Source organism: Flavobacterium cupreum (assembly GCF_003996965.1).
GTDB classification, from domain to species: domain Bacteria; phylum Bacteroidota; class Bacteroidia; order Flavobacteriales; family Flavobacteriaceae; genus Flavobacterium; species Flavobacterium cupreum.
Genome location: NZ_QWDM01000002.1, coordinates 115343 through 173013, shown reverse-complemented (window position 1 = coordinate 173013; position 57671 = coordinate 115343). Strand labels below are relative to the sequence as shown.

General features: G+C 35.7%; 48 protein-coding genes (2 of these 48 running past the window's edge). 29 read left to right on the top strand and 19 right to left on the bottom strand.

What is annotated here, in order from left to right; genetic code table 11:
• The 7 genes from D0817_RS03360 to D0817_RS03330 form a co-directional block, all read left to right on the top strand.
• On the top strand, positions 1 to 1242 hold the 3' portion of the coding sequence (locus D0817_RS03360) for a sensor histidine kinase (RefSeq protein WP_127336990.1). It extends 543 nt beyond the left edge of the window; only the last 1242 of its 1785 coding nucleotides appear in the window; the start codon falls outside the window, past its left edge; the stop codon is at positions 1240 to 1242.
• A 168-nt stretch (positions 1243 to 1410) separates the two neighbouring features.
• On the top strand, positions 1411 to 1944 hold the full coding sequence (locus D0817_RS03355; RefSeq protein ID WP_238160811.1) for a DUF4142 domain-containing protein: 534 nt from the start codon (positions 1411 to 1413) through the stop codon (positions 1942 to 1944).
• A gap of 40 nt (positions 1945 to 1984) precedes the next feature.
• Positions 1985 to 2632 (top strand): porin family protein, encoded by a 648-nt coding sequence (locus D0817_RS03350; RefSeq protein WP_127336988.1) that lies wholly within the window; start codon positions 1985 to 1987, stop codon positions 2630 to 2632.
• 36 nt (positions 2633 to 2668) lie between these two features.
• On the top strand, positions 2669 to 2821 hold the full coding sequence (locus tag D0817_RS03345) for a lmo0937 family membrane protein (protein WP_127336987.1): 153 nt from the start codon (positions 2669 to 2671) through the stop codon (positions 2819 to 2821).
• Positions 2822 to 2866: 45 nt separating this feature from the next.
• Positions 2867 to 3151: a YtxH domain-containing protein gene (locus tag D0817_RS03340; protein WP_127336986.1), complete on the top strand. Its 285-nt coding sequence runs from the start codon at positions 2867 to 2869 to the stop codon at positions 3149 to 3151.
• 35 nt (positions 3152 to 3186) lie between these two features.
• Entirely contained in the window at positions 3187 to 3570 is a 384-nt protein-coding gene (locus D0817_RS03335; protein ID WP_127336985.1) for a hypothetical protein, read from the top strand.
• A 19-nt stretch (positions 3571 to 3589) separates the two neighbouring features.
• Positions 3590 to 3961, top strand: a complete 372-nt coding sequence (locus D0817_RS03330) for a hypothetical protein (protein ID WP_127336984.1) — start codon at positions 3590 to 3592, stop codon at positions 3959 to 3961.
• A gap of 577 nt (positions 3962 to 4538) precedes the next feature.
• Here D0817_RS03330 and prfA read toward each other — a convergent pair.
• A complete protein-coding gene (gene prfA, locus D0817_RS03325; RefSeq protein WP_026981929.1) occupies positions 4539 to 5615 on the bottom strand; it encodes a peptide chain release factor 1 in 1077 nt (358 codons plus the stop codon).
• A 488-nt stretch (positions 5616 to 6103) separates the two neighbouring features.
• Between prfA and D0817_RS03320 the strand changes: the two genes are divergently transcribed.
• Complete coding sequence (locus D0817_RS03320) at positions 6104 to 6721, top strand: hypothetical protein (RefSeq protein WP_127336983.1); 618 nt, start codon at positions 6104 to 6106, stop codon at positions 6719 to 6721.
• Between the two features lie 189 nt (positions 6722 to 6910).
• Complete coding sequence (locus D0817_RS03315) at positions 6911 to 7300, top strand: hypothetical protein (RefSeq protein WP_127336982.1); 390 nt, start codon at positions 6911 to 6913, stop codon at positions 7298 to 7300.
• A 225-nt stretch (positions 7301 to 7525) separates the two neighbouring features.
• Here the strand turns inward: D0817_RS03315 and D0817_RS03310 are convergent, their stop codons facing one another.
• From D0817_RS03310 to D0817_RS03295, 4 genes are all read right to left on the bottom strand, one after another.
• Positions 7526 to 9046, bottom strand: coding sequence for an NACHT domain-containing protein (locus D0817_RS03310; protein WP_127336981.1), 1521 nt, complete (start codon positions 9044 to 9046; stop codon positions 7526 to 7528).
• A 6-nt stretch (positions 9047 to 9052) separates the two neighbouring features.
• Positions 9053 to 9883 carry a pentapeptide repeat-containing protein gene (locus D0817_RS03305; RefSeq protein WP_127336980.1) on the bottom strand — a complete coding sequence of 277 codons (831 nt, stop codon included), beginning with the start codon at positions 9881 to 9883 and terminating at the stop codon, positions 9053 to 9055.
• 315 nt (positions 9884 to 10198) lie between these two features.
• On the bottom strand, positions 10199 to 10609 hold the full coding sequence (locus D0817_RS03300) for a helix-turn-helix domain-containing protein (RefSeq protein ID WP_127336979.1): 411 nt from the start codon (positions 10607 to 10609) through the stop codon (positions 10199 to 10201).
• Positions 10610 to 11178: 569 nt separating this feature from the next.
• Positions 11179 to 11970 carry a DUF5995 family protein gene (locus D0817_RS03295; protein ID WP_127336978.1) on the bottom strand — a complete coding sequence of 264 codons (792 nt, stop codon included), beginning with the start codon at positions 11968 to 11970 and terminating at the stop codon, positions 11179 to 11181.
• A gap of 325 nt (positions 11971 to 12295) precedes the next feature.
• Between D0817_RS03295 and D0817_RS03290 the strand changes: the two genes are divergently transcribed.
• The 4 genes from D0817_RS03290 to D0817_RS25630 all read left to right on the top strand — a co-directional run bounded on the left by D0817_RS03290 (position 12296) and on the right by D0817_RS25630 (position 14773).
• Positions 12296 to 12499, top strand: coding sequence for a YqaE/Pmp3 family membrane protein (locus D0817_RS03290; protein WP_202866470.1), 204 nt, complete (start codon positions 12296 to 12298; stop codon positions 12497 to 12499).
• 715 nt (positions 12500 to 13214) lie between these two features.
• On the top strand, positions 13215 to 14012 hold the full coding sequence (locus D0817_RS03285) for a PhzF family phenazine biosynthesis protein (protein WP_127336977.1): 798 nt from the start codon (positions 13215 to 13217) through the stop codon (positions 14010 to 14012).
• Positions 14013 to 14145: 133 nt separating this feature from the next.
• On the top strand, positions 14146 to 14613 hold the full coding sequence (locus D0817_RS03280) for a DUF6934 family protein (protein ID WP_127336976.1): 468 nt from the start codon (positions 14146 to 14148) through the stop codon (positions 14611 to 14613).
• 1 nt (position 14614) lies between these two features.
• A complete protein-coding gene (locus D0817_RS25630; RefSeq protein WP_161568415.1) occupies positions 14615 to 14773 on the top strand; it encodes a hypothetical protein in 159 nt (52 codons plus the stop codon).
• Positions 14774 to 14912: 139 nt separating this feature from the next.
• On the opposite strand, the gene D0817_RS03275 is transcribed toward D0817_RS25630, so the two are convergent.
• Positions 14913 to 15215, bottom strand: coding sequence for a hypothetical protein (locus tag D0817_RS03275; RefSeq protein WP_127336975.1), 303 nt, complete (start codon positions 15213 to 15215; stop codon positions 14913 to 14915).
• Positions 15216 to 15678: 463 nt separating this feature from the next.
• On the opposite strand from D0817_RS03275, the gene D0817_RS03270 reads away from it, so the two are divergent.
• The 5 genes from D0817_RS03270 to D0817_RS03250 all read left to right on the top strand — a co-directional run bounded on the left by D0817_RS03270 (position 15679) and on the right by D0817_RS03250 (position 21766).
• Positions 15679 to 16239 (top strand): YdcF family protein, encoded by a 561-nt coding sequence (locus D0817_RS03270; protein ID WP_127336974.1) that lies wholly within the window; start codon positions 15679 to 15681, stop codon positions 16237 to 16239.
• A gap of 67 nt (positions 16240 to 16306) precedes the next feature.
• A complete protein-coding gene (locus tag D0817_RS03265; RefSeq protein WP_127336973.1) occupies positions 16307 to 17059 on the top strand; it encodes a helix-turn-helix domain-containing protein in 753 nt (250 codons plus the stop codon).
• 67 nt (positions 17060 to 17126) lie between these two features.
• Positions 17127 to 18287 carry an FAD-dependent oxidoreductase gene (locus tag D0817_RS03260; protein WP_127336972.1) on the top strand — a complete coding sequence of 387 codons (1161 nt, stop codon included), beginning with the start codon at positions 17127 to 17129 and terminating at the stop codon, positions 18285 to 18287.
• A 416-nt stretch (positions 18288 to 18703) separates the two neighbouring features.
• On the top strand, positions 18704 to 21007 hold the full coding sequence (locus D0817_RS03255; protein ID WP_127336971.1) for a type IA DNA topoisomerase: 2304 nt from the start codon (positions 18704 to 18706) through the stop codon (positions 21005 to 21007).
• 279 nt (positions 21008 to 21286) lie between these two features.
• Positions 21287 to 21766: a DUF6265 family protein gene (locus tag D0817_RS03250; RefSeq protein WP_127336970.1), complete on the top strand. Its 480-nt coding sequence runs from the start codon at positions 21287 to 21289 to the stop codon at positions 21764 to 21766.
• A gap of 294 nt (positions 21767 to 22060) precedes the next feature.
• On the opposite strand, the gene D0817_RS03245 is transcribed toward D0817_RS03250, so the two are convergent.
• Positions 22061 to 23221, bottom strand: a complete 1161-nt coding sequence (locus D0817_RS03245; protein WP_127336969.1) for an MFS transporter — start codon at positions 23219 to 23221, stop codon at positions 22061 to 22063.
• A 254-nt stretch (positions 23222 to 23475) separates the two neighbouring features.
• Here D0817_RS03245 and D0817_RS03240 point away from each other — a divergent pair, with 254 nt between their 5' ends.
• The 4 genes from D0817_RS03240 to D0817_RS03225 all read left to right on the top strand — a co-directional run bounded on the left by D0817_RS03240 (position 23476) and on the right by D0817_RS03225 (position 30831).
• Positions 23476 to 25791 (top strand): TonB-dependent receptor, encoded by a 2316-nt coding sequence (locus D0817_RS03240; protein ID WP_127336968.1) that lies wholly within the window; start codon positions 23476 to 23478, stop codon positions 25789 to 25791.
• A 332-nt stretch (positions 25792 to 26123) separates the two neighbouring features.
• Positions 26124 to 26849, top strand: coding sequence for a DUF4198 domain-containing protein (locus D0817_RS03235; protein ID WP_127336967.1), 726 nt, complete (start codon positions 26124 to 26126; stop codon positions 26847 to 26849).
• 223 nt (positions 26850 to 27072) lie between these two features.
• Positions 27073 to 29388 carry a TonB-dependent siderophore receptor gene (locus tag D0817_RS03230; protein WP_127336966.1) on the top strand — a complete coding sequence of 772 codons (2316 nt, stop codon included), beginning with the start codon at positions 27073 to 27075 and terminating at the stop codon, positions 29386 to 29388.
• Between the two features lie 129 nt (positions 29389 to 29517).
• Positions 29518 to 30831 carry an APC family permease gene (locus D0817_RS03225; RefSeq protein WP_127336965.1) on the top strand — a complete coding sequence of 438 codons (1314 nt, stop codon included), beginning with the start codon at positions 29518 to 29520 and terminating at the stop codon, positions 30829 to 30831.
• 147 nt (positions 30832 to 30978) lie between these two features.
• Here the strand turns inward: D0817_RS03225 and D0817_RS03220 are convergent, their stop codons facing one another.
• A complete protein-coding gene (locus D0817_RS03220; RefSeq protein ID WP_127336964.1) occupies positions 30979 to 33612 on the bottom strand; it encodes a valine--tRNA ligase in 2634 nt (877 codons plus the stop codon).
• Between the two features lie 313 nt (positions 33613 to 33925).
• Here D0817_RS03220 and D0817_RS03215 point away from each other — a divergent pair, with 313 nt between their 5' ends.
• Complete coding sequence (locus tag D0817_RS03215) at positions 33926 to 34306, top strand: DUF1573 domain-containing protein (RefSeq protein WP_127336963.1); 381 nt, start codon at positions 33926 to 33928, stop codon at positions 34304 to 34306.
• Between the two features lie 105 nt (positions 34307 to 34411).
• Here the strand turns inward: D0817_RS03215 and D0817_RS03210 are convergent, their stop codons facing one another.
• The 5 genes from D0817_RS03210 to D0817_RS03190 all read right to left on the bottom strand — a co-directional run bounded on the left by D0817_RS03210 (position 34412) and on the right by D0817_RS03190 (position 42263).
• Positions 34412 to 34900 carry a hypothetical protein gene (locus D0817_RS03210; protein ID WP_127336962.1) on the bottom strand — a complete coding sequence of 163 codons (489 nt, stop codon included), beginning with the start codon at positions 34898 to 34900 and terminating at the stop codon, positions 34412 to 34414.
• A 151-nt stretch (positions 34901 to 35051) separates the two neighbouring features.
• On the bottom strand, positions 35052 to 37178 hold the full coding sequence (locus tag D0817_RS03205) for an OmpA family protein (RefSeq protein ID WP_127336961.1): 2127 nt from the start codon (positions 37176 to 37178) through the stop codon (positions 35052 to 35054).
• Positions 37179 to 37188: 10 nt separating this feature from the next.
• Positions 37189 to 38118: a PorP/SprF family type IX secretion system membrane protein gene (locus D0817_RS03200; RefSeq protein ID WP_127336960.1), complete on the bottom strand. Its 930-nt coding sequence runs from the start codon at positions 38116 to 38118 to the stop codon at positions 37189 to 37191.
• Between the two features lie 32 nt (positions 38119 to 38150).
• Positions 38151 to 40781 carry a T9SS type B sorting domain-containing protein gene (locus tag D0817_RS03195; protein ID WP_127336959.1) on the bottom strand — a complete coding sequence of 877 codons (2631 nt, stop codon included), beginning with the start codon at positions 40779 to 40781 and terminating at the stop codon, positions 38151 to 38153.
• A gap of 156 nt (positions 40782 to 40937) precedes the next feature.
• Positions 40938 to 42263, bottom strand: coding sequence for a PDZ domain-containing protein (locus D0817_RS03190; protein WP_127336958.1), 1326 nt, complete (start codon positions 42261 to 42263; stop codon positions 40938 to 40940).
• A 122-nt stretch (positions 42264 to 42385) separates the two neighbouring features.
• On the opposite strand from D0817_RS03190, the gene D0817_RS03185 reads away from it, so the two are divergent.
• The gene (locus D0817_RS03185) at positions 42386 to 43582 is read left to right on the top strand and encodes a pyridoxal phosphate-dependent aminotransferase (RefSeq protein ID WP_127336957.1); all 1197 of its coding nucleotides are present in this window, start codon (positions 42386 to 42388) and stop codon (positions 43580 to 43582) included.
• Between the two features lie 62 nt (positions 43583 to 43644).
• Here D0817_RS03185 and D0817_RS03180 read toward each other — a convergent pair whose 3' ends face one another.
• Positions 43645 to 44781 carry an SGNH/GDSL hydrolase family protein gene (locus D0817_RS03180; protein WP_127336956.1) on the bottom strand — a complete coding sequence of 379 codons (1137 nt, stop codon included), beginning with the start codon at positions 44779 to 44781 and terminating at the stop codon, positions 43645 to 43647.
• Positions 44782 to 45197: 416 nt separating this feature from the next.
• Between D0817_RS03180 and folE the strand changes: the two genes are divergently transcribed.
• From folE to lgt, 5 genes are all read left to right on the top strand, one after another.
• The gene (gene folE, locus D0817_RS03175) at positions 45198 to 45869 is read left to right on the top strand and encodes a GTP cyclohydrolase I FolE (protein ID WP_127336955.1); all 672 of its coding nucleotides are present in this window, start codon (positions 45198 to 45200) and stop codon (positions 45867 to 45869) included.
• A gap of 36 nt (positions 45870 to 45905) precedes the next feature.
• Positions 45906 to 46295: a four helix bundle protein gene (locus tag D0817_RS03170; RefSeq protein ID WP_127336954.1), complete on the top strand. Its 390-nt coding sequence runs from the start codon at positions 45906 to 45908 to the stop codon at positions 46293 to 46295.
• A gap of 54 nt (positions 46296 to 46349) precedes the next feature.
• Positions 46350 to 47831, top strand: coding sequence for a cysteine--tRNA ligase (cysS, locus tag D0817_RS03165; RefSeq protein WP_127336953.1), 1482 nt, complete (start codon positions 46350 to 46352; stop codon positions 47829 to 47831).
• A 22-nt stretch (positions 47832 to 47853) separates the two neighbouring features.
• On the top strand, positions 47854 to 48093 hold the full coding sequence (gene yidD, locus D0817_RS03160; RefSeq protein WP_127336952.1) for a membrane protein insertion efficiency factor YidD: 240 nt from the start codon (positions 47854 to 47856) through the stop codon (positions 48091 to 48093).
• Positions 48094 to 48156: 63 nt separating this feature from the next.
• Positions 48157 to 49089, top strand: a complete 933-nt coding sequence (gene lgt / locus D0817_RS03155) for a prolipoprotein diacylglyceryl transferase (protein ID WP_127336951.1) — start codon at positions 48157 to 48159, stop codon at positions 49087 to 49089.
• A gap of 57 nt (positions 49090 to 49146) precedes the next feature.
• Here lgt and D0817_RS03150 read toward each other — a convergent pair whose 3' ends face one another.
• The 5 genes from D0817_RS03150 to D0817_RS03130 all read right to left on the bottom strand — a co-directional run.
• Positions 49147 to 49761 carry an acyloxyacyl hydrolase gene (locus D0817_RS03150; RefSeq protein ID WP_127336950.1) on the bottom strand — a complete coding sequence of 205 codons (615 nt, stop codon included), beginning with the start codon at positions 49759 to 49761 and terminating at the stop codon, positions 49147 to 49149.
• Between the two features lie 82 nt (positions 49762 to 49843).
• Positions 49844 to 52816 (bottom strand): protein translocase subunit SecDF, encoded by a 2973-nt coding sequence (gene secDF, locus D0817_RS03145; RefSeq protein ID WP_127336949.1) that lies wholly within the window; start codon positions 52814 to 52816, stop codon positions 49844 to 49846.
• 227 nt (positions 52817 to 53043) lie between these two features.
• On the bottom strand, positions 53044 to 53979 hold the full coding sequence (gene mdh / locus D0817_RS03140) for a malate dehydrogenase (protein ID WP_127336948.1): 936 nt from the start codon (positions 53977 to 53979) through the stop codon (positions 53044 to 53046).
• A gap of 110 nt (positions 53980 to 54089) precedes the next feature.
• A complete protein-coding gene (gene gyrB / locus D0817_RS03135) occupies positions 54090 to 56030 on the bottom strand; it encodes a DNA topoisomerase (ATP-hydrolyzing) subunit B (RefSeq protein WP_127336947.1) in 1941 nt (646 codons plus the stop codon).
• 303 nt (positions 56031 to 56333) lie between these two features.
• Positions 56334 to 57671 carry the end of a M16 family metallopeptidase gene (locus D0817_RS03130; RefSeq protein ID WP_127336946.1) on the bottom strand. 1395 nt of this gene lie beyond the right edge of the window, so only the last 1338 of its 2733 coding nucleotides appear in the window; its start codon lies beyond the right edge, outside the window; it ends in the stop codon at positions 56334 to 56336.

The window sequence follows — 57671 nt, the reverse complement described above, 5'->3', positions numbered from 1 at the left end:
GAAATTTCCCTAAGCCCGGTATTTTCAATTTCCCTATTCCTCGCTGCCTTACTTTTTATATTATTGGCCTACAGACAAATCAGCAGGGACATTCAGCGCCTTAAAGTTTTCAATAAAAAACTGCTGATTTCCTCCCGATTAATGTCTGAATCCGAAGCTATTGGTAAATTCAGCACCTGGCAATGGGATTTAGACACCCAGAAAATTGACTATTCCGACAACCAGTATCGTCTGCTGGGAGAAAGACCAAACGCCTTTACTCCCGAAAAAGAAACTTTCCTGGATTTTGTACACCCCGATGACAAGGAAGCCATTGCCGCTTCTATGGAAGGCATCCTGACTAAAAAACAACTTCCGTTTATCTATTATAAGGTATTGCGTGCCGATCGTGAAATCCGCTATTTCAAATCAACCGGAAAATTACTTACCGATCAGCAGGGCGGGAATATCTTACTCGGAATCAATTTTGATATTACAGACGAGCATTTGCTCAATATCGAATTGCAGGAACGCAACGATGAATTAGAAAAAAGTAATAAGGAACTGGCCTCCTTCAATCATGTCGCCAGTCATGATTTACAGGAACCGCTTCGAAAAATCCAGACCTTCATCTCGAGAATTTCTTCGGCCGACAAAGAAGAACTGTCTGACAGCGCACGGGAATACCTCCATAAAATTGAAGTTTCAGCCAAAAGAATGCGTGTTTTAATTGACGACTTACTTTTGTTTTCGAGAACCAATACGACTAAAAAGGAATTCATCAAAACCAATCTGAATGAACTGGCCGAAAACGCCAAATCGGAATTACTGGAAATTATCGATGAGAAAAAAGCAGTGATTACGGTTGCCAAGCTGCCAAAACTGGCCGTTATACCCTATCAGATCGAGCAGCTTTTTATTAACCTGATCGGAAATTCATTAAAATACAGCCGTCCGGATACCATTCCTGAAATTCATATTAAAAGCGAAAAAGTCAATTCTTCAGATTATCCCGGCTTACTCGATCAAAATACCCGAAAATTCCATAAGATCACTTTTACCGATAACGGAATGGGATTTGATCCGCAGTTTAAAGAAACCATTTTTATACTCTTTCAGCGGCTGCATTCCAAAACCGATTATCCCGGAACCGGAATTGGACTGGCCATCTGCAAAAAAATAACCGACAACCACAAGGGCTACATTATAGCAGACAGCACCCCCAATAAAGGCTCGGAATTTACTGTTTTCCTTCCTGAGTAAATCCTACAAAAAAATACACCTAAAAACGTTATATAAATCCATTATGGGAATTATATAACGTTTCTTTTTTATGCTGTAAAGTAAAATAATCATTTCGTTAGCATCTTTGTAATGTAATACTTTATGAAGTAATTGATGGAAGCAAAGCCCATAGTAAAAACAAAAATTTTGAGAATCTTTTTTTTATTGGTCATTATAATATGCACATCCTGCAGAGAAAATAATCCGATAGAAACAACCTTAAAAAATGAAGTTTTTATTAAAAGTGACAAAGAACATAGTGAAGCTTATTTTTTAATTGCGACGGCAAATATCAGTAAGTCAATTATTGCGAAAAGTCAGATTGCCCAACAGGAAAGTTCAGAAAGTAAAATTTGGCAAATCAGTAAGAGATTAGAAAATCAGCAAAATCTTTTGTTACAGGACGTAATGAAAATGGCCAATAACAGGCTCGTGATTGTTGCAGATATAAATACCGACAGTAAACAGGATTTATATGCACGAATCGATAGGAATGACAATAATTTCAACAAAGCTTACATCAATTCTGTTGCAGAATCATTAGCAGAACAAATTAAGTTATTCGAATCGATTTCCAAAGATACAAATGATAAGATGATTTTAAAATTGGTATTACAGTATTTGCCCGAGGATTACCAGCTGCTTAGAGAAGCAGCACAAATTAGAGAACAAATTAATTAAATGCCCGTAATGTCCATTATTAACTAAATTATTTAAAATTATGAAAATTCAATCAAAATTATTATTTGCCGTAACACTTTTTATGACCGCTACTTTTGGAGCACTGCATGCACAAAGTGAAAATGTAACCACAGAATTTGGTGTAAAAGGTGGTTTCAACATGTCTAACTTATACGACGACAACAACGATCCTGATGATAACAATGTATTATATGGTTTTAATGCCGGTGTATACGCTACATTACCAATATCAGATTATATCGCTATCCAGCCAGAGCTTTTATTTACAACAAAAGGTTCTGAATTAAAATACAATAATGCTTTCGCAGAGGGAGATGCAAAATTCAAACTAAACTATATAGAACTTCCTTTATTAGTACGTGTAAATGTGACTAAAAACTTTAACATTCAGGCCGGTGGTTACGCTTCTTACCTGGTAAGTTCTAAAGTTACAGGAAACGGGGATTTCGAGTTCAACGAAGATATTGATACTGATGACCTTAACAAATTCGACGCTGGTATCTCTGCAGGTCTTGGAGTTGACTTCAGCCCGGTAAGTATTGGTGTACGTTACAACTACGGTTTAACAACTATTGGTAAAGAAAGAACTGTTGCAGGAACTACTTATACATTCCCGGATGCAAAAAACAGCAATTTAACGGTATACTTATCGTATAAATTAAACTAAGAAATAATTAAATACTAACCCTAAAATAATAAGACCATGTCAAATTTATTATATACAATCGCAGTAATCCTGGTTATTCTTTGGGCCCTTGGGTTCTTTGTTTACAGCCTTGGAAGTGTAATACACATATTATTGGTAATTGCAATTATTGCCATCCTTTTCAGACTTATCAAAGGTCGCGAAATTTAAATCACATTAAAATCAAATTTATATTAATCCATTAAATCAAATATTATGAAAACTAGTAGCACAATTTTAGGAATTTTAGGAGCCGCAGCGGCGGGAGCATTTTTAGGAGTTTTATTTGCACCGGACAAAGGTTCAAATACAAGAAAAAAAATCTCAGATAAATCTAAAGATTACGGAGATAACCTAAAAACAAAAGTAGACGGAATTTTAAGCACAATTACTTCAAACGGTAAAGATATTATCGAAGAAGGAAAAGCAAAATTCAATGCTGCAAAAGAAGACTTCAATTCTATTAAAGATGAAGCAAAAACTGTAAAAACGAACTATTAAAAAGTGACCTTTTTAAATCCTAAAATACCTTTATCATGGAAACAAATGCAACAACAAACGAGAACTTAAATCTTTATGAAAAAGCAGAAGACTATACAAAAACGAGTTTAGAATTAATTAAACTCAAAACTATATCAGCTGCGGCAGACGCATTGTCTACCGTTACATCTAGAATTGCAGTTGGAGCTGTTGTTGCATTTTTTACCTTGTTTCTTAATATCGGGCTTAGTTTATGGATTGGAAAAGAACTGGGTGAATATTATTACGGTTTTTTTATCATAGCGTTATTTTACCTGATTGTGGCCATTGTGCTCCATAAAGCACAACACAGTCTTATAAAAACACCTATAGGAAATATGATTATTTCCAGCATTTTAAAAGAAGAAACTAAAAAAGAAATCACTCCTGATTTAAATTAATTAATTAAAAAAAACTGTTATGGAAACTGTTTATACTATTGATACATTAAATCAGAGGATTCAGCTATTGGAAAATCGACAGGACGAAGAATGGTGTGCGATAAAAGAGGAGATCGATGACATAAAAGAAAATCTGAAACCTCTCAATCTTATCAGAAACACGGTCGAAGAAATCAACGAAACCGTTGGTTTTAAAAGTAACCTGGCGCAATCAGCAATGAGTATCGGAATCGGATACCTGGCCAAAAGATTTATAGTCGGAAAAAGCGACTCAATTTTCAAAGGCATACTGGGATCTGTTTTACAGCTCGTCGTTACCAATTTAGTTTCTAAACCACATCATGAGGATTCGAAAGAAGAATCATCACATTATGAATCATCACAAGAGTAAGTGTCTGACTTAAATTTAATTTATTATGGAAAAGTTAAGCGAAATAGTATTAAAGAACGGTGTGTACATGTACTCTAACCTATATAAATGTTTTGAATTTACGAGAGTATTTTTAGGTATCTAACTTGCTTTATACGTTTTATAAACAAACGGTTAAACAGTTAATATCCGTCACTATATATTTTTTCTTTAAAGGTACTAAGGTACTGAGATACTAAGCTTCTAAGGTTTTAAAAGCTAAAAGTCGCAAAAGTAAAAAAGTGCAGAGGTATTTTAAGGAAAAAGAAAAAGAGATTGTTTCATTTGAGACAGTCTCTTTTTTATTTTTTTAAGGGGCTGAGGTTCTGAGGTTTTTTTTAGGTTCTGAGTGGCAAAGGGACAGAGGTACAAAGGTTTTAAATAAAAAAAGAGAGAGATTATTTCATTTGTGAAATAATCTCTCTCTTTTTTTATTTAGTCGCAGTAGCAGTCTCAGTCTCAGCATTTCAGGACTTTGTCCCTTTGAACCTTTGCAACTTTGTACCTCTGAGTTTAAAAACCTCAGAACCTTAGCCACTCAGCACCTTAGAACCTCAAATTAAAAAACTTCTGACGCTTCCTTCAGTTTCTCCATATTGTTTACCAATTGTAACTCGGCAACAATTTTCTGGATATCACCATTCATGATGTTTCCCAGATCGTAAAGTGTCAGACCAACGCGGTGATCGGTTACACGACCCTGAGCGTAGTTGTAGGTACGAATCTTAGCCGAACGGTCACCCGAGCTTACCTGCGATGTACGTTTGGTAGCATCTTCGGCTTCTTTCTTGGCCAATTCCTGTTCGTATAAACGGGAACGTAACACGTTCAGTGCTTTATCTTTGTTTTTATGTTGCGATTTCTGATCCTGACATTGCGCCACCAATCCTGTCGGAATGTGCGTTAAACGTACCGCAGATTTCGTTGTATTTACCGATTGTCCTCCAGGTCCTGACGAACAGAAGAAATCGACACGAACATCGTTCATATCAATTTGTACATCAAACTCTTCTGCTTCCGGTAAAACCATTACCGTAGCTGCCGAGGTATGCACACGACCCTGAGTCTCTGTCTGAGGTACACGTTGTACACGGTGTACTCCGGCTTCAAACTTCAAAGTTCCGTATACATCTTCACCCGAAACTTCAAAGATTACCTCTTTGAAACCTCCCGAAGTTCCTTCGTTCATATCTACTACCGAAGTTCTCCAACCCTGGTTTTCGCAATATTTGGTATACATTCTGAAAAGATCTCCTGCAAAGATACTGGCTTCATCCCCACCCGTTCCGGCGCGGATCTCGACCATTACGTTTTTGGCATCTTCAGGATCTTTTGGGATCAGCATAAACTTGATTTCTTCCTCAAGTTCCGGCAATCTTTCTTTTGCTTCATCCAGCTGCATTTTGGCCATTTCGGTCATGTCTGCATCACTTCCATCTGCAATAATTTCGTTTGCCTCATCTATATTAGCCATCAAAAGCACGTATTCATCACGCTTTTCAGCCAATGCTTTCAGGTTTTTGTACTCTTGATTCAATTGTACATAACGTTTCTGATCCGAAATAACATCCGGCTGGATAATTAAGTCCGAAATCTCGTCGAAACGTTGTTTTACTATTTGAAGTCTATCTAACATTTTCTAATTCCTTTTATTGGAGTGCAAATTTACGAAATTTTTGTTTAAAATTCTATCATTAACCTTTTGAGTTTTTTAGGGGTGAAATTTAGTGGAATCAGGATAGGTTTTGGGAGCTGTTTCCTGCTATTCGCTATATCTTTTTAGGCAGAATATTTTGTTTTTAATTCAGCTGTTTTTGGTTGCCTAAAAAGGATGCCGCTGCTATCAGGGCTAGGGCTTTTGGGTTTTTAATTGGCTTTTATGGATTTCCGTAAAAGCATTTTATTCAAAAAATGATTTATAAATAATTTATAATCCGTGCTCAAGGCTAATCTCAATCATGATCTAATTGAAAGTCTGAAACAGATTGAACCGATTTTCGACTAAAAATAACCGATTTTCGACTAATACTTTACTTACAAAACTTATATATTTGAATTTCTAATTAGAAAATAGGCCTATAACAGTAAAAAAAAATCATTACTAATTATCAAATAAAAAAGAAAATGAAAAATATAAAAAAAATGTTATTGTTATCACTAAGTTCAATAACCATATTGTTTGTAAACTGTACCAAGGAACAAGATTCGCAAGGCGACTCCTCGTTACAAGAAAAAGTTTCTATTCCATTGACCGATTATGGCTTTTATCATAATGAAGCTTTAGATTTATACTATAAAAACCATCAAAGTCTTTCGGGAAAAAAAACAGATTTAATAATCGACGAGATGACTGCTGATTTGAAAATAAAGTATCCTAAAGAATTCAGAGATGTAAATAGCAATGATATAAAAATAGCATTCAAAAATATTGATCCTCAAAATTTTGATATAGATACATTCTGGAATTCAAATAAAGAAGAATTATATGCTTCAAATAAAGTATCAAAAAGATTAGGAGGTGTAGTTGACAAAATCCTTGAAAATGATATGAACTATAATCAATGCCTAATTGAAATTGAAAATTTCAAATCTAATTCCTTATCAAAAAAAGCCAACCCCCTAAGTATAGAGGAACAAAATAATCTGGTCGTATTTGAAAGTGTTTTAAAAAGTTCAAATCAATACTGGAATTCCAAAGTGCTCCAACGAAAAAAGCGACTAATAAACCTGGTTCTAAGGTAATTGTTGCAGACACAATGGGAGCATTAATGTTTGTCTACAGCGGGCCTATGTCTATAATTGCAGGAGGTATTTGCTCCCTTTTCGTTAACGAAGCATTACCTCCACTTCAGGTTCCAATAAAGGATTCACCAAGATTTCAACCAATAGAAGAAGAATAAATTTAAAAAATAGAACCAAATAAATCTAAAGATGGAACTCAATAAAATCATAAAAATCTTAGAGGAGCATAATTACAAATACAAAGTAAAAAATCAAATTATTGTTGTGTCCCTTGAATTTTCTCAAAATGTTGTAATTGATTTATCAAATTCCTCAAAAATTGTAATTTCCGATGATCTTGTCAATTGGAATTTTCTAACGGGCTGTATTAAAATGAGTTTAAAAAATGCCATTTTGTATAATTTTGTTCTCCTTATCTTTTTTGGCTTTTTTTGCCAATATGCCGCTTTTATAGATTACAATTTCACCAGTTTACTTCTAACATTTATTGCCTGGGTGTTATTGTTTTCTGTATTCTACTTAATTAAACTGGAAAGCTTTAAATTACAATTTAAGATATTGACAAAGGAAATGGATTAACTGAAATTTGTTAGTTTATAGAATAAAAATGCGCAAAAGTTTCTTTACTTTCTGCGCATTTTTTTATTGTCACTTCTATCAGGGACTAAGTTTTTTTGAGTTTTTAGCTGGCTTTCATGGATTTACATAAAGCATTTGAATCGAAAAGTTATTTTCTTTATCCTTTTTTATGTTATGTATTTTATATTAATGGTCTCTCCTCTACTATTAAATCTATAATAATTACTACAAAATATCAAAAAGCGAATTAGAAAGGTCATTACCATCTTTTCCATATTCTAAATTTAAGCTTTCCAATAATAAATCTAATTCTTCCTTTGATACACCTTCATTTACTTTAATTGGTCTCAAAGTATTATGTATAAATTCAAAAAAAGTTTGAAGTTGAAAGTCATCAATTTCGATAACTTTTTTCCAGTTATTTTGATAAATTATCTTTTTTAAATTAGGAAGCATAAATTGTTGTACAAAACTTCTTTCATCCAATTCATATAGAAATTCAAAAAGATTAATGCTTAAATATGTCTTAGTAGTATGATATAAACGTTCATAAAAATTCACTTTTGAGAGTGAATCAAGTCTACTTATAAAAATTGCCGCCAAGTATTCAAGTAAAAGAATATGCGGAAATAAATAATAATTTTCACTTTTAATTAATATATTGACAGTAATAGTTAAATCAAAAAGAAGCTTTTCATTTTCAAAATTTAAATGGCTTGTATTTTTAATTAACTCAAACTCGCTAAATACCTGATCTTTAGAAACTTCAAATCTAGAAGAAAACAATAATCTAAATGCCAATATTGAAGAAACTTTCTCTATCTCATCTTTATTTAAATTCGAAACTTTTTCACGTACATATCCAAGCTTAGAAGCAGAATCATGCTGAGAAAATAGAGCATCCAATATATTTCTAAAAAATATACTTTTTTTATTACTTAAATCTGTATTTCTAGAATTGTACGAAACTATATAGAGAGATAAAAACAATGGAATATTGAGAATTTCACGTAATTCGGAATGTTGTTCAATACTTTTAAATATGCTTCTTTTTAATTGCGAGGGAATATTAATATTTTCAATAAATAAATATATATCATCATCATTTAATGGTTCAATATTAAATATATAAAGAGGATTAATACCTTCAATATTTGTACCCGGACGAGAAGTAATCACAAAATCATTTAATGCAAATTTTGTAATAAATGAATCTAACTGATTGATAAAATCACTACCTTCTACGTAATCGATTTCATCATAGCCATCAAATAGAAACAAAAATTTATCTGATTCAAACAATATTTTAATTTCATCAGAATAACGATCACTTATTTCCTCTGCTACAAAATCTTCAAACGTTTGATGCAAACTATTAAAATTTCTTAAATTTAATAGTACAGGAAACTTATATTGAGTTTCAACTGATTTTATAGCTATATATCTTAATAATGTTGTTTTTCCACTTCCCGCAGAACCTATTATTCCAACTTTATTAAATTTACTTAAAAATTCAGATATATCATTTAACCTTATATTACTTTTTATTCCAGTTAAGGTAAGAGGTATGTAATTTTGATTAAAGTCAACTGGCTCCGTTCTAAAAATTACATTTTTTGTCTGTCTAAGACTATAATATTTTTTAGTAACATATTGTTCTATAGCTGTAAGTACTTCATTACGATAATTTAATGTGTACTTTTCACCTAATAATTCTATTATATTTTCAATAAGTTTTTTTAACATAACTATTTAAGGTTGCGTTGGAACATTAAGACATGCATGGAATTCTGCTAAAGAACTATCAATCATATTTTCCCAACCGGTGACATTATTCATGTCACAGCGTTCAAATTTTGCTTGGCGTATAGTAATACCATTTAAGTCAGCCATTGCAAAATTACTATTTGATATTTGTGCTCTCAAAAAATTTGCTAATCTAATAACTGAATCTTCAAATTTGCTGTTTTCAATTTTACTATCTATAAACTCAGTCTGTTCAATTTTAGCTTTTAAAAAATCTGCATTAGAAATTTGACAACCAATGAAAATTGCAGAATATAAGTTACTACCTTTTAAAGAAACATTATTAAAAACAGATCTTTCAAAATTACACTGTCTTGCTTCAGCCCCATCTAATCTAACTCCCTCAAATTGTACCCCTTTAAAAATTGAATTAGTTAATCTAGCTTTTGAAAAATTTACGTTTTGTAAATTGGCACCAGTAAAATCTAAACCCTCTAAATTAGCAGATGATAAATCTGCTCCATTTAATGTTCCATCAACTAAGTATCCTAGCTCTTTGATTTCTTTTAACGCTCTAGAGGTAAAACCCTTGTCTTCACTTCCAAGTTCTCTTATTAATCGTCTTTTATTATTACTTTCTTCGCGTTTTTCATAAAGATAATTAATTAATAAAATCGTTATTGCTATACTCATTAGTTCGCAACTCAAATTTGCATAAATTTCTTTAATAAAACCCGAAAAATACCAGTTTGCAGGATATTTATGAAGTAGAAGTAAAAGAATGCCAAGAATAAGAAAACTATATCCAACTATAGTTATTGTGCTATATTTTTTCAATTCACATCTAGTTATAATTATTAATTTGATAAAAATACACAATTCAAAAATTATATCTAAGTAAAAACATTCCGAAAGTTATTTTTTTTATGTGTACTATTAAATTGCATCAGTCTGCAAATAAATCTTGTGCAAATAATGCAATAATACCAGATGGCTCGGATATATCACCAAACTCTCCGAAGTGTCGCTTCTTAAATAACACGACACTGTACGAACTCTCCCGACTTCGCACAGCAGGTTAAAAAAGCAAAAAAAATGTGCAAAAGTCAAAATAGACATTTGCACATTTTTTATAAAAGACTCATTCGAGTGTTATTTTCCTTTCAATAATTCGACCTTTTCTTTTTCGGCCTGAACTAATTCTTTTTCAGCCTGAATCAAACGTTCGTAAAGTTCAATCACTTTATCAAGAGGATTGAAAGTACATTCATTATTATATGTTCCATTTCCGAAACTACTACCTGAAACAGTTTCATTAAACGTGTTGAAATAATTAAACACCCCTTCTTCCGAAAAGTTTTTAATAGCCTCTACAGTTACACCAAGAGCCTTTGCTACTTCAACTAATTTTTCTTCATCAATAGTTTCGCTGTTTTCCATAATAGAAACGGCCTGCTGATTGGTTCCTAAAGCCTGCGCCAAGGCTTCCTGTTTCATGTCTTTTAGCTCACGAATACGGCTGATTTTTCGCCCTATGTGATTTGGTTTTGTTGCTGTACTCATAATTCAAAGATATTTAAAATTCTTTTAAAAAATAATACCCGCCCAAAAACAAGATTGTTTTGGTACGATACTATTTGATTGCTTCTTAGGGAGGAAACAAAAGTACATTTTTTCGTACATAATTTACTACATCTGCTTATTTTTTCTTTTACCTGATCTTTTTGGAAGTTGGCCTGAATGCGCCAGGCAAAAAACTTGTGTGAAAGTTGATTTTTATTTTCACTTTTACACGAAAGTTGTGTGAAACTTACTTTTTATTTTCACTTTCCCACAGAAGTTGTGGGAAACTTATTTTTTATTTTCACTTTCCCACAGAAGTTGTGGGATAATTGATTTTGTTTTTCACATTCCCACAGCGTTGTTGAACTATATTTGTTTTTTTTATTTTTCAACAGAAGTTGTACAACAGAAGTCTTGCAACACTTATTTTATTTTCGTTTCCAGCACTCTGAAGTGTTCCTTCTTAAATGTCAGGATTGCTGTGTAAAGTCGTGGACTTCGCACAGCAAAAGACTTTACAAGGCGGCTTTGAGCATAAAAAACCTTATAGACAAAGCTATCTTTTGAAATTAGGCAACTGCACATTCCATATTGTTTTCTTCCATGATCTGCATATCCATTATTTTTTGGGCGACAGTTCCTCTTTCGAATAAGCGAATGAACTTGAAAACGGCACTCACAAAATATCCGGGGTTTGACACTAATCGGGCAATTTCTGTGATTCGTTGATCTCTTAGCTGTATACAGGCTTCTATTTGATTTTCGGGAACGGCCACAAATTCATTGGCGAATTTCCAGGCGCCATCTCTTGCGGTTTGCATACTAAAATCAATAAAGAAGGTATCCATTTTACCGGTCCATTTTAGTATCATGGTGAGCGTTGGCCAAATTTTGATTAAGCATTTTTCGACACCGCCTACCAAATTGCTCAAAATAGCGTTTATCTGATCGAAATCGGATTTTAAGTCCCCGATATCTTCTACCGTGCTGACCTGGGCTGAAGCGATTCCTAAATCAAGATTCACATGTGCATTAATTCCCAACAGTAAATGCTGCAGCACTATGGGCCAAAATTTTTCTGCCTGTTCAAAAGCAAATCCCCAACATTCAGATGGTTTTTCTTTGGCCTGATATTGATAATACGCTTTTAAATACCGATTGGCAAAAATGACATCCAGTTTTTCCATTCGTTCACCATTCTGAAAAGAACCATCGCGGATGCCTTCTTTTACCTTTACAGTAACTTCACGGTATAAAATCGCAAACAGACCTATAGCGCTTTGCTCCAGTTTTGATTTTTCTATTATTTCATCCAGTAACTGAATTACTTCGTCTATTGTAGCTGCTTGTTTTACACTCATTTATAATGGTTTAAAGTTAAATTAAGAAGAACGAATATAATTATTTTAATCTTTTTATGCCTATCATTTTGAAGCAATTATCTTGTTATTTTTTTATTTTAATGCTTATAGAAACTTTAGAGGAGAGGGAACTCCAGGCTGCCTGAAATGTTTTTTCTTAATAAAGAGAATTAAAATCATTCTATACGGAATATAGGGGCGGGTACGAAGTCAGGAGACTTCGCACAGCAGGTTATTGAAACTTCTAAAAGCGCAATTGGATTCTGAAAACTAGCCTTGCAAAAAATCATGCAATTTTTTTTTTATATTTACAGAAAACAAAAAAATGATGACATTAATTGCAATTTTCTTTCCCTGTGTTTCTTTCTTTTTGAGAGGAAAAATAGTAACTTCAATTATTTGTCTAATCTTGCAAATAACTTTAATTGGCTGGATTCCTGCAGCAATTTGGGCCGTTATTTCTTTACAAAATTCAAGAGCTGATAAACGTAATAAGAAACTAATAAGAGCGATAAAAACCAAATCTTAAAAAACAAAGAACATCTCCAGCTCTCCGAAGTGTTCCTTCTTAAAATATCACGATCGCTGTGCGAAGTCTCCCGACTTCGTACACAATCCAATAAGCCAAAAGAAAAATAGAACTATGCTAACCCAAAACTTATGCTGAAAAGATTATTTATATATCTGATTCTGTTCATTATATACTTTTTTATTCCAGGAATTAGTCAGCAGATTTTCATGAAGTATGACGATTACTGGTTTTATTTAATTTCAATATTGTTCTTTTGTATAAATGTGTTGTTTGCTTTGATCTTTTTAAAATTCCCTAACAAATTCTATAATTTTATAGCCGCTTTTTTCATTACGTCAATTGGAATTTTATCAGTAATTATAGTATTGAATTTAAAATTAGGATGGGAAGCAATTGAAATTTCTTTATACAGTAATGCCATTTCTTCCATTTTAGCTTGGGAAATTGTATTTCAAATTAGACAGAAAGAATTGGCCTTTAAAAGTAATTTGTAATACAGTCCCACTTCCACCCAATCTCCGAACCTTGTAACCACTGCAATAAGCCATCAGGAAAACCAAAACTATTCTAAACGGAATATATAGCAACGGGTACGAAGTCGGGAGACTTCGCACAGCAGAGAAAACAAATCTTATGATTTAAAAATTTATTTAAATAAATTCATTTAACATTCCTACTTTTAATGTCTCTAAACCCAGAACATAAAAAAAGAATGAAAACCTATTTTGTTGACTCGTTTACCAATCAAAAATACAAAGGCAATCCTGCAGCAGTTTGCCTTCCGGAGCGCGATTTAGATGCGGCTGAGATGCAAAGCATTGCGGCTGAAATTGGCTTCTCGGAAACCGCTTTTATCAAACCACTAACGGGCAATACGTACAGCATCCGGTTTTTTAGTCCAAAGACGGAGATTCCGTTATGCGGGCATGCGACGCTGGCTTCTTCTAAGATTGTTTTCAGCACCACTTCGTTGGACAGCATAACGTTTATCAACTACGACAATGTGGAATTGGCGATTGAAAAAGAAGACCAGAAAATCAAAATGTTTTTTCCGGTTTATGATACCGAAGAAACAGACGTGCCTCAAAAGATGCTCGATTCATTGGGCATTTCTGAAGTTGTGTCTAAAAGATACAGTCCCAACAATAAAATAATCCTTATTGAAATTGGAAGCGCCGGCGAACTGGCCGAGTTAAAACCCGATTTTACGGCATTGGTAAATTCGCATACCGGAATAAGCGGCGTGCTGGTAACTGCAGCTTCTGACCACACCGACTTTGATTTTCACTACCGCTACTTTTGGCCCTGGGCAGGAACAAATGAAGATCCGGTAACAGGCGGTATTCAGACCTTTTTGACCAAATACTGGGCCTTAAAACTCAATAAAACAAAACTGAATGCGTATCAGTCTTCCTTACGAACCGGAACCATGAGTACCGAACTTTTACAGGACAAGGTTTCTATTTTAGGCGAAGCTGTGATTGTTTTGGAAGGTGAGTTTATTTTATAAATATTGCGATTTGGGAAATATTTATCTTTAAAAAGTCTTGCTGCTCGCTCCTATTAAAAAGAAATCAAATAATTTTATTTTATAAGTAAAAACCTATAAAAATAATATATTTTTGCGATATTAATTTTTAAGAATGAATATTCCTAAATACGATTTGTTGGCAAATACAGATTCAACTCTTTTTACATTTGAAAGTTATGGAACTACTGGCAAAATAGTCAAAGGTATTGCTTACACAGTAACAAAAAATGAAAGATTGTACAACTTAGGTTTTGGAGATTTAATTTTTGATCCAATCCAAAATAGATATATCATCGATGATCTAGTTGTAAGTGATAATGGAGATAGAAATACAGTACTAGCAACAGTTGCTAAATCTGTGTACAACTTTTCAGAAATATATCCGGATCGCAATATTTTTATTAAAGGCAGTACTAAAGCAAGAACTCGATTATACAGACGGGCTATATCGCTTAATTTTGAAGAGTTATCAGAAACATTTCTTATCTTTGGTGCAATGGAAGATGAAAACGGGCATGTTTTTGACGTTCCTTTCGATCCAAATGGTGATTTTTACGGATTTATTATTAAACGAAAATAATATGAAAACACTAATTAAAAACAATGCAAGTAGTAAGCAACCGAAAATAAATGCTACTGTAAAAGTAGATGTGAAATTAGATCAAATAAAAAACATAAAATTTACCTCTAATAAACTGGAAGAAATAAATAAAGTGGAGTTTAAATTAAGTTTTAAATAAATTATTCTGCCTTAAAAAAAGATATATACAATATTAATTAAACCGTTACGAGGGCATTCTTGTAACGGTTTTTCATTTCTCATTTTTATTTAGAGCATCGCTGTGCGAAGTCTTAAGACTCACACAGCGATTTTGGTTATCATGCCTTCAAATGAATTTTGTGCAAATCATCCAGTAAACCCATTTCATCCTGCGGCAGCAATTGGAAAGCAATTTCAACTAAAGTCATGGCATTTATATTAGTGCTGTTATCCTGAAGCACCATAATACTTGCTTTTAGAAGATCTGAAATCATTAGTTGTAATTCATTATAAGACGATACTTTTAGGGTTACACTAAACGAATTGTCTATACGATTCTCTGGTTTTAATCTTGTGAAAAAATTAATTTTATTCATTATTTCTAAAAATTCTGTTACTACTTTGTGTTCTTTCTCTTCCATGGTTTTAATTTTTAATTGATTTTTTTGATGGAAACGAAATTACAAGTAACAGATTACTTTTAGGTGATCGTATAGAACTGGTTGTATGCAACTGATTGTATTCAACCGATATTGAAAGCTGTGTGAGGTTTGATTTTATTTTCACTTTCACACAGCGTTGTCGAACTTTATTTGTTTTTTTTAAATTTTACAACAGAAGTTTTACAACCATTATTTTTATTTTGTACGACTTAAAATCTCGATAATGGCCATGAAAATTGTTCTAAAAAACAATTCTAATTATTTTGGCTTGATAATGCTGATCATTGTAGGTCTTGTTTTTTGTAGTATTTCAATAGGAAATTTGCTAGGACATAATGATATATTTTAGCTAGCTAAATTAAAAAAAGTATAATCTTACTACTTTCGTAAAAAAAAACAGACTTTTCTTCATTCCAATACGCAAAACATTCTAACTGATTTTATGAAAAACCGAAGGTCAATATTTAAAGTATTCCTCACTCTGTTCCTACTTTGGTTCTTTGGACACATATTGTACATTACCATTGATGGCTTGAGCGATAACGGAAAAAAAGCAGATATTGCGGTTATTCTGGGCAATAAGGTCAACGAAGACGGAACGCTTTCCGAACGTCTGGAAAAACGTCTGGAATGCGGGCTAAACCTTTACCGAAATCATCGCGTGAAAAAAATAATCGTAAGCGGCGGCTTAGGAAAAGAAGGATATTATGAAGGTGATAAAATGAAAGCATTTTTAATTGCCAATAAAGTTCCTGATTCGGTTATAATTGTGGACAATCTGGGCAATAATACGCGTGCAACGGTAGACAATACCCTTAAACTAAAAGACAGCCTGCATTTTGAAAGTATACTTGTGGTGTCCCAATATTTTCATGTCACACGAACAAAAATGTTATTTAAAGAGCGCGGCTTTCAGAATGTCAGTAGTGTAAGTCCGAATTATTTTGAATTTAAAGATCTTTATTCCATCCTGCGGGAATTTGCCGGATATTATACACAATAAAAAAATCCTCTTGCAAATACTAAATAACTTAGTCTCTTTGTACCTTAGTGGCTAAATCTGTATTGAAATGAACAAAGACTTTTATTACAAATTTATCCTGCCGGAGCAGCCACTAGCTGACTTTGTGGAAAATATTGGAATGATTCATAACCAGTCAGATAAAGCAAAAGAAGTGATTCTAATGCCCGATGCAAGGGTTGATTTGTTTTTTTTGAAATCAGAAGCTGAACCTTTTCGTATTGCCCTTATAGGCCTGGAAACCGTTCCGGAGCAACAAAGCATTCCGCCACACACACTTGCCTTTAAAGTCAGTTTTAAACCGCTGGGGGTAGAATATCTCTTAAATACTTCTATTGCCGGACTTTTGAACAGTGCAAAATATTTGCCTCCCGATTTTTGGGGCATCACCGCAGCTGATTTAAAGGATTTCGATGCTTTTCATCAAAAAATACTACTTAAACTAAACGCACTTTTACCTGCAGCAATTGACGAAAGGAAACGCAAACTTTTCGATTTGATTTACACTTCCAATGGTGAAATCAAAGTTCAGGAGCTTTCCCAAAGAATCGACTGGAGCAGCAGGCAGATCAACCGGTATTTCAATAAACAATTCGGGCTTTCGCTCAATGCATTCTGCAAAATTTTACGTTTCAAGGCATCCCTGGGACATATCGCACAAGGCAGGCTTTTTCCGGAGCTTAACTTCACCGATCAGACGCACTTCATTAAGGAAATCAAGAAATTCTCCGGTGTAGTGCCCAGCGAATTATTAAAAAATAAAGATGACCGTTTTATACTATTAACCGTCCTGAAAGAGTAATAATTTTGTCCCGTTCGCAAGCAAGTAAGCCGGACGGAAATAAAATTAATCTAAAAATCAGACGAAAATGTTACTAGAAAATAAACAAGTCGCCATTGTGGGCGGCGGTCCCGGCGGACTTACATTAGCCAGACTTTTGCAATTGCAAAATGCAGCCGTAAAAGTCTATGAAAGAGATTTAAATAAAAATGCGAGAGTGCAGGGTTCGCCGCTGGACATGCACGAGGAATCGGGTTTGGCAGCGATTCACAAAGCCGGTTTATTTGAAGAATTTAAAACCAATTTTATGCCGGGTGCAGATAAGACACTGATCCTGGACGAGAATGCCACGATACACCTGAGTGATCACGACACCAGCCGTGAGGAAGATTTTGGCAATGCATATTTCAGACCTGAAATCGACCGTGGTGCACTGCGAAAAATGCTATTGGAATCCTTACAACCTGAAACCATCGTATGGGACAGTCATTTTCTTTCGATGGAAGCGCAAAATGAGGGCTGGTTACTGCATTTCAAAAACGGTACTTCAGTCTACGCCGATATCGTAATTGGTTCTGATGGTGCCAATTCTAAAATACGCCCGTACATCACCGATATTAAACCGTTTTATTCCGGTATAACAATGCTTGAGGGGACGATTTACGAATCTAAAAAAGCAGCACCTCATATCCACTCCTTACTCAACGGAGGTAAAATAATGGCATTCGGCGATACCAAAAATATCCTGATGGGACAAAAAGCCGAAGATGCCCTTGGGTTCTACGCCAGCTTTAAAACCGATGAACAATGGGCAGCAAAAAGTGGCCTTGACTATACGAATCCAACACAGATATTGGAATGGTTTAAAAAGGAATATCCGGAATGGAGCAGTATGTGGTACGAGCTCTTCGAAAATGTTTCAGTGCCTTTTATTCCGCGTCCTATTTATTCGATCCCTTTAGATCAGACCTGGACATCTTTGCCAAATGTTACCATCATTGGTGATGCGGCACATGTCATGCCCCCTTTTGCAGGTGAAGGTGCCAATATGGCCATGCTCGATGCTCTGGAGCTAAGTGAATACCTTACTTCTAATCAACATAAAACCATACCGCAAGCTATTGCAGCCTACGAAAACAAAATGCGCGAAAGAGCCGCAAAAGCTGCACAGGAATCACTGGAAAATGGCGAAAAAATGCATTCCAAAGACGCGCTGAAAACAATGTTGAACTTCTTTAGCGGGGAGTAGAGTTATTGAGTTGCTGAGGTTCTGAGTTGCTGAGGTTCTGAGAAAAACTTTGCGACTTCGCGTGATTCTAATTTTAGCTTTTTAATATAACTTCGAAATTTTCACGCAAAGACGCAAAAGCGCAAAGTTTTAAAATTTATAAAGAAAAAAACCTTTGCGACTTCGCGCCTTTGCGTGATTTTTTTTCAACCCAAATGCAAAATTTGCACGCAAAGTCGCAAAGACGCAAAAGCGCAAAGTAAAATTTTAACAAACAAAAAACGTCACACCTCTGTGCGAAACAAAATAAACCTCTGAACCTCTGCCTCTTTGCCTCTTTGAACCTATATACCCCAGGCTCTTTACACCTTTGTACCTCTATAATTTCAATACCAATTTCAAAATCCCTAATTTCGCTTTCAAATTAGAAAGAGAAAATGAAGGTCTGTATTGCTGAGAAACCAAGTGTAGCACGTGAAATCGCATCTGTTTTGGGCGCCAATACCAAACATGATGGCTATTACGAAGGCAATGGTTATGCCGTGACCTATACTTTTGGTCATCTATGTACCCTAAAAGAACCCAATGACTACAAACCCCACTGGAAAAGCTGGGACCTGAACAACCTGCCAATGCTTCCTGAAAAATTCGAAACCAAAGTAGTGCAGAATGCAGGAATCGAAAAGCAATTTAAAATTATAAAAAGCCTCTTTGACAAAGCCGAAGTGGTCATAAACTGCGGGGATGCCGGACAGGAAGGAGAACTCATTCAGCGTTGGGTGATGAACGAAGCGCATTACAAAGGCGAAGTGCAGCGCTTATGGATTTCCTCCCTGACTACAGAAGCCATAAAAGAAGGTTTTGAAAACTTAAAACCTTCTGCCAATTACGATAATTTATTCTATGCCGGTTTTTCCAGAGCGATTGGCGACTGGTTATTGGGAATGAATGCCACGCGTTTGTATACCGTAAAACATGGCGGTTACAAACAGGTATTGTCTATTGGCCGCGTGCAAACGCCAACACTGGCCATGGTGGTAGATCGTTTTAAGGAAATTGAAAACTTTAAACCACAACCCTACTGGGAACTGCAAACCTTATATCGTGAAACGCTTTTTAGTTATGAGGAAGGCCGCTTTTTGAAAAAAGAAGACGGTGAACTTCTGGCGAATAAAGTCAAGGAAAGTGAATTTGAAATTGTCTCCGTCGAAAAAAAGAACGGGAATGAATTTGCGCCGAAACTGTTTGACCTGACGGGATTACAGGTGTTTTGCAATACAAAATTCGGATTTTCGGCAGATGAAACGCTTAAAATTGCCCAAACGTTGTACGAACAAAAAGTAATTACATACCCCAGAGTGGATACTACTTTTTTACCCAACGATATTTATCCGAAAGTACAGGGAATTTTGCAAAAACTAACGGATTATGAAACGTTAACTCAGCCCATTTTAGAAAAAAAGATCAAAAAATCCCCTAAGGTTTTTAATGATAAAAAAGTGACCGATCACCATGCGATTATTCCAACAGGGGTACAAAGCAATCTGCAATACAATCAGCAACAGGTGTATGATATTATCACCAAACGTTTTATTGCTGTTTTTTATGACGACTGTCTGGTTGCCAATACAACGGTAGTAGGAAAAGCGGCTGACGTGATGTTTAAAACTACCGGAAAGGAAATCCTGAAAAAAGGATGGAGAATTGTTTTTGAAGATCCGAATGCCAAAGAAAAAGAAGCTGATTTGTTACCCAGTTTTGTGGTGGGCGAAAAAGGTCCGCATGAACCTTCGTTTTTAGAGAAAGAAACGAAACCACCCAATCAGTTTACCGAAGCGACTTTACTGCGGGCTATGGAAACTGCGGGAAAACATGTCGATGACGAAGATTTGCGCGAACTGATGAAAGAAAACGGTATCGGGCGTCCGTCAACGCGGGCGAATATTATCGAAACCCTTTTTAAGCGTCAGTATATTGTTCGAAACAAAAAACAGGTATTGCCAACGCCAACGGGAATCCAGCTGATAGAAACCATTCAGAATGAATTGATCAAATCGGCCGAATTGACGGGTTCCTGGGAGAAACAGCTGAAAGATATTGAAAAAGGAACTTTTACCGCCGCCGCATTTATCCGAAACATGAAACGAATGGTGGAAGCTTTGGTATACGAAGTTCGAAGTGAAACCAGACATGCTAATATTTCGCATGCAGCCACTACTGAAAAGGAAGTTGTAAAAACAGAAAAAAAGAAAGCAGACGGAATTTTGGCAGAAACCTGTCCGAAATGTAAAAAAGCCACGCTGGTAAAAGGAAAATCTGCCTACGGATGCGGCAATTACAAAGCGGGTTGTGATTTTCTTTTACCGTATACTTTTGCCGATAAAAAAATATCGGAAAACCAGTATTTAAGGCTGGTTCAAAAAGGATCAACCGTCAATATTAAAGGCTTTAAAACCGATGCGGGCACTGTAGAAGGCCTGATCCGTTTTGAAGAGAATTACAAACTCAAATTAGAGCCTAAAAAAACAGCTCCAAAAGCAAAAGCAGCTACCGCATCAGATGTTATAACCTGTCCGAAATGCAAAAAGGGAACAATCCTGAAGGGAAAAACTGCTTATGGCTGTGGCGATTATAAACTGGGCTGTGATTTTAAAGTCACTTTTGATGCCGTACGGGCGAAACTAAAAGACCAAAAGCCAACAAAAGAACTGGTGTATTCCATTTTGAATGAAAGTGTTTAATTTTTTTTGCCACAGATTATAGGATTAAAAAGATTTTTTTTTGCCACTAATTACACGAATCTTCACGAATTATTTTTAATAGCAGATACGCAAAAAGTATATTAAAATCATTTTAATCTTCCATCCCGATAGCTATCGGGAGTGGCATATTCTCGTATTATATTTGCATAAATAAATTCGCGAAAATTCGTGAAATTCGTGGCTAACTTTTTTTTAAAGCAGACTATTCTATTTTTTTATACATTAGCATAATCACAGTAACATCAAATACCTAATCCTATGTTTCAAAAAATTACACTTTTAATGCTTTTAGCAGTTGTTGTTTTTTCGTGTCAGAAAAAGGAATCTGTTGAAAAAGATAAAATCAAAATAGCAGACTGGCTGATTGGGAACTGGGAAAACAAATCACCTGACGGCTTGCTGACAGAAAATTGGCAAAAAGTAAACGATAGTACTTTCAGTGCGACTTCTTATTTTATAAAAGGAAAAGATACTTTGCATTTTGAAAAGATAGTCTTGTCTCAAAAAGGCGAAAAGCTGACGTACAGCGCGACAGTAAACGGGCAAAACAATGACAAGGCCATTGATTTTCCTTCGACAAGCGAAACTGAAACTAAATTGGTTTTCGAAAATCCACAGCATGATTATCCTCAGAAAATCACTTACACCAAAGGCGCTAATAATAGTTTGACTGCTGAAGTTACGGGAAAACTGCAGGGAAAACTGACTACGGAACGATTTATTATGGTGAAGAAGTAATTTACCTATCAGAATTTCACTCAAAGTCGCGAAGCTTTTTTAAAACTTGGCGACTTTGCGACTTTGCGTTAAAATTTCGCACTGCTCAAAATTAAAGTTATAATCACGCGAAGTCGCAGAGTCGCAAAGTTATTTTATTTGTGGCTTATGGAATTGCTACACCACTTAGAAATACCAAAATGAAGCGATTTTATGTAATTTTTTAAACCTGAATTCAGACCCGATTAAAAAATCGAAACTTCAACCATCAGAAAAAAGAAACAAAACTTAGCCCCTCAGCAACTTAAAAAAAACCTACTCCTTCTCCCCGATCTTATTGACCATTACAATCATCAGTATGCCTAAAAGCGCCATTACTAAAAAGGCCCATTTCATACTTAAATATTCAGATATAAATCCCACCATTGGCGGAACAAGTAAAAAACCAAGATAACCAATAGTGGAAATAGAGGTTAAAGCAGAACCGCTGCTTAATTTTGATGACCTTCCGGCAATGCTAAACACTAACGGAACCACGCAGGAAACCCCAAATCCGATTAAGACATACCCAAAAATAGTGGGATACACATACGGAAAAAGAAAACAAATGGAAAATCCTAAAGTGATAAAAATACCGCTGTAAAACAGAATTCGTTTCGTACCAAATTTCATCACTCCGTAGTCTCCGAACAAACGCCCTAAAGTCACGGCGGTCGCAAAAAATACAAATGCGGCACTCGTTAACTTTGGAGAAGCATGCAGAATATTTTCAAAATAGATACCGCTCCAGTCGTACATCGTATTTTCACAAGCCATAGAAACAAAACAAATCAGGGCAAACTTGACCAGGTTTTTTTCCGGCATCGAAAAGAACTTCTTTTTAACCGGTACCGGATTATTATGAATACTCAACGGATAAAAACAAGCCGTAAGACCCAGCATAAAAATACTTACTCCCAATAAATGATGTGACGGCGCAATATGCTGCGTTACCATGATATACCCTAATCCTGCGCCTGAAAAAACGGCTATACTCCAAACCGCATGAAAACGGGTGATGATAGATTTTGGATATAATTTCTGAACCTCAAGGGATTGTGCGTTAATCGATAAATTGAAAATATTTCGGGAAGCTCCAAAAATCAGAAGGATGAGAACCAACTGCCATACAAAAGCAGCCAAACCGGGTAAAGACAGCACGATATTAAACATGATTGCCCCTATCAGCATGATATAACGACTGCTGTATTTGTTGAGTAACATTCCTGTAAACGGCATAGTCAGCATTAAACCTATCGGAAAGGCAAATAACACAGCGCCAAATTCAGCTTCAGATAAATGCAGCTGTGCCTGTATGTGCGGAATGCGTGATACCCAGGAAGAATATCCAAATCCGGAGAGGAAAAAAAATACGGTGTTTGCTATACGGAATCCTCGGGGTGTGTTTTGTATTTTTTTAAAAAAAGGTAAAATCATGAGGACGGTTTCATTTAATGCCGCAAAATTAAGGTTTTGAAGTGTAATTTCTACCCTTTTTACCTTTTTTATAATGTCATAATTATGAACCACTTAACTTCCCGCTGACAAATTTTAAAAAAAGTTTACCCAAAATATCACAAAAAGTATCTCAAATCAAATGAAATAATGTTTGGTAAGGAAATACTATTTTTTACATTTGCACTGTTTTTATTCAATCTAAATAATTATAAACAAACCAAATTTTAAACGCCATGAAATTAAAAACAGTACAACATTCCAGATATTTCCTTTTGGCCAGCATGCTGTTTTCAGTCTTTACAGCACTGGGACAGCAAAGCAACGGAAAAATAAAAGGAAACATCACAACCTCTGACGGCAAGCCCGCAGCTGACGTAAATCTAATCCTGAAAGACTCAAAATATGGTACCAGTGCCAATGAATACGGCGCTTTTGAATTTAGCAAAGTAAAGGCCGGTTCGTACACCTTACAGGTTTCCCTGACCGGGTATGAAACTTTGGAACAAGAGGTAAGCGTGACAGAAAGTGAAACTACCACGCTTAATTTACAATTGAATGTTTCGGATAAAGAGTTAAAGGAAGTGATCATTAACAATGATAAAATGATTTCCAAAAAAACCGATTATGTGTCGCGCATGCCCTTAAAAAATCTGGAAAATCCGCAGGTATATAATGTGATAACGAAAGAAGTTTTAAAGGAACAAATCGCAATTGATATTAAAAGTGCCGTACAAAACGCACCTGGCGCCGTGCCGATTATTTTTCCTTCAGGAGGTTTAGGAATTACCTTCAGAGGTTTCAATACAGGCATTAATGCGAGAAACGGAATGGAAACGGTTTCCGGAAGAAGCTCTGTTTCTGTTGACAATGTGGAGCGTATCGAAATCATGAAAGGACCATCCGGAACTTTATTCGGATCTTCGGTTTCTTCTTTTGGAGGTGTCGTGAATCTGGTGACCAAAAAACCTTTCGAGGCAACAAAAACCGAAATAGCCTACACTGGCGGAAGTTTCGGACTCCACCGTGTTGCACTGGATCTTAACACGCCACTGACACATGATAATAAAGTATTGTTTCGCTTAAATGCCTCTCTGAGTACCGAAAATAGTTTTTTGAACTACGGTTTTAATAAAACATTTCTTTTTGCTCCAAGCTTTATTTACAAGGCAACAGACAAACTTACCTTCAGTGTTGACACCGAAATTTACAATACTAACAATACACGCCCAATGTATGCACGCTCTTATGGCGCCGGAATTACAAATCCAAACGATATTAAACTGGATTACAGAAAAACGTTATTCAACGATGATGCGGATGCCCAAACCTCTTCTTCAAAAGTGTATGTTCAGGCTGAATATAAATTATCCGACAATTGGAAATCTACTACTCTTTTTTCTTTTGTAGACGAAGATGTAGATCACAGTTATCAATATTATACGTCATGGAGTTCGCCAACACAAGTAAGCAGAAGCGTTTCCCGTTATGGACCGGTAGTGAACAAATACACCAATTTTCAGGAAAATATTAATGGTGAATTTTCTACAGGAAGCATTAAACACAAATTATTACTGGGTGCTAATTATAGATTTACAAAAACAGCTTTTACTTATGGTACAACAGGAATTCTGGATAATATTGACATTACGCAGCCTTATGAACCTACTAGCAGAAAAGCGGTTGATGCAGTAGTATCGGAGGTGGTATATCCTGTTCCGGAAGAAAATACCTTTAGTGTTTATGCTTCTGATGTCATTAATTTTACAGATCGTCTTTCTGCTATGTTAAGTCTTCGCCTGGACAATTTTGTTCAGAAAAAGATAGGAGAAACAGGAGGATATAACCAAACTGCCTTGTCTCCTAAATTAGGTTTGGTCTACCAGGTTATTGAAGATCAGGTTTCGGTATTCGGAAATTATATGAATGGTTTTCAAAATGCCGCTCCGGTATCGCAACCTGATGAATCACAGCTAATTTTAGATCCGATCTACGCCAATCAGTATGAAGGCGGTATCAAAGTGGAAGCTTTTGACAAAAAACTAAGCACAACCATCAGTTATTACAGCATCAATATTGATAATGCTTTGCGAACAGATGGTGATGGCTATAGTTTTCAGGATGGCAAACAGGTAAGTAAAGGTTTCGATTTTGAAATTATTGCAGCTCCTGTGGCAGGTTTAAATATTATCGCCGGCTATGCTTACAACGACAACCAGTTAAAATCTTCAGATCCGGCTGTCGGAGAAATGAAATCGTCTAATGCTCCGGAAAATGTAGTCAACTTCTGGCTGTCTTATAAGTTTCAAAATGTACTAAAAGGCTTCGGACTTGGGTTTGGAGGCAATTATGTTGACAAGCAATACAAATTTGATGATGAGGGCTTTTTCGTTCCGTCCTACTCTCTTTATAATGCCGCTTTGTTTTATGACCAGCCAAAATGGAAAGTCGGGGTGAAATTAAATAATCTTACCGATCAAAAATACTGGGATGCTTATGGGGTTCCACAGGCTCCGTTAAACTTCTTAGTGAACTTAACATTGAAGTTTTAATATAAACTTTACAGCCCTTCGACTTCGCTCAGGGAGACTGATCTGCGTATCAAAAGGAACTAATCGTAAAAAATTAGTTCCTTTTTTAATTTACTTCTAATCTGTTTTCAGTTGTCAGGCTGAGCGTAGTCGAAGCTCCGTACCTAAGGGCCTTCTACTTCGCTCAGGGTGACAACAAAATAGTACTTAAATTGTACTCTTTTCTTAAAAGTAAAGGCTAAAAGACAATGCTCCAATCTTCTTATTAATAATTATTCTAAATAAATATTGTAAAACTAAGATGTAAACTTTACATTTGTAATTATAAATAATAACTCATTTAATTAAGTCTTATGAAATCAAATACTTTAAAAACAATAACCTTTTTACTTTTAATGTTGGTTGCTTCTCCGCAACTGTTTGCCCACGCGCTCTGGATCGAAACTAAAGCAACCGGAACAAAAGGAAAAGCTCAGGAAATCTCAGTGTACTTCGGAGAATTCTCTGAAAATGATATTACAAAAGCTGACAAATGGTTTTCTGATTTAAAAGACTTTTCTTTAATAGTAGTCAGCCCTTCAAAAAAAGAAACCAGGCTTACTGCAAAAGCCCTCGACAATAAATACCAGGCCTTCTTTACACCGGATGAAGATGGGGTGTATACGATTGTGATGCACCATACGGTGGGTGAAGTTTACGGAACAATGAAATTAGATTACAACTCGAGTGCCACTGTAGTGGTTGGAAACAAAACCGCCGGAAATTACGCCACGGCCAATAAAAACCAAATCGGCGTGTTTTCTGAGAATGCTGATGTAGCCAAAAAGAATGATAAAATATCCGGATTTGCTTTATATGACGGTGCTTCTGCAAAAGCAACAAAAATTAAGGTAATTGCTCCGAACGGCTGGGAAAAAGAATTATGGACAGACGATAAAGGTTTATTTTCTTTTACACCAATCTGGTCCGGTAATTATATGGTTGAATATGCTCATACTGAAAAATCTGCCGGCGAACATAACGGAAAAAAATATGATGAAATCTGGAAAATGGCTACTTACCAAATTACGGTTAAGTAAAAATTTTAAAAAATACCTTCCTCTTACTGAAAACGGGACTTATTGAAAAATAGGTCCCGTTTTTTATAAATAACTCATTTACTTTAAGTTGCTAAAAAGCAGTAGCAATCTTTAGCTTTTCTTAAGCTAATCTTAAGACAACCTTAAGACAAATAAATTTCAATCACCTGAAGTCAGGGTTACTTTTGCGGAAATTATTTTTATTTATTCCAAATAAGACAGTATGAAATATATTTTACTTTTCACATTTTCAATTATAAGCCTTGCTGCCTACAGTCAGCAGTATACCAGCAATGATGGGGGCTCTGCTATCCATGATACCGTAAAAAATAAAAAAGGGGAAATCCTTAATGAAGTATTGATTACGACCAACAGGGAACCTAAACCTGTCACAGCGGTTCGTTCGGGTTTAAAACCAATGGACAATCCGCAAAGCATACAAGTGATCGGATCTGATGTAATCGAGCAGCAGCAAGCGATTCGTTTAAGTGAAGTTATCAAAAATGCCAATGGTGTTTACGTAGGTTCTGCCCGTGGCGGAGCTCAGGAATCTTTTTTCTCGAGAGGATATGACATGTCTGCCAACAATATGTTTAAAAATGGTTTTCGTTATAATGCCGGTTCTATTCCTGATGTTTCCGGCTTGGAAAAAGTGGAATTTCTAAAAGGAGGTTCTGCGTTATTATTCGGAAATGTGGCACCGGGCGGAATTTTAAATCTGGTAACCAAAACGCCATCATTTAAAAAAGGCGGTGAGATTGCGATGCAAATGGGAAGTTATGCTTTCTACAAACCTTCTTTTGATTTTTACGGGCCACTTAGTAAATCTATTGCTTTTAGAATAAACGGTTCTTATGAAAACTCAGAAAGTTTCAGGGATGTGGTGAAAAATGAGCGTTTGTACGTGAATCCTTCCTTGCTTTTTGCCGTAAGCCCTAAAACGCAAATTAACGTTCAGGGAGATTACCTGACTGCAGACTGGACTCCTGATTTCGGAACGGGAATTGTCGGAAAAAAAATCCTGGATATTCCGCGCAGTGAATTTTTCGGATCTCTTTGGTCTAATGGAAATACCAAGTCGGCCAGTGCTTCTGCATTACTAAACCATGATTTCAATAAAAACTGGAAACTTAATTTCAATAGTTCTTTCCAGACTTACGACAGAACTCAAAAATCAACAGCCCAATTATCGACTGTTACAGAAAATGGCGACTGGAACAGGGGGTTGACTCAAAATAAAAACTTAGAGCAAATATTGGGAGACCAGTTAAGCTTGCAGGGAACCTTTAATACAGGAGCGGTTAAACATCAGATCTTCACAGGAGCAGATTGGGAAAATTCGTTTGCAACGGCTTATACCTATGCTTTTAATGAAAAGTTTCTGGTAACTGCCACAAATCCTGACGGATCTCCAAAAACATATGATCCAAGCATTTACGATAAAATCAATCTTTACGATTTCGATCCTTCGACACAAAGAAATGATATTCCTAATGCCCGCGCTACGCAGATTGCAAAAACAGAAACCAATCGTTTTGGGGTCTATTTCCAGGATTTAATTTCGATTACCGAAAAATTAAAAGTGCTGGCAGGTATCCGTTGGTCCTGGCAGGAAGCAGAAGTAACTACGTATAAAGAAATACTGACTGCCGGAGTTCAAACGACAGCACCGGAAAAAACAACTCCTGTTGTTGGTGCTAAAAAACTGGACAACGCTTTTTCTCCAAAAGTTGGATTGATCTTCCAGTCAATAAAAGAAATCTCATTATTTGGTAGTTATTCAAGTTCCTTTACACCAAACACCGGAACAACTGTCGATTTACAGCCTATAGAGTCGTCTATCATTGACCAATACGAAGCTGGTATCAAAACCGATTTCTTAAACGGATTATTAAGTGCGAATGTAACGGTTTACCAGATTACGAACAGTAATTTAGCACAAACAGCCCCTAACAAAGCAGACGGAAGTTTAAATACTGATACTACTTTAAAAATATTAGGCGGAAGCACAAAAAGTAAAGGTATTGAAATTGATGTTACTGCAAAACCTTTAGACGGATTAGCAGTAAGTGCGGGGTATAGCTACAACGATATGCGTTATACCAATACTTCAGGCACTAACGGAAGTTTTGTTGAAGGGGATCGCGTAGCAAGAACACCAAGAAACACAGCAAATCTTAGTTTCTTCTACAAAGTACCCGAAGGAATGTTAAAAGGGATAACTTTTGGCGCAATAGGCAATTATATCGGTGACCGTTTAGGCGGATGGAATGATGATTACCAATGGACAGCCGTTAAACCAACACCTGCCATTCCAAAACCGGATCCGGCTTACATTGTAACCATCAGAGATCGTGATATCCCATTAGAAGGCTATACTACAATTGATGTTTCTGCGGGTTATGAATGGAGAAGATTTTCTATCCTGTGCAAATTGTCCAATATTACAAACGAATTAAACTATACCGTGCACGAAAATTACAGTGTGAATCCGATAGCGCCTCGTCAGATTTTGACAAGTCTTCGTTATAAATTCTAAAAATCTGAATTCAATTATTTTCAGCATACAAAACCTCATTTAGTAACAGATGAGGTTTTTGCTTTTAACAAAAGAAAGTGTTTTAATTATATTTACTTTTGCCCATCAAATCATAACAAAACCTTTAACATGTCAGATTCCAAAAAGAACCAACTCAAAAAAACCCTTGGCCTAAGTTTTAATATTGCTGTATTAATCGGAGGTACCATCGGAGTTGGGATTTTACGAACTCCGGGCACGATTGCGGGATTATTAGATAATTACTGGCTGATTATTGCTTCCTGGCTTTTTGGCGGTTTGTTCGTTTTAATAGGTGCCAACTCGTATGCCGAACTGGCGACTATGCTTCCGAAAGCCGGAGGATCTTACAACTATATCAAAAGAGCTTTTGGCGATTATGCCGGTTTCTTATCAGGCTGGTTTGATTATATTACCAATGCCATTCCGCCTGCCTTTTATTGTATTGTCATCAGCGAATATATTATTATTTTGTTTCCGTTTTTGGGAAATTATTCGAGCGTGATTGCTATTTCGTTATTAGTGGCTTTTGTATTATTACACTTAAGCGGTGTAAAAAACGGAAGCGCCTTTCAGCAAATAACGAGTTTTCTAAAAGTAATTTGTTTTGTCTGTCTGGTGGTAGCCTGTTTTATGTATTCGGGCGTGAAAGTACCTGTTATAGAAAAGGACAATTCTTTCTTTCAGATTGGTTTATTATTTGGAATTTTCAAATCGCTTCAGTTAATCATCGGAACTTATAATGGCTGGAACAGCGTTTGCTTTTTTGCAGAGGAAAATGATGATCCGGGTAAAAATATTCCGCGTTCTTTGTACAGCGGGGTTTTACTGGTAATTGCAATTTATGTGCTGCTGAACCTTGCTTTTTTCCATGTTTTATCTCTGGAAACGATCGCAAAATCTAATTTGGCCGCTGCCGAAGTGGCCAGCATTATTTTTGGAAAAAACGGAGCTGCGATCGTTATCGTAATTTCTATCTTTTCACTGATTAGTATTTTGAACGCTTTTATGATGATTCCGCCAAGAATCTTATTCGGATTAAGCAGAGACGGATTTTTCATCGAAAAAGGAACAAAAGTCAACAAAGGCGGTACCCCCATTATTGCTTTGTTAGTGTCATCCTTATTCAGTTTGTTCTTAATTTGTATCGGTTCGTTTGAAGTGCTGTTTTCATTTGCGGCCTTTACCTCTGTTATCGTCTGGGGACTGGCTTATTTCTCGCTTTTAAAATTAAGAACATCAGAACCTGATTTACCAAGACCTTATCGTTCGAAATTCCATCCCTGGCTGACTATTTTAGCTATTATTGTTTCACTTGCGCTTCTGGTGGGTTTTGTTTACAGTGATCCTAAAGGTTTCGGAATTATAGTAGTGATTACCTTGATATCTTATCCTTTGTTTTTGATTTTGAAGAGAAGGAAATAATTTACATAAGCTTGTCATTTATCAGATGTACTTAATCCACACAGTACGTTACGGGCTGGATGTGATTTTCTCCTTCGTCGAAATGACAAAAAAAATGGGCTGTCTTTTTAAGACAGCCCATTTTTTTATTTATAGAAACCTGATTCTTTATTTCAAACCGGCTAGACTTTGCTCAATTGTAGCAATTTTTGCCAATGCATCCGCTTCTTTTTGTCTTTCGTTAGCTAAAACTTTTTCCGGTGCTCCGGCAACAAATTTTTCATTGGCCAGCTTTGACTGCACTGATTTTAAGAAACCTTGTGTGTACACGAGTTCTGCATTCAGTTTGGCAATTTCAGCTTCAACGTCAATATTTCCGGTAATCGGAATAAAATATTCATTTGACTTTACACGGAAAGATAATGCGCCGTCCACTTTATCGGATACATATTCCAGTGCAGTAATATTTCCCAGTTTGGTGATCACCGAATCAAAGTAAGTGGAAGCTTTATCGTTGTTTACGGCTTTCAGTTCAATGGCATCCTTAAACGGAATATTCTTGTCTTTACGAATGGTTCTGATTCCTGAAATTACTTCAATTGAATTTTCAAAATCGGTTATTAATTTCGCGTCAAATGATTTTAACTCCGGCCAGGTGGAAACAATTAAAGCTTCTTCCGGAGTTCTGTCGGCAATTAAATGCCAGATTTCCTCTGTCAGGAAAGGCATAAACGGATGCAGCAATTTCAGGTTGCTTTCCAGCATTTCGATGGCTTTATCAAAAGTCTTTTTGTCAATTGGCTGCTGGTAGGCAGGTTTGATCATTTCAAGGAACCACGAACAGAAATCATCCCAAACCAGTTTATAAATGGCCATTAAGGAATCTGAAATTCTGTATTTCTCGAAATTGTCTTCAATGTCAACCAGTGTCTGCTGCAATTTCGCTTCATACCATTCGATTGCTACTTTTGATGCTTCCGGCTGTGGAATAGTTGCTGAAACCTCCCATCCTTTAATTAGTTTAAAGGCATTCCAAATTTTATTAGAAAAGGCTTTCCCCTGGTTACACAGTTCTTCATCAAACATAATATCGTTTCCGGCAGAAGCGCTTAAAAGCAATCCTACACGAACACCATCGGCACCGAATGTATCGATTAATTCTAAAGGATCAGGAGAATTTCCTAATGATTTAGACATCTTACGACGTTGTTTGTCACGTACCAAACCTGTCAGGTATACATTTGTAAATGGTTTTTCCCCGGCATATTCGTAACCCGCAATAATCATTCTCGCCACCCAGAAAAACAAAATATCCGGACCGGTTACCAAATCATTGGTCGGATAGTAATATTTAAAATCTTCACTTTCCGGATCCATTATTCCGCCAAAAACGGACATTGGCCATAACCAGGAAGAAAACCAGGTATCTAAGGCGTCAACATCTTGTTTTAAGTTGTCGGTTGTTAGTTGTTGGTTGTTGGTTTTAGCTTGTGCTAATTTTAATGCGTCTTCGATATTTTCTGCTACTACGAAATCTTCTTTTCCGTCTCCGTAATAATAGGCCGGGATTTGTTGTCCCCACCATAACTGACGGGAAATATTCCAGTCGCGAATATTGTTTAGCCAGTGTGCATACGTATTTTCGAAACGTTTTGGATGCAATTTAATATCTCCGTCAACCAAAACTGATTTAATTGCCGGTTTTACTAAATCTTCCATTTTCAAAAACCACTGGTCTGATAATCTTGGCTCGATTACCGCTTTGGTTCTTTCAGACGTTCCAACTTTATTTAAATGGATTTCGGTTTTCGCCAAAGCTCCAATTTCTTCTAATTCTTTTGCGATTTCGGTACGAACTACAAAACGGTCTTTCCCCTGATAATGCAATCCGAAGCTGTTTAAAGTAGCATCTTCATTGAAAATATCAACGATTTCAAGATTATGTTTTTCTCCTAACGTTTTATCGTTCATATCATGCGCCGGAGTTACTTTTAAACATCCGGTTCCGAATTCGATATCTACATACTCATCTTCAATAATCGGAATTACTCTTCCACAAATAGGAACGATGGCGCTTTTACCTTTTAAATGTGTAAAACGTTCATCATTCGGATTGATACAGATCGCAGTATCCCCGAAAATTGTTTCCGGACGTGTTGTGGCGATGGTTAAGAAATCTTCAGAACCTTCAATTTTATATTTTAAGAAAAATAATTTTCCCTGTTGTTCTTCGTAAATTACTTCTTCGTCAGACAAAGTGGTTTTCGCTTCCGGATCCCAGTTAACCATTCGGTATCCCCTGTAAATTAATCCTTTGTTGTATAAATCGACAAAAGAACGAATTACAGAAGCCGACATGTCCGGATCCATCGTAAATTTGGTACGTTCCCAGTCGCAGGAAGCACCTAATTTTTTAAGCTGGTCTAAAATTACACCACCGTATTTATCGGTCCACTCCCAGGCATGGGCCAAAAATTCTTCGCGTGTTAAATCATTTTTATTGATTCCTTCCGCTTTCAGTTTCGCTACTACTTTTGCTTCTGTAGCAATAGAGGCGTGATCTGTTCCCGGAACCCAGCAGGCGTTAAATCCTTTCAGACGCGCGCGGCGAATTAAAACATCCTGAATGGTATTATTCAGCATGTGCCCCATGTGAAGGACTCCTGTGACGTTTGGCGGCGGAATTACAATTGTATAAGGTGTTCTATGATCTGGTTCTGAATGAAAATAGTTGTTTTTCATCCAGTAATCATACCATTTGTTCTCGATCGTCTTAGCGTCAAATTGTGCAGGAATACTCATTTATAGGTTTGTTTAATCGTGGATATGTTTAATCTTTAATTGGTGTAATTGTTTAATCGTTAAATTGTTGGTTTGTTTAGTCGCTGCGTCCTTAATCGTTGATTGCTTTTTGGTACATTGAAACCAAAATTTTATGAATCAATTAAATGACTAAACCGTTAAACAATTAAACCAAAACAAAACTGGTTCAATTTTTGCAATTGTAACTGACAGCAAAAGTAAATAATTAAGTACATTATAAAAAGAGAAATAATAATTTGTGTATTAATTAAAACAGAGTATATTTACTTACAACTTAAAAAAAAAAATTCGCATGAAAAATGTAGCCACTTTTATTGTAATCGCATTGTTTAGTACAATTGGGTATGCACAAAACGGGCCAAAAATTGAATTTTCAGCCCCGGACAACACCATTGATTACGGAAAAATCTCAAAAAATGATAATGGACTTCGATCTTTCGAATTTACCAATACCGGAGATGCCCCATTATTAATCATCGGAGCAGAATCTACAGTTAGCTCGATAGTGGTAACAAAACCTGCCGCTGCAATTCAGCCTGGAAAAAAAGGAAAAATCGATGTCAAGTACAATATGGCTGCCGGCCCAATCCGTAAAACCATTACAGTCGAAACCAATGCCGTGAATTATCCTGACGGCAGAGTCGCCCTTAAAATTAAAGGAGAAGTCTTGTAAAAAAATTAAATTCTGAAAATAACAAAAGCCGTTTCTAATTGAAACGGCTTTTTTATAAAATAAACCCAACAGGTTTTAAAAATCTGTCGGGTTCGAAATGTATCTTTATTTTGATTTTTCCGTACAGTCAGCAACGTCAAATTTATATTTCACTCTTTCAAAATCGATAGGTTTGTCTTTAACCAGGTAGGTAACTCCCATCGTAGTCTGCATGGTTCCGTTTCCTAAAATAAGTTGTTTCTCACGTTTTAGAAATGCCATTGGATTTTTGAACGTTTTATTTTTATTGGTTATTTCCTGAAAAGTATAATCTGCAAATAAGGTATCTCCATGAAATTCTCCTTTGATTTCGCCTGTTTTTTCAGGTGCTCCAAAGACCTTCATACTCATGTTTCCGCTTAGTTTTCCACTTTTTAAGGTATTCAGCTTTAAATCGATAGTATCTTTCTCATATACCGCTTTGTAACATTCGGTACTTACGATCTTTTCGGTATCTGCTTTGGCAGCTCCTGCTTCTTTTTGGGTTTCATCTTTTTTACAGCTTTGGAGTCCAATGCAAGCTACCAGTAAACAGGATATCGCTAGATTTTTCATAATTGTTGTTTTTTTAAGTCATTGTTATTCTATAAAATTAAATAAAAAAGAAGCTAAAAAAAAGCTTCTAAATTAAAAATTCAATTTAATAAAAAACAAACCCTTTAGGTTTTAAAAACCTGAAGGGTTTAGTTTACATAAGATTCGTAATCTACAGATTTTTGATTACGAATTCACTTCGTCTGTTCAGTTCGTGTTCTTCTTCCGTACACGAATCGTCTGTTTTACATTTTACAATAGGTTGAGATTCTCCATAGCCTTTTGCGGTTACCCTATTGGCCTCAATGCCTGATTCCAGTAAAAATTCTCTTGTTGAAGAAGCCCTTTTCTGCGATAGATTTTCATTGAACTTAGCATTGCCCCTCGTATCAGTATGGGATCCTATTTCGATCACCATTCCCGGGTATTTTTTCATCAGGGCCACAACCCTGCCTAAGACCACTTTAGATTCTTTACGGATGTACCACATATTATAATCAAAATAAATAGGATCGGTCTTTATAATCAATCGGTCTTTGTCCCTTACAACATCTTTTTCCTGCTTTAAAATCTGCTCTACTTTTTCTTTTTTCTTAATTTCAGCAGCTACAATTTCATCCTCTTTTGCTTTTTTCTCTGCTTCTTTTAACGCTATCACTGCCAGGGCTTCTTTTTCCTTTTTCTCTACGACAAGACGCTCCTCTTCCTTCTTCTTCTTTTCCGCCAGCTGTTGCTCTTCCAGACGAATTGCATCCAACGATTTAAGTGCCATAGAAGCGTCGTTGCCTGCGTTTCTTGTTGTACCCGAAGCTATCTCCCTGGACTCATTGGTATACTTTTCCTTAAAGGCTACAACGGTAAAAGAACTTTCGCAGGGCACCGTAAAACTAAATTTACCGTCTGCAGCGGTAGTACTTGTATTTAGTGTTTTTTTATCAGCATCCTGCAGGATTACAGTTGCATTTTCTAATGCCAGTTTCGTATCAACATCCGTAATGATTCCGGCAATAAACTGTTTGCAGTCCTCTACAATCAGATCTTTGATTTCTTTAAACTGATAGATATCGTCTTTTCCTTTACCGCCTTCTCTGTTCGAGGCAAAATAACCTTCTTTGTTGTCTGAGATATTAAATGAAAAGTCATCTAAATTAGAGTTTAAAGGCAAACCAATATTTACCGGTTTTGAATACTCATTTCCGTTAATTTCGGATACAAAGACATCCAGGGAACCATATCCCAAATGTCCGTCTGAAGAAAAATAAAGTTTATTGTCCGGCGAAGCAAAAGGAAACTGTTCTCTTTTACTGGTGTTGATAACGGGTCCGAGGTTTTTTGGCGTATCAAATGCTCCCTTATTGATATTGACGGAATAAATATCAAACGAGCCTAATGATCCCGGCATATCAGAAGAAAAATAAAGTACTTTTTCATCAGCACTCAGGGCAGGATGTTCTACAGAATAGTCGGCACTATTAAAGGGAAGTGAGGTTACATTTGTCCATTTTCCCTCTACCAATTCTGCCTTGAAAATCTGAAGATTGGAAATTTTTTGTTCATTTTTTCGCTTCTTGCCGTTTTTGGAATTATTTCGCGTAAAATAAATCGTCTTGCCGTCTTTGGTAAAAACTGCATTTGATTCGTGCATTCCGGTTTTTAATTCCTTCGCGAAATAATGCACTACAGAATCCGCGGAATTGATGTTTTTTAACGGTACTTTGACTAAATTCAGATAGGTCTCGTTGTCCCATTTAAACTTTTTATCCAGCAATCCGGGTTTTAACTTTACTGCGGCAAAAACCAGATTGTCATTGTATTTAACGGCACCAAATTCAGAGTTAGGCGTATTGACACCCAGGTTTTTAATTTCAAACCGATTGCCGATTGCCGAGACGTTTTCTAATTCTTTCAGTTCTTTTTCAAAAAAAATAAGATCTTCCGTATTGGCTGATTTTGAGTAATATTCTTTCAGGGCAGCATTGGCATCTTCATAACTGTTACTTGCTTTTAAGGTTTGAGCATATCTGTAATAATATTCCCTGTCTAAATCCTTATTATAATTTTTAACTAACAGTCTGTAATAGCGCTGTGCTTTTATTAAATCATTCGTGTAATAATAGGAATCCGCCAAATTCTTAATGACCTCCTGTGAAGGTTTTTGTTCTGCTAGTTTTTCATATAAAACAATAGATTCACTGTAATAGGTTTTATCAAAAAATCGTTTGGCTCGCACCAAATCCTGATCCTGGGCGTGTATAAACTGTATTAAAAATACGAATATAACAACGAGTATTTTTTTCATATTTTTCATTTTAGAAGAATCTTGGTGATTTATCATATCCTTTTCCTAATAAATCTAAATCAAAAAGCAGCATAATTTCGTGTGTTCCTGAATTAAACTGTCCCAGATTGGAAAGTGTATAATCGTACGCATACCCCACCCTAAGCGAAGGTGTCACATTAATGTTACACAGGGCACTCACAGCATCGCCCAGACGATACGCCGCACCTAATTCAAATTTATTGTTATATAAAACATTCGCCGTCAGATCAACAGTCATTGGGGCTCCTTTGACAATTTTTGACATAAATGCCGGTTTTAATTTTACCTTGTCGCTAATCTGAAAAACATATCCGGCTGTTAAAAAAGTATGAATTGCTTCTGATCCGTAAGCATTTATTCCTGATTTCTCTTCAATATGTTTGGAACTCAACAGATTTGGAGCCGATATCCCCGCATAGAAATTATCTCTGAAATAGTAGGCTCCGATTCCGATATTAGGCCGGGTTACATTTATGTTTTGCGAGAATGCAAGATCTGTTTCGGGATCGGTGAAAAGAAATCCGTTAAAATTAGTCTGCAGGGAGGTAAATCCGGCTTTTAGTCCTAGTGAAAGTTTGTTTTTCCCTCCTAAATTCAGGACATAAGCAAAATCAGCATAAAAATTATTTTCCTTTTTGGCACCATCCCCTATATCATCCGAAACTAAAGACAAGCCAACTTCTATCTTATCACTTACGGCTGTATGCCCGAAAAATGTAAATGTTTTTGGGGCACCATAAGCTCCAACCCACTGAGTTCTGTAGAGTCCTCCCAGATTCAGCATGGCAGGAGTTCCTGTCGCATAGGCCGGATTCACTACGCTCATATTATACATATAATGCGTGTATTCCGGGTCCTGCTGCGCTGAAACAGAGGTGATATAGAAGAGAAAGGTTATAAAAAATATTATTTTTTTCATTTGAAAATCATATTAAAGAATGCAAAAATGAATCATCTGTTTAAATAAAGACGTCCTTGTCTGGGCGGTTTATTATCTTTATTAAAATGAAGCACATAAAAATAAACTCCATTGGCCGCTATTCCGCTGCTTATCCCGCCTGCTTCATAATTTAATCCGTCCCATCCCGGTTTATTTTTAAAGCCTTTGTACATTCTGCTTCCGTATCTGTTGAAAATTTCCAGTATATAATCCGGGTACAGAAAGTCAATATCCGGAATTACGAAAGCGTCATTTACGCCATCTCCGTTAGGAGAAAATCCGTCAGGGATAAAAAGAGTTTCTGGCGCATCACAATTCGTTAGCGACACGACAACTTCGATACTTTTTTCTGAAATACAATTCGTTTGGTTTGAAAAATCAAATCCGTAATATCTTCCGTTTTCCACCAAAGGCGTAGTGGAAGACAATACATTACCATTCGTCTGAGCATCGTACCAGACTACCGAAGCCGGTGAATTGGTTCGATTATACAAATCTGCAATCGTTGGATTATCCAGTCCGCAAAAACCGGAACCTTCTGAATTTAATTCGGGAGCAGCGGGATCATTTATGGTCACTGAAATCATCGTTGCTTCTGATGTACAGCCAGCAGAAGAGGTTTCTTTTACGTAATAATTTCCAGTCTGTAAAACATCGGTAGCCGGAAGAGGTGTTGTTGCAGTTTCGGAAGCATACCATTTGTATTGGGCGCCGTAAGGCTGCAAGCTGGCTACTGTTGCGTTATCGACTTTACAAAAGGGCTGGGACACTGCGTTCGGGGCAGCCGGAATTGCATTTATCAGGAATGCATAAGATAAATTGCTTAGTGTAGCACCACAGCCATTCTCATTATTTGTCAATTTTAGGATAGAAACGGTATAAGATCCCGGATTTGAAACTGCAGTGGCAGGAAGTATAAAACTGGTGGTTCCTCCTGACACCGGCAAAGTAACCGTTAGCGGTATAGCATTATTGTTATTAGTAACCGTATAGGATAAAGTGATATCTGTTAAAATTCCCAGTCCGCTCATTGAAACCGAAACAGGTTTTTCAAAACAGACATTATTAATCTGCATTCGTACCGCTGCTGTATTGGGCAGGGGATTTATTAGAATATTGCCAATCACATTTGCGGTACTGGAGCATTGAGAAACTACATGCGTAATATTTGTAATTGTCAGTACTGCATTACCGGCATTAAAACTTAAATTAGGAGACAATGTAAAACTCGCATTACCTCCCGTAAAGGTAACCCGCGCTATTTGTCCACTTGCCTGATTGGCTCCTGCCAGATTATAAGTAAGATCATAAATTCCGTCTGCAAGTTTTATGGCATCAGAAATTTGTATCAGGGTACCTTCGTTTTGGCAGGTTGTTGCCGGGGCTATTTTTGCATTCTCCAAATCCGGTAAGGGATAGATAATTAAATCATCTGATAAATTCCCCATGATATTAGCACATATCCTGACACTATTGGTTTTATAAATACTTATAATATTTACATTAAAAGTTCCGACTTGTTGGAAATAATTTGAATCAATAGGAAATACAAGGATACCGTTATTAAAATTTGCTGTTACAATTTCAGTTTTTGCATTAGGTCCTGATACGCGAAAGGTCACATTGTAAGGTCCGTTAGGAATAGGTGCCGTTCCTTTTTTGATGGTCACTGAGTAACTCGCAGTTCCTATTTCGGTTTCACAGATATCATTATTGACGGTAACTGTAGCACCCGTAAAATCAAGTTTGTTTTCGAGTTTGATAAATGTGACTCTCTCTTCGTCCAGACAAATTGGTTTTGAAGATAAAACTTTATAAGCAAAGTAATAATATCCTTCGCCGAATCTGTCATATATCTTTTCAATATCAACAAAGCGGTCTCCCGCAAAAGTTAATTCTCCTGTGCTGATACGATTACCGTCTCTCCAGGTTCCTCCCGGATCCTGACCTGTCAGTAAATTATTCAGATCAAAGTTCTTATATGCCGACAAACCATCACTTGCGCACAAAGATAAATTGACAGCGGTTCCTGATTTTGGAGCTTTGACAACTGTGATAACTGCTGTTGAAGAAACTGCAGGACAAGTACCAATTGCAGGCATGGTATAGGTAAACTCATAATCCCCATCGAATTCAGAAATATTAATTACCGGGTCTACCTTTTTATTGTTGGTGTTATCGTACCATTGTCCATTGTATTGCGGTCCTAAAAAAAGACCATTAAAAGCTTCGAAAAGGTTAAAATTTATAGTAGCACTACATTGCGTGGAATTTGAGGCAACCCCGGAATATCCTCCGATAGTAACGGTTACTACGGCGGAATTATCGGCACAGCCTGCAGCTCCGGTAACGGTATAAGTATAACGGTATATTCTGCTTTGGCGAATAAGATGCGCATTTAAAACTCCTGTATTAGCGTCTAATCCTCCCGATTCATCATCATCTGACCATGTTCCTCCTGGTATTGGCGTTCCCCCCAATGCTGCATAAAGATTAATCGTCTTATTGGCAGGATTAGGAATATCACAAACGGGCAATTCCCCATCATCACCTGCACATTGTGCCTGAATGTTGCCGGAGAAAAAGGAGAAAAAAACAAAAACCAATATAAAGTGTAAGAATTTGATGTAGCCTTTTACCATAGATTATTATTTTTCTTGTAAACATAAGAAAATTGCAGGCTCCTTCAAATAAAAAGAGTAATTTTCTTATTAATTAAAACTAAATACAAATTATTCTAAAAGTACTATTAATTTAATATTATTTGACCCTAAAACAGTTTTATTATTCCTTTATAATTATAATTCGTCTTCAAGCTTAAATCTGAATTTTAGAATCAGACTGTTTCGTTCCACTTCCAGATTAATCCAGATATCATCTTCTGATTTTAAAAGCGCATTTATTTGCTGCAGGCTATATTTGTAGGGAACAACTTTATTGATGCTTACAATGATATCTCCTTTTCTCAAACCACATTTTTCAGCAGCAGAGAATTTGCGGATATTAACGATTTCATACACTGGCTTTAGTAAAAACTTATACCTGAAATTGTCGTTTTTATTTAGAGTTTCATTGACATCCGCCATAGATGATGCCACTTGCACGGTCTGCAAGTGCACGGTCTCCTGTACCCATTGCAAACCGTTATGCTGAACTGTAATTCCGCTTTTATTGTAAGTAAACGGTTCTGAAAATTTGCTGTTTTTTTTCAGGTATAATTTCTGATCGGCATAATCCAGGACGATCGTAAATCTTTTCAGTACTTCTCCCCCAAGGGAACCAATGCGCCCCGGAACCATTTTGACATTTCGAATTGATGTGGAATCCGGAAAAGAAACAATAGGATTCTTAAAATTAAAATCAGCTATCGAAAATCTTGAAATCTTAGCCCGGTGTCCCTCGATATCCCCGCTAAAACCTTTTCCCAAAAAATCGGGAAAATTCTTTTTAGGCAATCTTATTTTCTCATTCTCAAAAACCCAAAAAGCATCACTATTCCCAATATCAATAAGTAATTTAGCTGTCACTTCTTCCCCTTCAACAACAGCTTTTGTCTGGATATAAGGCTTTGATTTTTCTATTGTGATCGGAACTGAAGTGAATTTTTTCCGCAGCCTCTCTCGTACTTTTTCATTATTGGAGTGTACGATAAGTTTCTTCTTCTGATAATTAATTTCAACAACATTATTTTTAAAAAACTTATAGCCAATAATTCCGTTTACAGGAATTCCAATATGTGAGGACAAATTAAAGTTTTGATCCAGAATAATATAAACCAAATGATTTATTGATTTTAAACCATGACTCTCCAATATATTGTTTTTTGATTTAAGCCCTTCAATTTCTTCCTCACTGCCTAATCCTCTGAGCTTTATTTTTTCAATATTATTAAAGCTCACCTCCTGCTTCTCTTCCATACTGAACAAGATGGTCTCTTCAACCCCGGAATCGAGAAGGAAATTCAGTTCAATGCCGTTGACTTTAATAGGAATAAAAACAAGATTATTTATCAATTGAATGGGAATTGTCACCTTAGTATGATGACCATCCATCATAAAATCATTTTGAGCATTAAGCAAAAAAGATGTTAAAAGTCCAAAAAACAATACAATATATTTTTTCATTGCTATTTTTTTACCATAAAATTAATAAAAATATTGATAATTGTTACATTTTAATAAGTACAGTTATTCTGTACGATAAATTCGAAAAAAAAATGCAAATTTGCACTTCAATACTAAATCATATGCCAACAATTTCACTAAAAGGCAGAAACATGCCCGAATCACCGATACGTAAACTTGCTCCTTTTGCAGATATTGCAAAACAAAAGGGACACAAGGTGTATCACTTAAACATTGGTCAACCGGATATCAAAACACCCGAGGTGGCCATCGAGGCGGTAAAAAATATTGATTTAACTATTATAGAATACAGTCCTTCTGCAGGATATGAAAGTTACAGAACAAAATTAGCCCGGTTTTACCAGCGTCAAAATGTAAATGTCAATTCAGAAGATATCATTATCACTACCGGTGGTTCTGAAGCCTTGTTGTTTGCGCTGGCCACTATAACAGATCCGGGGGATGAAATCATCATTCCGGAACCTTTTTATGCGAATTATCATGCATTTGCCTCATCGACCAGTGCAACAGTAATTCCGGTAATTTCTTCTATCGACGACGGATTTGCTTTACCAAGCATTGAAGATGTTGAAAAACTAATTACGTCAAAAACCAAAGCCATTTTAATTTGTAACCCGGGAAATCCAACCGGTTATTTATATACTGAAGCTGAAATTAAGCAATTGGCAAGCCTGATCAAAAAACATGACTTGTATTTAATTGCAGATGAGGTGTACCGTGAGTTCCTTTATGATAAAGATGATGTTCATTATTCTGTCATGAACCTGGAAGATGTACAGCAAAATGTAATCATGGTAGATTCTGTTTCGAAAAGATACAGTATGTGCGGGGCGAGAATTGGTTGTCTGGTAACAAAAAACAAAAACGTTCTGGCAACTGTCATGAAATTTGCACAGGCCCGTCTGAGCCCTCCGACTATTGAACAAATTGCCTGCGAAGCCGCGATAGATACCCCCCAGATTTATTTTGACGAAGTTATTTCAGAATACAAAAGCCGACGTGATACTTTGATTACCGAATTAAATAAAATTGAAGGTGTCATCGTAACCAAGCCCAAAGGTGCGTTTTACTGTATTGCCCAATTACCAATTGATGATGCTGATAAATTTGCACAATGGCTTTTAGAAAGTTATGACCTGAACGGTGAAACAGTTATGGTTGCTCCCGCAGCAGGATTTTATTCTACTCCGGGAATGGGTTTAAATCAGGTTCGAATTGCTTATGTATTAAACAAACAGGATTTGATAAGTGCCGTAAATGTTTTAAAAGAAGCGCTTTTGGTTTATAATAAAAAATAATCCGAAAAAATAAAAGTAAAAAAGGCAATAACACATTGAGGTTATTGCCTTTGTAATATAATTTAGAATATAAAAGGACAGTCAACCTTTAATTGATCATACATCTTTGTATATGCCAGAGGTGTAGGATGTATGCCGTCAAAAAATACATAATCTTTTTTCCAAATTGACGAATCATCTGCGATAGTCACGGCTTTATTCATATCCACATAAATTTCACCACTTGAAAGTATCCATTTATTTACTACATCACCTGTTTCAGAAAATTGAAATGTTGCTCTGGGCGTTAGAGTCACTAGGATTGGAATTTGACCATTAGCCTTCAATATTTCGATTACTTTTTGCATATAATGTATATACTGCTGAGGATTCTTATTATTGGTGCCAATACTTAATATTACATATTTAGATTTATACCAGGAGTTTTCCAGTGTAAATCTGTCAAGAAAAGATTGTGAAAGCATATCACCTCCCTTACCATCGATCAAACAATTATCAGCACCTATATCAGTAGATAATTTCGCACACCATCTATTTTTTAAACTTAAGTCATTAACTATCAATGAAAAACCTTCTATAAAAGAATCTCCATAAATACTTATTTTTGGTTTATTTTGATAATCAGAACTTAATAAGGATTCAGAAACGTTAAAACTCCCTTTGGAAATTTTAAAATAGGGTTTACCTCTTATAATACATTGATTGAAATTTTCATCATTATTATAAACTTTATTTACGGAAATAGAATTTCCTCTTAAATAAAAACTAGTATTTTCAAGTGTTTTTTTAAATCCCATTTGATAAACAACATTTTTTTCTAATGGACTGGAAAACTCTATTTTTTCATTTAAAACAATATCTTTAAAATCAGAACTTGCTTTATAAATTTCAAGATAATTATTACTAATTTTAATACATACAAAATCAGCTCCGGTAGATATTAAAATTGGTTCATCATTTAAAATTTTAAATTTTGTATTAAATGACAAATTCCCAAGAGCTAAATCATGGTCAAAAAGTATTAATTTCTCTTCATCATTTAGTACTGTATAGTCAAAAGGAACAAAATTTACAACCTGATTTTTATGGCCAAACTTTATAAATTCTCTGTCAGTATTTAAAGAATCAGCATCAGAATCAGAACATGCTACACAAAAAAGAATAGATAATATTCTCAAAAAAAAATTAAAAATTTTCATTGGATATTTTAATTATATTGGCACAATTTGGCAACAAATATAACTTTTTTAAACATATAATTGGCTAATGTATTTTTACCCGATACTAGCTTTTTTTTACTGTTAACAAGTTGTTTTTTAATAGATACAAAGACTACAATTTCTCAAAATTCTCCTCTCTATTAGGCAGATATTCTTACGAAATGTTCTTATGTCAAATTTTATTTATTGTTTATTAACTTATAAACTTTATATTTCTACATATAAAAACAAATAACTATGATCTATTTAACAAAGCATGTTAGTGAATAATAATAGTTTATTAAATTTTATCCAAAAACTAACCACTAAATAGTAATAACGATAGAAAAGGTTTGCTTTTTATTAATTATCTTTACCGCCTTAAAAAGATACACCCACTATAATAGTAGTTTTTAATGATAAATAACGAAGATTTTTTAGACGAAACAGGAGACAATCATTTTAGCAGCAATGCACAAAATCCTTTAAGACAGGACGCTTTTGATCTAAGTGATGATGAAAAAATAGAACAAATAAAAAAAGATGTCGAAAACATCCTTCAGACTCTTGGAATGGATTTGACAGATGACAGCATAAAAGGTACTCCAAACAGGGTCGCTAAGATGTTTGTAAAGGAAATTTTTGGCGGTCTTAACCCTTCAAAAAAACCGAAAGCTTCTACATTTGACAATAATTACAAGTACGGCGAAATGTTAGTAGAAAAAAACATTACGCTTTATTCTACCTGCGAACATCATTTATTACCAATTATAGGAAGAGCCCACGTAGCTTATATTTCCAGCGGAAGAGTTATTGGTTTATCTAAAATGAACCGTATTGTTGAATATTATGCTAAAAGACCCCAGGTTCAGGAACGTCTTACCATGCAAATCGTTCAGGAATTACAAAAGGCACTTGGTACCGAAGATGTTGCCTGCGTTATTGACGCGAAACACCTTTGCGTAAATTCAAGAGGAATTAAAGATATCGAAAGCAGCACTGTAACCTCTGAATTTGGCGGTAAATTTAAAGACCCTCAGACCAGAAGAGAATTTTTAGATTACATTAAGCTGGAAACGCAATTCTAAAAAAAGTTAATTGTTTTTAGTTTATAGTTTGTGGTTATGGGAAAGATACAAAAATTTGAAGATCTGGAAATTTGGAAATTAGCCCGGCTAATATGCCAACAGATCGAATTCCTGATACAGAATACAAATCTAAAAACAAACTATTCTTTAAAAGATCAAATTGACAGAAGCTCAGGTTCTATTATGGATAATATTGCTGAAGGGTTTGAACGAAATGGCAATAGAGAGTTCATTCAGTTTTTGAGTATTGCAAAAGGTTCGGCTGGTGAAGTAAAATCACAATCTTACAGAGCTTTTGATAAAAAATTGATTTCTGAGGAACAGCATTTAAAATTAAATGAAACAGTTGAATTAGTAAAAAATAAAATAGGTGCGATGATGAACTATTTAAATAATTGTGAAATCAAAGGACTAAAATTCAAATAATTTTCCGACATTCAAACTAATAACAATAAACCACAAACAAAAAACAATTAAACAATGCCTCTATACACAAGTCAGTCCCTGAAAATATACAATTCACTTTCGGGTGAAAAAGAAAATTTCAACCCTATTCATGAAGGAAATGTTGGAATGTATGTTTGCGGGCCAACGGTTTATAGCAATGTACACCTAGGAAACGTGAGGACTTTTATGTCTTTTGACGTGATATTCAGATATTTTTTACATCTGGATTATAAAGTGCGTTACGTAAGAAACATTACCGACGTGGGACATATTGTAGATGATGTGGATGAAGGTGAAGATAAAATTGCTAAAAAAGCTCGTTTAGAGCAGTTAGAACCCATGGAGGTGGTACAACGGTATACAGTTGATTTTCATGAAATACTCAAAGCTTTCAACTTTTTACCACCCAGTATTGAACCAACTGCTACCGGGCATATTATTGAACAAATCGAAATCATCAAAAAAATTATTGATACCGGAATTGGTTACGAAGCCAACGGGTCTGTCTATTTTGATGTCGTAAAATATAACGAAACCAACAACTACGGAGTCTTAAGCGGCCGAAATATCGAAGATATGCTTGCCAATACCCGCGATCTTGATGGTCAGTCTGACAAAAGAAACCCGCAGGATTTTGCCCTTTGGAAAAAAGCGGAACCGCAACATATCATGAGGTGGCCTTCTCCATGGAGTGACGGTTTTCCGGGCTGGCATCTTGAATGTACAGCGATGAGTACCAAATATCTTGGCAATCATTTTGACATTCACGGAGGCGGAATGGATTTAAAATTCCCGCACCACGAATGTGAAATCGCTCAAAACGAAGCTTGCACGGGTCAGTCTCCTGTAAACTACTGGATGCATGCCAATATGCTTACTTTAAATGGTAAGAAGATGGCAAAATCGACCGGAAATAATATTTTGCCGGGTGAAATTCTAAGTGGAGAAAACAATATCCTTAGTAAAGCTTTTTCTGCTTCTGTAACCCGTTTCTTTATGCTGCAGGCACATTACAGAAGTATTTTGGACTTTTCTGATGATGCGATTGTAGCTGCCGAAAAAGGCTACAAAAGGCTAATGGAAGCCGTTGACGCTTTATCAGGAATTTCAGCAAGCCATAATACAAGTTCTATTGATATTGCATCGTGGAAACAATTGTGTTACGATGCCATGAATGACGATTTTAATACGCCAATTTTAATCGCGCAACTATTCGAAGCCGTTCGTTATGTCAATTTATTGAAAGAGGGAAAAGAAACTATTTCCGAAGAGGATTTAAAAACATTCACAACGGCAATTAATGCTTTTGTTTTTGATGTTTTAGGTTTAAGCGACGAAAAGACTGCCGATAGTAATAACGATAAATTAGACGGCGTCATCAACATGCTTATCGGTATGAGAAATCAGGCCAGAGCAGATAAAAACTTTGCGCTTTCTGATCAGATTCGCGACCAGTTAATTGGTTTGGGAATTCAGTTGAAAGACGGAAAAGAAGGTACCAGTTTCTCATTGTAATACATTCAATTTCTAATAAACCATGAAAGTAATCACTCCATTTGTTTTATTAGTGCGCTTTTATCAAACTGCCATTTCGCCATTTACACCGGCAAGCTGCAGGTTTGAACCAACATGTTCGTCTTATATGATTCAGGCACTGCAAATGCACGGATTATTTTACGGAGGCTATCTGGGAATAAAACGGATCCTGAGTTGTCATCCCTGGGGAAGAACAGGCTACGATCCTGTTCCCGAAAAGAAATGTTCGCATAAACATTAACTTTAAATAAAGACTTACTCTGTTTTAAATATTTATTTTTACAACACAAAAACAATTTAACCTATGACACACGCCTTAAATATCATTTGGAATCCTTCAGAAGGAATCGATTTAGGATTTTTTATGATTCGTTATTACAGTTTAATGTTCGTAATTGCCTTCGGGCTAGGATGGTTCATAATGAAAAAGATTTTCGAACGCGAAAATGAACCACTTGACAAATTAGATTCTTTATTTGTATGGACTGTTTTAGCAACTTTAATTGGCGCACGTTTAGGTCATGTTTTATTTTATGACTGGGAGTATTTCAGAAACCATTTACTGGAAATCTTTTTGCCTTTTAAATTTGAACCAAAATTTGAATTTACAGGCTTTCAGGGATTAGCGAGTCATGGTGCTGCTATTGCGATTATCATAGCCATGTATTATTACAGCAAAATGATCCTGAAACGTCCTTTGTTATGGATTCTGGACAGGGTTGTTATTCCTGTTGCCAGTGGTGCTATTTTTGTACGTCTGGGAAACTTTTTCAATTCTGAAATTATCGGACATGAAACTGCTTCTTCATTTGGAATTCGTTTTCTTCATGATAAATACAGCAAAGCAGAAGCTGTAAATGCGACTAATATTCCGAATCCGAAAGAGGCTTACAATGCTATTGTTACCGATCCTAAATTTGCTGATTTATTAGCACAGGTTCCGGCAAAACATCCAACACAGCTTTACGAAGGGTTTTGCTATATTTTTGTATTTGCAATTTTATTCTTTTTATACTGGAAAACCAATGCCAGACTGAGATCCGGTTATTTATTCGGCTTGTTTTTAGTGCTTTTATTTGTAGTTCGTTTTGTTGTAGAATTTGTAAAAGAGAGCCAGGGCGGATTCGAAAATGAATTAGGCATCTTTTCTACCGGACAGTGGCTGAGTATACCCTTTATTATAATTGGTCTTTTCTTTATTATCAGAGCGAAAAGAAATCCGTTAGCTACTTCATAATTACAAATAGAATCAAAAATATAAAAGCGTCCGGTATCAAAATACCGGACGCTTTTTTTATAGCGAACAGGAAACACCAAACTCGATGTTTTTTGTATTATAGCCTGCATTTGAACTCCCCAGACCCGCATTTGAAACATGACGCACGCAAGGACGAATGTCAAATTGAAATCTTTGGACTTTAGCCGAAAAACCAGCTGCCAATACATCAGCAAAAGCAAAACCATCAGACATGCGTTCTGTTTCCGTATCGGTTATCATTGGACCAACACTTGCCAAAAGATAAAAGGAGAAACGCGCACTGATTGGTTTTCTGATCAAAAAACCAATATTTAATACGTATTCATGAACATCTTTTAATTGTACATATTTAGCCCGTTTTTCTATGTAATCCGGTTCTTCCGGTTTAACAAAATAGAAATTGAGCAATTGGTGTGTTCCAAAATTAACTTCAGGCTGGACTAAAATTTCATATTGAAATTTCTTGGTTTCCTTTAGCCTGTAATACAGTTGGGCTTTATAAAAATGATTCGTAAAGGTATAATTACGATTATTGAATTCACTTCCGAATCCGTAATTAAAACCAACCGAAAAATTGCTCTCCCCCTCCTGCCCCTGCAGTCTGAACAGACATAAAAACAACGACAGACCTAACAGTAATCTTCTATCCATACATTTTCTTTATGGATTAAATATAGCACAAAAAAAAAGACCCAACTTTCGTTGGATCTTTTTTTTATATAAAAATAGCGTATTATGCTTTGTTATGCTTGTCTTCAATAGTGTGTTTATCATCTTTAGAAATCGTGTCAACCAATACCGGTGTCGCGATGAATAATGACGAATAAGTACCTACAACGATACCCACTAACATGGCAAAGATAAATCCTCTGATAGACTCTCCACCGAAAATAAACATTGTCAATAATACGATGATCATCATTAATGAAGTATTCAACGTTCTTGATAATGTAGTGTTAATAGAAGCATTTACGATATCTTCAAAACTTCCTTTACGGTTTCCGATAATGAACTCTCTGATCCTGTCGAATACAATTACAGTATCATTCATCGAGTAACCGATTACAGTAAGAATTGCAGCAATAAAGTGCTGATCCATTTCCATGTGGAAAGGCATGAATTTATAACATAAAGAGTAAATTCCTAATACGAAGATAACGTCATGCGCAACAGCTGCAATCGCACCTAATGAATATTGCCATTTACGGAAAGATACCATTAAGTATAAGAAGATCGCCGCCATAGCACCCAAAACTGCCCAGTAGGAGTTTGTTTTGATATCTTCAGAGATAGAAGCTCCAACTTTAGAAGCCTGTAACACTCCAACTGTTTTACCGTCGTACGTGTTTGTAAATTTATCATAAGAAGTGTTAGGATAATATTTCGCTAACGCTTTGTATAATATTTGATTCACTTCTTCATCAACTGCTACTCCGTCTTCTTTGATTTTGTATTTAGTCGTGATTTTCAACTGATCATCATCACCTAAGATTTTAGCTTCTACAGGAGTTCCGAAAGCAGCAGATAATTCATCTGAAACTACAGTTGCATCAACCGGTTTTTCAAATTTAACCTGGAAAGTTCTTCCTCCCACGAAGTCAACACCCTGATCTAATCCGTTTACGAAAAAGATAGAAACCAAACTTACTACTACTACAATTGAAGAGAAGATATAAGTAAATTTCTTGATTTTGATAAAGTCAAAGTGGAAATTAGTAAACCAGTTTTTAGTAATATTAGTAGAGAAAGTTAAATCACCTTTTCCTGCAATGTTTCTGTCAATAAAAATTCTTGCAATAAAGATTGATGTAAACATAGATGTTACGATACCAATAAGCAATGTTAACGCAAAACCTTTGATTGGTCCTGTTCCGAAAATAAACAAGATCGCTCCGGTTAAAACGTGCGTAACGTTTGCATCAATGATAGAACGCATTGCTCCGTGCCATCCGTAAGATGTAGCTACTGCTTCTGCCAGTGATTTACCATCACGTAATTCCTCTTTTGCTCTTTCAAATATAATAATGTTAGCATCTACCGCCGTACCTAATGTTAATACGATACCTGCAATACCTGGTAATGTTAATACAAAACCAAAACTTGCCATAATTCCAAATAAGAAAAGTAAGTTTAACAATAAGGCAAGGTTAGCATACCAACCTGCTTTACCGTAATAGAAAACCATCCATAAACAAACTAATAAAAATCCTAATACAGAAGAAATTGTACCTGCATCAATCGCAGCCTGACCTAAAGATGGTCCTACTACTGTTGACTGAATAATATCTGCAGAAGCCGGTAATTTACCTGCATTTAATACGTTTGCTAAATCTTTAGTTTCCGCTACATCAAAAGAACCTGTAATTTCAGATCTTCCTCCGGCAATTGGTCCGCTAGTAACACCAGGCGCAGAATAAACGATATCATCTAAAACAATAGCGATATAACTTTTTTGAGAAAAAGCTCGTCCTGTCAGTTCTTCCCAAACTTTAGCACCCTGACTGTTCATTTGCATAGAAACAGCCGGTTTACCCATTTGGTCAAATGTATCTTTTGCATCCGTAACAAGACCACCGTTCATAGCCGGGATATTGTCTCTGTTTCCTTTTAAAGCATATAATTCAACTACTTCAATATCTTTTGCTTTTGCATCTTTTATTGTAGTTGGTTTACTCCATACAAATTTTGCATAATGCTGATCAGCAGCTAATAAGATTCTGATTTCAGGTCTTTTCAGGTATGCATTAACAGTTGCAGTATCTTTTGGAGCAAAATAACCTAAAACCGGTCCGCCACCCTGACCTAGAATTTTGTCAAATAACGGGTTGTTTCCTTTTTTAGCTTCAGTTGAATCTTTTGTATCAGTCAATAAAGCATTCAATGAATCTTTAGCAACTGTTTTAGTTTCTGTTTTTTTGATTTCAGTCTTTTTAAGTGCTTCGTTTGCAGACACTAAAAAATTTCCGATTTCTTCTATTTTATAAGTTTCCCAAAACTCTAACTGAGCTTTTCCACCTAATAATTTTTTAATTCTGTCTACATCCTTAGCACCCGGAAGTTCCACTAGGATTCTTCCTGTAGATCCTAATTTCTGGATGTTTGGTTGTGTAACACCAAATTTATCGATACGCTCTCTTAGTACTTTATAAGCACTTTCGATAGACTCATCTACTTTTTTTCTAATTACTTTTTGCGCTTGTGCATCAGTCATTTCAAAAGCAATTCCGCCTTCACCTTGTAAGTTTCTGTTGGCGAAAATTTCAGGAGATGCTAATTTTGTTGCACCGTTTGAATTTGCATCAAAAGCCTCAAAAAATTTATCTAAATAACTTTTGTTTCCTTCCAGATTTGCAGTCGCATCAGCTAAAGATTTATTGAAAACCGGGTTTTTGGAATTGTTTGCTAAACCTTTTAAAACATCTTTAATAGAAATCTGAAGAATAACATTGATTCCTCCTTCTAAGTCAAGACCTTTGTTGATTTGCTTGTTTTTTACTTCATTATAAGTAAAATTCGTAAATCCAAGATTCAGTACACTTACCTTACCAATAGAATCTAAATATTTTAGCTCTTTATCAGGATTATCTCCTGCAAAAGCCTTAGCCTCACTTTTGACATTGCTTGCCACATAAGTGAACGAAAGTTGGTAAATACTTACCAATGCAAATAGAATTGCGAAAAATTTAATAAGTCCTTTATTCTGCATTATTACTAAAAATTAATTATGTTTTATTGTTTGTTTTTGTTTTAAAGTCCCATAAAATAAGCCCTGACATGATTTTTTTAAAACTAAAAAACTAGATCACGAATTACAACATTTTTTTTAAACCGAGCAAATATATAATTTACGAAAAGATTAACCAATTTATTTATTAATTAATCTCAAAAAAAAGACTGCAAAAGTGCAGCCTTATCTTTTTTTTACCAAAATCCTTATACTAAAATCGATTTTAGGGCATCATTCATACCTCTAACTGCATCTGCACTTTTGGCAAACAAAGCCTTTTCCTGCTCGTTTAACTGGATATCCAGAATTTCTTCTACTCCGTTTTTACCGATGATACAAGGCACTCCTATGCAGATATCGTTCTGACCGTATTCTCCTTCTGTAAAAACAGAACAGGCAATCATTTTTTTCTGGTCATTTAAAATACTATCCACAAGGTACGCTACAGAAGCTCCCGGCGCATACCACGCAGAAGTTCCTAAAAGACCTGTAAGGGTAGCTCCTCCAACCATTGTATCTGCTGCCACTTTTTGCAATGCTTCTTCTGAAAGAAATTCCGTCACCGGGATTCCGTTATAAGAGGCCAGACGGGTTAACGGAATCATAGTTGTATCACCATGACCTCCAATAACCATTGCAGAGATATCGTTTGCCGGTTTATCTAAAGCCAAAGACAAATAGGTTCTGAAACGGGAACTATCTAAAGCACCTCCCATACCTATAATTCTGTTTTTTGGCAATCCGGTAGATTTTAAAGCTAAATACGTCATAGTATCCATTGGATTAGAAACTACAACAATGATGGTATCGGGTGAATGTTTTAACACGTTCTCAGCAACTGTTTTCACAATTCCTGCGTTGATCCCAATTAATTCTTCACGGGTCATTCCTGGTTTCCTTGGAATTCCGGATGTAATAACAACTACATCACTTCCGGCTGTTTTAGAATAATCATTGGTTACTCCGGATACTTTGGTATTAAAACCTGTGTTTGTGGCACATTGCATAATATCCAATGCCTTTCCTTCGGCAAAACCTTCCTTAATATCCAACAACACTACTTCGCTGGCAATTCCTCTATAAGAAATAACATCTGCACATGTAGCTCCAACATTTCCTGCTCCTACAATGGTAACTTTCATATTTTATACTTTATCGGTTATTAATTAATTTTTATGTCTCTAAATGACAATTCGCTTAATTGTTTAGTAAATTTAAACAATTAAACGAATTGATTTATTAAACTTTTATTTTATGCGTCAATATTTGCATAAACCGCATTTTTCTCGATAAACTCTCTACGTGGCGGTACTTCGTCACCCATTAGCATTGAGAAAACCCTGTCGGCTTCTGCCAGACTGTCGATTGTTACCTGGCGTAAAGTTCTGAAATTCGGATCCATGGTAGTTTCCCACAATTGCTCCGCGTTCATCTCTCCAAGACCTTTATAACGCTGAATAGCGGCACTTCCTCCCATTCTTTCGTTCGCCTGATCACGCTGCACATCATTCCATGCATATTCTTTTTTATTACCTTTTTTAACAAGATATAAAGGCGGAGCTGCAATGTAAACGTGGCCTTCTTCGATCAGTTCTTTCATGAAACGGAAGAAGAACGTTAATATTAAGGTAGAAATGTGACTACCATCGACATCGGCATCACACATGATGATTACCTTATGGTATCTGAGTTTTTCAAGATTTAAGGCTTTACTGTCTTCTGCAGTACCAACGGTAACTCCTAAAGCGGTAAAGATATTACGAATCTCTTCGTTTTCGAATACTTTATGGTGCATCGCTTTCTCTACGTTCAGAATCTTACCACGTAAGGGTAAAATCGCCTGAAACGCACGGTCACGACCTTGTTTTGCTGTTCCACCAGCCGAATCTCCCTCGACAAGGTACACTTCACATCTTGCAGGATCCTGTTCAGAGCAATCTGACAATTTACCCGGCAATCCGCCACCGCCCATAACGGTTTTACGCTGTACCATTTCACGTGCTTTTTTAGCAGCGTGACGAGCTTGTGCCGCCAAAATCACTTTCTGGATAATGATACGCGCATCATTTGGATTTTCTTCCAGATAATTCTCTAACATTTCTCCAACAGCCTGAGAAACCGGAGAAACTACTTCCCTGTTTCCTAGTTTTGTTTTGGTTTGTCCTTCGAATTGCGGTTCGGCAACTTTTACCGAAATAATAGCTGTTAATCCTTCACGGAAATCATCTCCTGCAATTTCGAATTTCAGCTTGTCCAGCATTCCGGATGCATCAGCGTATTTTTTAAGCGTTCTTGTCAAACCACTTCTAAAACCCTGTAAATGCGTTCCTCCTTCGTGCGTGTTGATATTATTTACGTAAGAAAAAATATTCTCTGTATAACTTGTATTGTAAATCAGGGCAACTTCAACCGGAATCTCCCCTTTTTCGTGATCCATGCTTATTACGTGAGAGATAATAGGCTCACGGTTACCGTCTAAATAACGAATATATTCTTTAAGACCTTCGTCTGAGTGAAAAACTTCTACTTTAAACTCTCCTTTTTCATCTACTTCCCTTTTGTCTGTAAATGTGATGGTAATTCCTTTATTCAGGAAAGAAAGCTCACGCATACGAGCTGACAGAGTATCATAAGAAAACTCAATTGTCTGAGTAAAGATGGTATCGTCCGGGTAAAAAGTCTGGCGTGTACCTCTTTTTTCCGTCTCCCCAACTTGTTTAACAGGATATATGGCTTTACCTCTTTCGTATTCCTGCTCGTAGATTTTACCGTCTCTGAAAACAGTAGATTTCATATGAACGGAAAGGGCATTTACAACCGAAACCCCAACACCGTGTAAACCTCCGGAAACTTTATAAGAATCTTTATCAAATTTACCTCCGGCACCAATCTTAGTCATTACTACCTCAAGTGCCGAAACACCTTCTTTTTTATGTAAATCAACCGGAATACCACGACCATTATCTTCAACTGTTACTGAACCGTCTTCGTTAATTGCAACACCAATAGTATCACAATGTCCTCCCATCGCCTCATCAATAGAGTTATCAACAACCTCATAAACCAAATGGTGTAGCCCTCGAACCCCTACATCTCCAATATACATCGATGGACGCATTCTTACGTGCTCCATTCCTTCTAATGCCTGAATACTATCTGCTGAATAATTGTTCTTCTTGATTTCTTCGCTCATATAATTTATTCTAAAAAAATGTAATTATTGTCTAACACGCAAATATATAAAAACGCAAATTATATATCCGTTAAATTACGATTTAAAGCTGGTAAGTTATTAACATATTGTCAAAAAAAGCCAATAAAAAAAGGAACAATCGATTTAAATTCCAATTTTTCAAAATTCCAAATTCCAAAAGTTGATTATGCAAAAAAACCGAAACAAACATCGTGATGTCATTTCGGTTTTTGAAGTTTTTATTTTTAAAATTTCAAATGCTAAATTGGAATCCGGAATTTTAAAAAATTGGAATTTATTTTATTATTTTTTATTAAAATCTCCTGCATAAACAGAAGTCATTTTATCCAGACTTAAATACTTCTTTAAAGCAGCATTAACCTCTTCTACTTTTAACGCTTTAACTTTAGTTTCCAAGACATCATAGTCTTCCAACGGAATCCCGTATTGCAAATAAGTATTAACAAGATTCATCAGAGTTTCATCACTTCCTAATCTTGTTTTTCTCTGATTCTGCCAACTGATAAGGTTTGACTTTAATTCATCAGCAGTAAAACCATCTTTTAATGCTTTTGAAATTTCTTCTTTTGTAGCCGTTTCAACTGCATTCTTTTTTGCAGGATTTAAAAAAGCGTAGTATGACCATGAAGCAACATCGCTTGTAATAGGCACATCAATAAACGAGCCGGCACCGTAACTAATTCCCTCTTTTTCTCTTAATCGCATCGGAATTCTTGCACTTAAAAAACCTCCGCTCCCTAATATTTCATTAGCCATTACAAATGCAGGATAATCAGCACTTGTTCTTGTCATTTTAAAACTAATTCTGCCCAATGCTACCGCATTTTCTTTATCCGGAGTTATAAAATCCTTATCCAAAACTTTTGTTTCAAAATAAGAAGGTTTCGCTAATTCATATTTTGATTTAGAGTTCCATTTTCCAAAAGTTTTTTCTAAAATCTCAACTGTTGATTTTGCATCCAAATCTCCTACTACACTTCCAACACCATTATTTCCGCCAAGTATATTTTTATAAAAATCAACTATCTCAGTTTGTTTTATCTTTTTAAAAGCATCAATCTGTTCCTGAATTGTTGGTGTATAAAAAATACTTGACTTATCATATTTCGTAATCTGTCTTGAAAGCTCCGTAAAAGCAACCGTTTGAGGATCATTAAGATTAGACTCTAAATAAGTATTATATTCTGTAATCGTTTTTGTTAATTCGTTTTCCGGAAAAGTCGAATTAACCAACAAATCATTTAAAATGTCCATTACTTCTTTAAAACTTTCTTTATAAGTACTAATGTTAACCGACAAAGTTTGTCCTGAAAAACCAAAATTCACACTGGACTTCAACTGATCTAACCGATCCTGAATTTGTTCTTTTGTTCTGGTTTTGGTACCTGTTTTTAATAATTGCGCCAGAATTCCACCAGTATTTGTTTTACCTGCTAATTCTTTTTCATTACTAACCGGAAATTTAAAACTGGCCTGAACTTTTCCGCCTTTTATTTCTTTTTTAACCAGTCCGTATTTGACACCATTACTTAGTTTGCCTTCTACAAGATTTTGTTTTAAATTTTTGATGGAAGATTCAAATGCAGCTGTTTCTTTTTCTAACGCTTTTCCTTTGTAATC

Coding starts and splice junctions, on each gene's coding strand:
- D0817_RS03245 (WP_127336969.1), bottom strand. CDS start 23,221: ATGATTTTACCTTTTTTTAAAAAAATACAAAACACACCCCGAGGATTC.
- D0817_RS03230 (WP_127336966.1), top strand. CDS start 27,073: ATGAAATATATTTTACTTTTCACATTTTCAATTATAAGCCTTGCTGCC.
- D0817_RS03285 (WP_127336977.1), top strand. CDS start 13,215: ATGAAAACCTATTTTGTTGACTCGTTTACCAATCAAAAATACAAAGGC.
- gyrB (WP_127336947.1), bottom strand. CDS start 56,030: ATGAGCGAAGAAATCAAGAAGAACAATTATTCAGCAGATAGTATTCAG.
- D0817_RS03185 (WP_127336957.1), top strand. CDS start 42,386: ATGCCAACAATTTCACTAAAAGGCAGAAACATGCCCGAATCACCGATA.
- D0817_RS03295 (WP_127336978.1), bottom strand. CDS start 11,970: ATGAGTGTAAAACAAGCAGCTACAATAGACGAAGTAATTCAGTTACTG.
- D0817_RS03350 (WP_127336988.1), top strand. CDS start 1,985: ATGAAAATTCAATCAAAATTATTATTTGCCGTAACACTTTTTATGACC.
- D0817_RS03210 (WP_127336962.1), bottom strand. CDS start 34,900: ATGAAAAATCTAGCGATATCCTGTTTACTGGTAGCTTGCATTGGACTC.
- prfA (WP_026981929.1), bottom strand. CDS start 5,615: ATGTTAGATAGACTTCAAATAGTAAAACAACGTTTCGACGAGATTTCG.
- mdh (WP_127336948.1), bottom strand. CDS start 53,979: ATGAAAGTTACCATTGTAGGAGCAGGAAATGTTGGAGCTACATGTGCA.
- D0817_RS03240 (WP_127336968.1), top strand. CDS start 23,476: ATGAAATTAAAAACAGTACAACATTCCAGATATTTCCTTTTGGCCAGC.
- D0817_RS03340 (WP_127336986.1), top strand. CDS start 2,867: ATGAAAACTAGTAGCACAATTTTAGGAATTTTAGGAGCCGCAGCGGCG.
- D0817_RS03275 (WP_127336975.1), bottom strand. CDS start 15,215: ATGGAAGAGAAAGAACACAAAGTAGTAACAGAATTTTTAGAAATAATG.
- D0817_RS03200 (WP_127336960.1), bottom strand. CDS start 38,118: ATGAAAAAAATAATATTTTTTATAACCTTTCTCTTCTATATCACCTCT.
- D0817_RS03235 (WP_127336967.1), top strand. CDS start 26,124: ATGAAATCAAATACTTTAAAAACAATAACCTTTTTACTTTTAATGTTG.
- D0817_RS03250 (WP_127336970.1), top strand. CDS start 21,287: ATGTTTCAAAAAATTACACTTTTAATGCTTTTAGCAGTTGTTGTTTTT.
- D0817_RS03255 (WP_127336971.1), top strand. CDS start 18,704: ATGAAGGTCTGTATTGCTGAGAAACCAAGTGTAGCACGTGAAATCGCA.
- D0817_RS03345 (WP_127336987.1), top strand. CDS start 2,669: ATGTCAAATTTATTATATACAATCGCAGTAATCCTGGTTATTCTTTGG.
- D0817_RS03270 (WP_127336974.1), top strand. CDS start 15,679: ATGAAAAACCGAAGGTCAATATTTAAAGTATTCCTCACTCTGTTCCTA.
- D0817_RS03205 (WP_127336961.1), bottom strand. CDS start 37,178: ATGAAAAAAATACTCGTTGTTATATTCGTATTTTTAATACAGTTTATA.
- D0817_RS03310 (WP_127336981.1), bottom strand. CDS start 9,046: ATGTTAAAAAAACTTATTGAAAATATAATAGAATTATTAGGTGAAAAG.
- D0817_RS03300 (WP_127336979.1), bottom strand. CDS start 10,609: ATGAGTACAGCAACAAAACCAAATCACATAGGGCGAAAAATCAGCCGT.
- D0817_RS03190 (WP_127336958.1), bottom strand. CDS start 42,263: ATGAAAAAATATATTGTATTGTTTTTTGGACTTTTAACATCTTTTTTG.
- D0817_RS03330 (WP_127336984.1), top strand. CDS start 3,590: ATGGAAACTGTTTATACTATTGATACATTAAATCAGAGGATTCAGCTA.
- D0817_RS03280 (WP_127336976.1), top strand. CDS start 14,146: ATGAATATTCCTAAATACGATTTGTTGGCAAATACAGATTCAACTCTT.
- D0817_RS03315 (WP_127336982.1), top strand. CDS start 6,911: ATGGAACTCAATAAAATCATAAAAATCTTAGAGGAGCATAATTACAAA.
- D0817_RS03195 (WP_127336959.1), bottom strand. CDS start 40,781: ATGGTAAAAGGCTACATCAAATTCTTACACTTTATATTGGTTTTTGTT.
- D0817_RS03225 (WP_127336965.1), top strand. CDS start 29,518: ATGTCAGATTCCAAAAAGAACCAACTCAAAAAAACCCTTGGCCTAAGT.
- D0817_RS03320 (WP_127336983.1), top strand. CDS start 6,104: ATGAAAAATATAAAAAAAATGTTATTGTTATCACTAAGTTCAATAACC.
- D0817_RS03290 (WP_202866470.1), top strand. CDS start 12,296: ATGATGACATTAATTGCAATTTTCTTTCCCTGTGTTTCTTTCTTTTTG.
- D0817_RS25630 (WP_161568415.1), top strand. CDS start 14,615: ATGAAAACACTAATTAAAAACAATGCAAGTAGTAAGCAACCGAAAATA.
- folE (WP_127336955.1), top strand. CDS start 45,198: ATGATAAATAACGAAGATTTTTTAGACGAAACAGGAGACAATCATTTT.
- D0817_RS03215 (WP_127336963.1), top strand. CDS start 33,926: ATGAAAAATGTAGCCACTTTTATTGTAATCGCATTGTTTAGTACAATT.
- yidD (WP_127336952.1), top strand. CDS start 47,854: ATGAAAGTAATCACTCCATTTGTTTTATTAGTGCGCTTTTATCAAACT.
- D0817_RS03260 (WP_127336972.1), top strand. CDS start 17,127: ATGTTACTAGAAAATAAACAAGTCGCCATTGTGGGCGGCGGTCCCGGC.
- D0817_RS03150 (WP_127336950.1), bottom strand. CDS start 49,761: ATGGATAGAAGATTACTGTTAGGTCTGTCGTTGTTTTTATGTCTGTTC.
- D0817_RS03335 (WP_127336985.1), top strand. CDS start 3,187: ATGGAAACAAATGCAACAACAAACGAGAACTTAAATCTTTATGAAAAA.
- lgt (WP_127336951.1), top strand. CDS start 48,157: ATGACACACGCCTTAAATATCATTTGGAATCCTTCAGAAGGAATCGAT.
- D0817_RS03265 (WP_127336973.1), top strand. CDS start 16,307: ATGAACAAAGACTTTTATTACAAATTTATCCTGCCGGAGCAGCCACTA.
- D0817_RS03180 (WP_127336956.1), bottom strand. CDS start 44,781: ATGAAAATTTTTAATTTTTTTTTGAGAATATTATCTATTCTTTTTTGT.
- secDF (WP_127336949.1), bottom strand. CDS start 52,816: ATGCAGAATAAAGGACTTATTAAATTTTTCGCAATTCTATTTGCATTG.
- D0817_RS03220 (WP_127336964.1), bottom strand. CDS start 33,612: ATGAGTATTCCTGCACAATTTGACGCTAAGACGATCGAGAACAAATGG.
- cysS (WP_127336953.1), top strand. CDS start 46,350: ATGCCTCTATACACAAGTCAGTCCCTGAAAATATACAATTCACTTTCG.
- D0817_RS03170 (WP_127336954.1), top strand. CDS start 45,906: ATGGGAAAGATACAAAAATTTGAAGATCTGGAAATTTGGAAATTAGCC.